Annotated in this window: 44 protein-coding genes and 4 pseudogenes (1 of these 48 cut by a window edge); 28 read left to right on the forward strand and 20 right to left on the reverse strand. The window is 69.4% G+C overall.

Annotated elements, in window-relative coordinates:
- Positions 1 to 446: 446 nt before the first annotated feature.
- From ACZ7LY_RS14495 to ACZ7LY_RS14510, 4 genes are all read right to left on the reverse strand, one after another.
- On the reverse strand, positions 447 to 611 hold the full coding sequence (locus ACZ7LY_RS14495) for a DUF6760 family protein (RefSeq protein WP_471624903.1): 165 nt from the start codon (positions 609 to 611) through the stop codon (positions 447 to 449).
- Positions 608 to 1,084, reverse strand: coding sequence for a hypothetical protein (locus ACZ7LY_RS14500; protein ID WP_471624904.1), 477 nt, complete (start codon positions 1,082 to 1,084; stop codon positions 608 to 610). Before ACZ7LY_RS14500 ends, ACZ7LY_RS14495 begins: the two co-directional genes overlap by 4 nt.
- Complete coding sequence (locus ACZ7LY_RS14505; RefSeq protein ID WP_471624905.1) at positions 1,081 to 1,545, reverse strand: phage tail protein; 465 nt, start codon at positions 1,543 to 1,545, stop codon at positions 1,081 to 1,083. Before ACZ7LY_RS14505 ends, ACZ7LY_RS14500 begins: the two co-directional genes overlap by 4 nt.
- A gap of 104 nt (positions 1,546 to 1,649) precedes the next feature.
- Positions 1,650 to 3,302 carry a phage tail sheath family protein gene (locus ACZ7LY_RS14510; protein WP_471624906.1) on the reverse strand — a complete coding sequence of 551 codons (1,653 nt, stop codon included), beginning with the start codon at positions 3,300 to 3,302 and terminating at the stop codon, positions 1,650 to 1,652.
- Positions 3,303 to 4,265: 963 nt separating this feature from the next.
- Here ACZ7LY_RS14510 and ACZ7LY_RS14515 point away from each other — a divergent pair.
- Positions 4,266 to 4,889 (forward strand): hypothetical protein, encoded by a 624-nt coding sequence (locus ACZ7LY_RS14515; RefSeq protein WP_471624907.1) that lies wholly within the window; start codon positions 4,266 to 4,268, stop codon positions 4,887 to 4,889.
- 131 nt (positions 4,890 to 5,020) lie between these two features.
- Positions 5,021 to 7,060 carry an ATP-binding protein gene (locus ACZ7LY_RS14520; protein ID WP_471624908.1) on the forward strand — a complete coding sequence of 680 codons (2,040 nt, stop codon included), beginning with the start codon at positions 5,021 to 5,023 and terminating at the stop codon, positions 7,058 to 7,060.
- 128 nt (positions 7,061 to 7,188) lie between these two features.
- Here ACZ7LY_RS14520 and ACZ7LY_RS14525 read toward each other — a convergent pair whose 3' ends face one another.
- Together ACZ7LY_RS14525 and ACZ7LY_RS14530 are read right to left on the reverse strand one after the other, a co-directional pair.
- Positions 7,189 to 8,961: a glycoside hydrolase family 3 protein gene (locus ACZ7LY_RS14525; RefSeq protein ID WP_471624909.1), complete on the reverse strand. Its 1,773-nt coding sequence runs from the start codon at positions 8,959 to 8,961 to the stop codon at positions 7,189 to 7,191.
- 11 nt (positions 8,962 to 8,972) lie between these two features.
- On the reverse strand, positions 8,973 to 10,262 hold the full coding sequence (locus ACZ7LY_RS14530; RefSeq protein ID WP_471624910.1) for an MFS transporter: 1,290 nt from the start codon (positions 10,260 to 10,262) through the stop codon (positions 8,973 to 8,975).
- A gap of 148 nt (positions 10,263 to 10,410) precedes the next feature.
- Between ACZ7LY_RS14530 and ACZ7LY_RS14535 the strand changes: the two genes are divergently transcribed.
- The 3 genes from ACZ7LY_RS14535 to ACZ7LY_RS14545 all read left to right on the forward strand — a co-directional run bounded on the left by ACZ7LY_RS14535 (position 10,411) and on the right by ACZ7LY_RS14545 (position 14,623).
- Positions 10,411 to 11,121 carry a TetR/AcrR family transcriptional regulator gene (locus ACZ7LY_RS14535; RefSeq protein ID WP_471624911.1) on the forward strand — a complete coding sequence of 237 codons (711 nt, stop codon included), beginning with the start codon at positions 10,411 to 10,413 and terminating at the stop codon, positions 11,119 to 11,121.
- 369 nt (positions 11,122 to 11,490) lie between these two features.
- The gene (locus ACZ7LY_RS14540) at positions 11,491 to 13,617 is read left to right on the forward strand and encodes a glucose PTS transporter subunit IIA (protein ID WP_471624912.1); all 2,127 of its coding nucleotides are present in this window, start codon (positions 11,491 to 11,493) and stop codon (positions 13,615 to 13,617) included.
- Between the two features lie 151 nt (positions 13,618 to 13,768).
- The gene (locus ACZ7LY_RS14545) at positions 13,769 to 14,623 is read left to right on the forward strand and encodes a PRD domain-containing protein (RefSeq protein WP_471624913.1); all 855 of its coding nucleotides are present in this window, start codon (positions 13,769 to 13,771) and stop codon (positions 14,621 to 14,623) included.
- 282 nt (positions 14,624 to 14,905) lie between these two features.
- Here ACZ7LY_RS14545 and ACZ7LY_RS14550 read toward each other — a convergent pair whose 3' ends face one another.
- The 3 genes and pseudogenes from ACZ7LY_RS14550 to ACZ7LY_RS14560 form a co-directional block, all read right to left on the reverse strand.
- A complete protein-coding gene (locus ACZ7LY_RS14550) occupies positions 14,906 to 17,224 on the reverse strand; it encodes a GH92 family glycosyl hydrolase (RefSeq protein WP_471624964.1) in 2,319 nt (772 codons plus the stop codon).
- Between the two features lie 33 nt (positions 17,225 to 17,257).
- Positions 17,258 to 17,467 (reverse strand): annotated as a pseudogene (locus ACZ7LY_RS14555) (FAD-binding protein); the annotation flags it as partial.
- A 106-nt stretch (positions 17,468 to 17,573) separates the two neighbouring features.
- The gene (locus ACZ7LY_RS14560; protein ID WP_471624914.1) at positions 17,574 to 18,914 is read right to left on the reverse strand and encodes a GH1 family beta-glucosidase; all 1,341 of its coding nucleotides are present in this window, start codon (positions 18,912 to 18,914) and stop codon (positions 17,574 to 17,576) included.
- Positions 18,915 to 18,976: 62 nt separating this feature from the next.
- Here ACZ7LY_RS14560 and ACZ7LY_RS14565 point away from each other — a divergent pair, with 62 nt between their 5' ends.
- Positions 18,977 to 19,609, forward strand: coding sequence for a TetR/AcrR family transcriptional regulator (locus ACZ7LY_RS14565; protein WP_471624915.1), 633 nt, complete (start codon positions 18,977 to 18,979; stop codon positions 19,607 to 19,609).
- Here ACZ7LY_RS14565 and ACZ7LY_RS14570 read toward each other — a convergent pair.
- From ACZ7LY_RS14570 to ACZ7LY_RS14585, 4 genes are all read right to left on the reverse strand, one after another.
- Positions 19,593 to 20,855, reverse strand: coding sequence for an MFS transporter (locus ACZ7LY_RS14570; protein WP_471624916.1), 1,263 nt, complete (start codon positions 20,853 to 20,855; stop codon positions 19,593 to 19,595). The genes ACZ7LY_RS14565 and ACZ7LY_RS14570 overlap by 17 nt on opposite strands.
- A complete protein-coding gene (locus ACZ7LY_RS14575; protein ID WP_471624917.1) occupies positions 20,852 to 22,912 on the reverse strand; it encodes an alpha-galactosidase in 2,061 nt (686 codons plus the stop codon). The genes ACZ7LY_RS14570 and ACZ7LY_RS14575 overlap by 4 nt, the downstream gene beginning before the upstream one ends.
- Before the next feature lie 88 nt (positions 22,913 to 23,000).
- The gene (locus ACZ7LY_RS14580) at positions 23,001 to 25,070 is read right to left on the reverse strand and encodes a galactose-binding domain-containing protein (RefSeq protein WP_471624918.1); all 2,070 of its coding nucleotides are present in this window, start codon (positions 25,068 to 25,070) and stop codon (positions 23,001 to 23,003) included.
- A 368-nt stretch (positions 25,071 to 25,438) separates the two neighbouring features.
- Positions 25,439 to 27,187 (reverse strand): amidohydrolase, encoded by a 1,749-nt coding sequence (locus tag ACZ7LY_RS14585; RefSeq protein WP_471624919.1) that lies wholly within the window; start codon positions 27,185 to 27,187, stop codon positions 25,439 to 25,441.
- Positions 27,188 to 27,318: 131 nt separating this feature from the next.
- On the opposite strand from ACZ7LY_RS14585, the gene ACZ7LY_RS14590 reads away from it, so the two are divergent.
- Both ACZ7LY_RS14590 and ACZ7LY_RS14595 read left to right on the forward strand, forming a co-directional pair.
- The gene (locus ACZ7LY_RS14590) at positions 27,319 to 28,383 is read left to right on the forward strand and encodes a LacI family DNA-binding transcriptional regulator (RefSeq protein WP_471624920.1); all 1,065 of its coding nucleotides are present in this window, start codon (positions 27,319 to 27,321) and stop codon (positions 28,381 to 28,383) included.
- A 191-nt stretch (positions 28,384 to 28,574) separates the two neighbouring features.
- Positions 28,575 to 29,072 carry a GNAT family N-acetyltransferase gene (locus ACZ7LY_RS14595; protein WP_471624921.1) on the forward strand — a complete coding sequence of 166 codons (498 nt, stop codon included), beginning with the start codon at positions 28,575 to 28,577 and terminating at the stop codon, positions 29,070 to 29,072.
- 142 nt (positions 29,073 to 29,214) lie between these two features.
- Here ACZ7LY_RS14595 and ACZ7LY_RS14600 read toward each other — a convergent pair.
- A pseudogene (locus ACZ7LY_RS14600) lies at positions 29,215 to 29,508 on the reverse strand (hypothetical protein); the annotation flags it as partial.
- A gap of 98 nt (positions 29,509 to 29,606) precedes the next feature.
- The gene (locus ACZ7LY_RS14605) at positions 29,607 to 30,422 is read right to left on the reverse strand and encodes a glycyl-radical enzyme activating protein (protein ID WP_471624922.1); all 816 of its coding nucleotides are present in this window, start codon (positions 30,420 to 30,422) and stop codon (positions 29,607 to 29,609) included.
- Between the two features lie 171 nt (positions 30,423 to 30,593).
- Here ACZ7LY_RS14605 and ACZ7LY_RS14610 point away from each other — a divergent pair, with 171 nt between their 5' ends.
- The 4 genes from ACZ7LY_RS14610 to ACZ7LY_RS14625 all read left to right on the forward strand — a co-directional run bounded on the left by ACZ7LY_RS14610 (position 30,594) and on the right by ACZ7LY_RS14625 (position 35,471).
- On the forward strand, positions 30,594 to 31,481 hold the full coding sequence (locus tag ACZ7LY_RS14610; RefSeq protein WP_471624923.1) for a DeoR/GlpR family DNA-binding transcription regulator: 888 nt from the start codon (positions 30,594 to 30,596) through the stop codon (positions 31,479 to 31,481).
- Positions 31,432 to 33,924 carry a glycyl radical protein gene (locus ACZ7LY_RS14615; RefSeq protein WP_471624924.1) on the forward strand — a complete coding sequence of 831 codons (2,493 nt, stop codon included), beginning with the start codon at positions 31,432 to 31,434 and terminating at the stop codon, positions 33,922 to 33,924. The genes ACZ7LY_RS14610 and ACZ7LY_RS14615 overlap by 50 nt, the downstream gene beginning before the upstream one ends.
- Positions 33,925 to 34,042: 118 nt before the next feature.
- Positions 34,043 to 34,714, forward strand: coding sequence for a fructose-6-phosphate aldolase (locus tag ACZ7LY_RS14620; RefSeq protein WP_471624925.1), 672 nt, complete (start codon positions 34,043 to 34,045; stop codon positions 34,712 to 34,714).
- Positions 34,715 to 35,120: 406 nt separating this feature from the next.
- Positions 35,121 to 35,471, forward strand: coding sequence for a hypothetical protein (locus ACZ7LY_RS14625; RefSeq protein WP_471624926.1), 351 nt, complete (start codon positions 35,121 to 35,123; stop codon positions 35,469 to 35,471).
- 405 nt (positions 35,472 to 35,876) lie between these two features.
- Here ACZ7LY_RS14625 and ACZ7LY_RS14630 read toward each other — a convergent pair whose 3' ends face one another.
- On the reverse strand, positions 35,877 to 36,317 hold the full coding sequence (locus tag ACZ7LY_RS14630) for a hypothetical protein (RefSeq protein ID WP_471624927.1): 441 nt from the start codon (positions 36,315 to 36,317) through the stop codon (positions 35,877 to 35,879).
- A 708-nt stretch (positions 36,318 to 37,025) separates the two neighbouring features.
- On the opposite strand from ACZ7LY_RS14630, the gene ACZ7LY_RS14635 reads away from it, so the two are divergent.
- From ACZ7LY_RS14635 to ACZ7LY_RS14650, 4 genes are all read left to right on the forward strand, one after another.
- Positions 37,026 to 37,892 carry an ABC transporter substrate-binding protein gene (locus tag ACZ7LY_RS14635; RefSeq protein ID WP_471624928.1) on the forward strand — a complete coding sequence of 289 codons (867 nt, stop codon included), beginning with the start codon at positions 37,026 to 37,028 and terminating at the stop codon, positions 37,890 to 37,892.
- A gap of 281 nt (positions 37,893 to 38,173) precedes the next feature.
- Complete coding sequence (locus tag ACZ7LY_RS14640; RefSeq protein WP_471624929.1) at positions 38,174 to 39,037, forward strand: class I SAM-dependent methyltransferase; 864 nt, start codon at positions 38,174 to 38,176, stop codon at positions 39,035 to 39,037.
- A gap of 250 nt (positions 39,038 to 39,287) precedes the next feature.
- Positions 39,288 to 40,418 (forward strand): FecCD family ABC transporter permease, encoded by a 1,131-nt coding sequence (locus tag ACZ7LY_RS14645; protein ID WP_471624930.1) that lies wholly within the window; start codon positions 39,288 to 39,290, stop codon positions 40,416 to 40,418.
- On the forward strand, positions 40,415 to 41,206 hold the full coding sequence (locus tag ACZ7LY_RS14650; RefSeq protein ID WP_471624931.1) for an ABC transporter ATP-binding protein: 792 nt from the start codon (positions 40,415 to 40,417) through the stop codon (positions 41,204 to 41,206). The genes ACZ7LY_RS14645 and ACZ7LY_RS14650 overlap by 4 nt, the downstream gene beginning before the upstream one ends.
- Positions 41,207 to 41,219: 13 nt before the next feature.
- On the opposite strand, the gene ACZ7LY_RS14655 is transcribed toward ACZ7LY_RS14650, so the two are convergent.
- A complete protein-coding gene (locus ACZ7LY_RS14655) occupies positions 41,220 to 41,471 on the reverse strand; it encodes a hypothetical protein (RefSeq protein ID WP_471624932.1) in 252 nt (83 codons plus the stop codon).
- 7 nt (positions 41,472 to 41,478) lie between these two features.
- Here ACZ7LY_RS14655 and ACZ7LY_RS14660 point away from each other — a divergent pair, with 7 nt between their 5' ends.
- Together ACZ7LY_RS14660 and ACZ7LY_RS14665 are read left to right on the forward strand one after the other, a co-directional pair.
- Complete coding sequence (locus ACZ7LY_RS14660; RefSeq protein ID WP_471624933.1) at positions 41,479 to 42,258, forward strand: maleylpyruvate isomerase family mycothiol-dependent enzyme; 780 nt, start codon at positions 41,479 to 41,481, stop codon at positions 42,256 to 42,258.
- Positions 42,259 to 42,569: 311 nt separating this feature from the next.
- On the forward strand, positions 42,570 to 43,370 hold the full coding sequence (locus ACZ7LY_RS14665; protein ID WP_471624934.1) for a hypothetical protein: 801 nt from the start codon (positions 42,570 to 42,572) through the stop codon (positions 43,368 to 43,370).
- A gap of 950 nt (positions 43,371 to 44,320) precedes the next feature.
- Here the strand turns inward: ACZ7LY_RS14665 and ACZ7LY_RS14670 are convergent.
- Complete coding sequence (locus ACZ7LY_RS14670; protein ID WP_471624935.1) at positions 44,321 to 44,491, reverse strand: hypothetical protein; 171 nt, start codon at positions 44,489 to 44,491, stop codon at positions 44,321 to 44,323.
- 217 nt (positions 44,492 to 44,708) lie between these two features.
- Between ACZ7LY_RS14670 and ACZ7LY_RS14675 the strand changes: the two genes are divergently transcribed.
- From ACZ7LY_RS14675 to ACZ7LY_RS14715, 9 genes and pseudogenes are all read left to right on the forward strand, one after another.
- Entirely contained in the window at positions 44,709 to 47,180 is a 2,472-nt protein-coding gene (locus tag ACZ7LY_RS14675) for a DMSO/selenate family reductase complex A subunit (protein WP_471624936.1), read from the forward strand.
- A gap of 19 nt (positions 47,181 to 47,199) precedes the next feature.
- Entirely contained in the window at positions 47,200 to 47,823 is a 624-nt protein-coding gene (locus ACZ7LY_RS14680; RefSeq protein WP_471624937.1) for a DMSO/selenate family reductase complex B subunit, read from the forward strand.
- Positions 47,824 to 47,826: 3 nt separating this feature from the next.
- Positions 47,827 to 48,780 carry a dimethyl sulfoxide reductase anchor subunit family protein gene (locus tag ACZ7LY_RS14685; RefSeq protein WP_471624938.1) on the forward strand — a complete coding sequence of 318 codons (954 nt, stop codon included), beginning with the start codon at positions 47,827 to 47,829 and terminating at the stop codon, positions 48,778 to 48,780.
- A 21-nt stretch (positions 48,781 to 48,801) separates the two neighbouring features.
- Positions 48,802 to 49,629 (forward strand): TorD/DmsD family molecular chaperone, encoded by an 828-nt coding sequence (locus ACZ7LY_RS14690; protein ID WP_471624939.1) that lies wholly within the window; start codon positions 48,802 to 48,804, stop codon positions 49,627 to 49,629.
- 737 nt (positions 49,630 to 50,366) lie between these two features.
- The gene (locus tag ACZ7LY_RS14695) at positions 50,367 to 50,678 is read left to right on the forward strand and encodes a hypothetical protein (RefSeq protein ID WP_471624940.1); all 312 of its coding nucleotides are present in this window, start codon (positions 50,367 to 50,369) and stop codon (positions 50,676 to 50,678) included.
- Between the two features lie 22 nt (positions 50,679 to 50,700).
- Positions 50,701 to 51,414, forward strand: coding sequence for an AAA family ATPase (locus ACZ7LY_RS14700; RefSeq protein ID WP_471624965.1), 714 nt, complete (start codon positions 50,701 to 50,703; stop codon positions 51,412 to 51,414).
- An 83-nt stretch (positions 51,415 to 51,497) separates the two neighbouring features.
- A pseudogene (gene istA, locus ACZ7LY_RS14705) lies at positions 51,498 to 53,144 on the forward strand (IS21 family transposase).
- Positions 53,141 to 53,341 (forward strand): annotated as a pseudogene (locus ACZ7LY_RS14710) (IS21-like element helper ATPase IstB); the annotation flags it as partial. The pseudogenes istA and ACZ7LY_RS14710, both read left to right, overlap by 4 nt.
- Before the next feature lie 582 nt (positions 53,342 to 53,923).
- On the forward strand, positions 53,924 to 54,358 hold the full coding sequence (locus tag ACZ7LY_RS14715; RefSeq protein WP_471624941.1) for a hypothetical protein: 435 nt from the start codon (positions 53,924 to 53,926) through the stop codon (positions 54,356 to 54,358).
- A 291-nt stretch (positions 54,359 to 54,649) separates the two neighbouring features.
- Here the strand turns inward: ACZ7LY_RS14715 and ACZ7LY_RS14720 are convergent, their stop codons facing one another.
- Together ACZ7LY_RS14720 and ACZ7LY_RS14725 are read right to left on the reverse strand one after the other, a co-directional pair.
- Positions 54,650 to 55,879: a trypsin-like serine protease gene (locus ACZ7LY_RS14720; protein ID WP_471624942.1), complete on the reverse strand. Its 1,230-nt coding sequence runs from the start codon at positions 55,877 to 55,879 to the stop codon at positions 54,650 to 54,652.
- A 118-nt stretch (positions 55,880 to 55,997) separates the two neighbouring features.
- Positions 55,998 to 56,498, reverse strand: a complete 501-nt coding sequence (locus ACZ7LY_RS14725) for a hypothetical protein (RefSeq protein ID WP_471624943.1) — start codon at positions 56,496 to 56,498, stop codon at positions 55,998 to 56,000.
- 445 nt (positions 56,499 to 56,943) lie between these two features.
- Between ACZ7LY_RS14725 and ACZ7LY_RS14730 the strand changes: the two genes are divergently transcribed.
- Positions 56,944 to 57,671, forward strand: partial view of an ALF repeat-containing protein gene (locus tag ACZ7LY_RS14730; RefSeq protein ID WP_471624944.1) — the 5' portion only. It continues 2,653 nt past the right edge of the window; only the first 728 of its 3,381 coding nucleotides appear in the window; it begins with the start codon at positions 56,944 to 56,946; the stop codon falls past the right edge of the window.

Here is a 57,671-nt window from a genome sequence, read left to right on the forward strand (position 1 = left end):
CCCCACGTAAGCGAGAGTGCGATCCGCCGAAGGGCGCCGGCCCGGTGGCGCCCGGCACCTCCTGGTGCGAGATCTCAGCGCACGCGGCATCACGCGGCACGCGCCAGTACAGCCCGACCACGGCACGATGCGTCCGCAGGCCCGTGGTGTTCCACAGCCCTCCCCGGAGCCGGAACACCCGCGGCGGATCAGGATCGATCACCGTGGAGAAGGCACCCGTGAGGCGGTGGTCCCGCCAGGCGGCGAGGTCATCCGTGGTGCGCGCAGCCTCGGTGATCGGGCGCAGCCCGCCCACCGTCCTGATGCGCACCACGTCCGGAAGCACGACGGGCGGCGCGGGCAGCGGTACGACGGAAGAGGTGCGGGACGCGACCGCGTCGCGCACCGCGGGCCCGGCCGCTGTACGACGACGGCGGCCGCCCGCCTGGATGATCCAGCTCAGCATGTCACTGAGTCCCGTCCGTAAGAAGCTGGTTGATGAGGGTGATCTGCTTGATGTACGCCTGCCGTTCGATGTGCTCCATGTCGAGCAACTCGGCGTAGGGCCAGTGGAAGTGGTGGGCGACGTACGCGATCTCGGACCGCAGTGCCTCAGCCGCGTACGTCGTCATTCCCCCAGGCGGCTGCCCAGGTCCACGTCGAACTCGTGGCGGCAGGCGGGACAGGCTGTCGTGGCCAGCGAGGTGCCGTCCGTATTGATCTTGTTGTAGAACCCCTGGAGGAAGGCCAGGTCCGCGGCGAAAAGACGCTCGACGACATCCGCGTCCACCTCGGCCAACGTACCGAGCCGCGTGATCAGCCGGCCGAGCAGCACGACCGACAGATAGGCCGGGTTCTCGCGCACCCGAAGGTCCGTGAGCGGCAGCAGCTCGTCGCGGGCGGTCGCCAGGCGCATCACGCCGTCCCGGTGCAGATTCCCGTCACGGTCGACGTAGCCGCGCGGCAGGGTGAAGGGGAACTCGGTGCGCAGGCCCCCGGGCCCCGGGTCCTGCCTCGCGGAGTTGTGCGTAGGGGCGGGCGCGTCGCCCGGTGACGCCTCCGTGGAAGCGAGCGGCGCCCCCTCGACCACGCGCCCGCGCCTCATGCGGCCATCTCGATCCGCTCGCACTCGATGACGAAGGTCTCGTCGACCATCTGAGTTGTGCTGTCCGAGCTGAGATCGCTGGCGCTCCAGGAACTGACCCAGGCGTTGATCAGGTTGATGGTGAGCTTGTCGCCCGAATCACCCTGGTCGGTCATGAACACGATGCTCGCCGGGGTCTTCTTGGCGGAGACGTTGGCGCCGTAGACATCCTGGATCCACTTGGTGACCTCCGGACTCTTCTCCATGCCACGGGTGACACGGATGCTCGGGGTCTTCGGGGCACCGGCGGCCTTGATGATCGACCAGTTGCCCTGCGCGTCACAGGTGGTGGTCGAGCGCACCTCGACGCCGATCTCCACTCCGCTGACGCTCCTGAAGTGCTCCAGCTTCAGTCCGTCGAGTTTGAACGTGAACCGGCTGGAGGCGAATGCCGAGCCGACCTGAGTGTTGTCCTTGGCCATGGTCGCTCCTTGATGAGTGAGTCAGAGAAGTGAGAGATGAAGGAGTGCGAAACGCGGCGAAAGCTGCCAACAGGGGCAGACCGCGTGTGGTCTGTACGCGGGAACTACTCGCCGCCGGTCCCCGACAGGGACTCCTGCGAAATCCGGAACACGACGAACTCGGCCGGCTTCACCGGGGCGACGCCGATCTCGCAGACGACCTGACCGGCGTCGATGATCTCCGGGGGATTCGTCTCGGCATCGCACTTGACGTAGAACGCCTCGTCCGGGCTGGCGCCGAACAGGGCGCCCTTGCGCCATTCGTTGTTCAGGAAGGCGCTGACATTGCGGCGGATCATGGACCACAGGCGCTCGTCGTTGGGTTCGAAGACGACCCACTGCGAGCCCAGATAGACCGATTCCTCAAGGTAGTTGAAGAGACGGCGGACGTTCAGGTAACGCCAGGCGGGATCGCTGGCGAGAGTACGGGCGCCCCACACGCGGATGCCGCGCCCGGGGAAGCTGCGAATGCAGTTGATGCCCGCCGGGTTCAGTTGCTCCTGTTCCCCCTTGGTGACCTGGATACCGAGATCCACGGCGCCCCGCAGGACCTCATTTGCGGGCGCCTTATGGACGCCGCGTGCCTCGTCGTTACGGGCCCAAAGGCCGGCCACGTGGCCCGACGGCGGGACGAGCAGCCCCTTGCCGCTCACCGGGTCGGCAACCTGAATCCACGGGTAGTACAAGGCGGCGTACTTGGAATCGAAGCCGGCCTCGTTCATGCGCCACTCGTGGACCTCGGTGGGTCCCATATTCGGCAGCGGATCGAGGATGGCCATCCGATTGGCCATGCTCTCGCAGTGGTTGACCATGGCCAGTTGGACGGCCTTGACCTGCTCCCGGCTGACGGAACCGCGCTCGAAGGCGGCCATCAGGTCCGGAGCGACCACCATGGTGACGTCGTCGATGGCCTCCAGCCCTGACAGGCCGGAACGGTCGGCGACCATGCCGATGTAGCTGCCGACGAGGTCCGTGGTCGCGGCACCGGCGCCGGAGGTGTCGGCGGCGGGCGGCGCAGGCAGGGTGAGAGTGGTGGAATCGGGCAGGGCCAACTCAGCGCCCGCGGTGGCCGCGACCGCCTCCATCGCCTCCACCCGTACGAACCGCGAACGCTCCTTGACCTGCGTCACCACGTACGCGGACGAGGACTTGTCGGCGGTGACGTCGAACGTCTCGGCAGCGGCGGAATCCACCTTGACGGTCAACGTGAAGAGATCGCTGCCGGCTGAGGCGTCCGTGTCCTTGGAAGCCGAAGCCTCGTCCCCTTCCTTGGCAGCGGCCGCCGTCGACTTCTTCGCCTTGGGAGGGCTCGGCTTGCGCTGCACGTCGATCGTGACGTCGTGGCCGGCCGCGGCGGGCAGAGCCATGACGCGGAAGCTCCCGAGCGCCTGAGCCTGGGCGGCATCCAGCGGCCGGGCGCTCTCGGGAGACTGCCCGTCCGCGCCCTGCGCCGGTCCGCCGCCGACCCGCACGACGTAGCAGTCACCGCCGCCGTTGGAGAAGTAGCCGTATACGGAGTGCGCGAGATAGGAGTCGTCGAGGAAGTCGCCGAAGGTCTTGGCGTACTGGCTCCAGTTGGTGATACGTACGGGCTCATTGAGCGGTCCCTGCTCCGCGAAGCCCACGAAGGCCGCCACGGCTGTCGCCACGCCCTCCACCGGCCGTGAGCCATTCGTCGCTTCCTCAACGAACACGCCCGGGGACAAATAAGTCGCCACCCAGCACCTCTCTTCTGATTGATTTCCCGCACACAGGAGCCTGCTTATTCATGGATAGTGAGGTTCCCGTCGGGTGGTAATGGAAAGAAAAACTGAGCCCGAAGGCGTTCAAGTCAGTGCCCCTCCCTGACGTCGCCGAGGTGAGGGACTGGAGGGAGAGGCCGAGTCGTGTTACGTCGCCGGCGCGTCCAGAGAGGGGCCGCGATTTGCATGAACTCTCGGGGGTACTTCCTCAGCCTGCCCCGTCCATAGTCAGGTAGGTCGGGGCAGGCTGAGGAGCCATTGCCGAATGGCCGTGGTGGAGTTCGCCCGCTGAGAGCGGTGCTCGTCCGTGTCGCCGGGCGCGGCACCGGCTGCCGGGGGTTCACGCCGGTCCGCGTCCGGTAGTCGTCCGTCCGACCTGGGGGACTGCGGGCCGGGGGGCGCAAGTAAAGCGGTGGCGGGCCACCTCGTGCGCCGCTCACCGGGCCACGGCGGCACAGTCGCTTCCGGTGCACGGCGGATGCACCAGGTCCTCGGCTGGGTAACTCTGCTGCCCGCCTGCCGTCCATTGCTTTCCTGCCTACCGTGTCAAATCGTGAAAGGGATACGACAATTGAAGTGAAGTCGCTCCTGCTTGGAAGAAACCAGGGTGATCGCGTACGAGCGACTTCATGAGAAGGAGGGACTCGACTCCCCGGATGGCCCTTGCGGCGGACGCTGCCCGGGGGCCTCTCCTCTGTCCTGCCTGATCCCGTTATAGGACTGTATTGGGTCACATCTGAAGCCGGTCGTAACGAGACCTTAAATAGCCCTTAAAGGTCCACGGCGGGGTGAAACGGTCGGAGATCACGGTCGACGGGGCGGCGCTGAAAGCTCGCCAAGAGGTATGCGAATCGCATGTAGGGACTTTCGTCCCTGGAAAATCGGAGGGGGAAAAGTGCTTGATGTCATCGTTACGGCCGTCGCATAGGGGAGGCAGACATGGGTGACGATTTCCAAGCTATGGAACGCAGGGGCGCCAAGCCCACCAGTACGGGGCGGGCCACACCCGCCAGTAGTCAGCAACACAGCCAAGAGCAGGCGCAGATGAGGCTGCCCGCCTACTTACAGGCCTGGCGACGTCACGCGATGGGGCTGGCGGCAATCATGCATGCGCCCGTGCCTGCGGACGGAAGCCGTCCGCGCGAGGAGGCAGTCGGGTATTTGCAGAAAGTGATGTGGGATGCTCGGGCCGCCGGCAAGATCGGCGCGGAGCGCCATGTCGGTGACGATCTCGCCGCGTGCGTCGAGGGATTCCGCCTCGCCTTCGGCGAGCACGGGTCCGGGACGATCGACGAGACGTTCAAGGACCCGTCGCTCGTCCCCACCCTGCTCCGCCCCTCGTCCAGCTACGCGGCTCAACGCGACCTCGCCGAGCGGGAGTCCGGAGCCTGGCGGGCCATCCACGAGGAAAGCCCGAATGTGGCAACCGCTGTCGCGGTGCGGCTGACGCCGCAGGAACGTGTCGCGTTGCAGCGGTGGACGGGAATTCTGATGGGGTTGCCCCGCAGCCCCGACGCCGTTCCGAACATGCTCAAGAACGCGGACACGCCTCCGTGGCTCTGAAGCCCGTAGCCGAACGGGGCTGCCGGCACCACCGACCGGCACCCGGGAAGCAGGCCAGGTGGCCCCCGGGCGCTGGTCGGCTGCTCCCCTGAAACAGCCCACAGCCGCGCGGGCTCGGTACGCCACAACCGTTGCCCGCCGCGCAGTCACATGCCGATCCGATCCGATTCGATACGACAGGCGTCGCCTCCGTGCCCCAAACACAACCAAGCTTTTCCACTCCGGTGGAGGGCACCGCTTCCATGAGCCCGAGCCTGTTCCAGGAGCGCCTCGAGGTGGCTGAGGCCCGGCTGCGATGCCTCTACCTGCGCAGCCAGCATGACGCCACGTTCGAGGAGGAGCAGGCCAGGGACCTGACCGAAGACCCGTATGAGTGGCCGGACGCGGAAGACCTGCTGCGCCTGGCGGACGGCGGAGACCGACTGGCTCATGTGATCGCGGAATTCGGGCTCGGCACGCACGAGGCGGATCTGCTGGTGACCTGCCTGCTGCCCGAGGTCGTCCCGGTGTGCGCCGTCGCATTTCGCGCCTTCAGCGGGCTGCCGACGGCCCGGCCCACCGTCTCCGACGTCCTGGCCGTCGCGGGCATCAGCCCTCCCAAGGCGCTGGCCGACGGACTGCTGCGTGACGGGTCGCCCCTTTTCGAGGGGGGCCTGATGAAGTACGAGAGTCCCGACACGATCTTTCCCGAACGGGTCCTGAACGTGCCCGACCGGGTACTGGACTTTCTGGTGGGCGGCAACACAGGGCGCCGTCCCGGCGGTTGCCGTTGGCTGCACATGCTGCCGCCGACCGTCGACGACGCCCGCGTCGCTGATCCGGACGGTGTCCGTGAGCTGCGGGAAGCTCTCGCCGCCGCCCCCCACCGCACGCGCTTCCTGCGCCAGGGCATCGACGGGGAGGCGCTGCCCGTATGCAGCGCCGCGCTCGCCGAACTCGGGCGCATCCCCCTAGTGGTGGACCCCGATGCCCTCGTCGCCGGAGAGGGCACCCCCGCTCAGCTCGCCGCACGGGCCGCTTTGGAGTCACGCCTCCTCGGCGCCGCACTCCTGGTGCCCCTGTCGCCGCCCGGCACGGCCCGATCCGAACAGGACGACCTGCTGCGCCGCGTGACCGCACTCTTGGCCGGCGCCCCACTGCCCCTCCTGCTGTACGGAAGCCAACCCTGGGCCGCGTACGAATGGGACACGTTGGACCATGCCGAGACCGATCTGCGCCCGGCCGGTAGCGGCCGAGCCGGCGAGCAACTGGGCGTCGCCGCGTCCGCGGCCGTGGACCGCGTCCACTACGCCTCCGCCCTCCGGGGGGCCACCCCCACCAGGGACGAGCTGTCCGAGGCCGCGCGTCGGTGCTCGGCCTCCGTGCTCGACTCCCTGGCCCGGCGCATCGTCCCCGAGATCGACCGAAGTGACCTTGTCCTGCCGGCCGCGGTGGCGGCACGCCTGGACATGCTCGTGGCCCGGGTGCGCCACCGCGAGTCGGTGTTCCGCCAGTGGGAGCTGCGGAAAGGAGGCGGCCGCGGGCGGGGCACGGCGGCCCTGTTCGCGGGGGAGTCCGGGACAGGCAAGACCATGGCGGCGGAGGCGGTGGCCCGTGAACTGGGGGTCGAGCTGTACGCCGTGAGTCTCCCGTCCGTCGTGTCGAAGTACATCGGCGAGACCGAGAAGAACCTCGAACGCATCTTCTCCGCCGCGGAGAACCTGGATGTCGTCCTCCTCTTCGACGAGGCGGATGCGATGTTCGCCAAGCGGAGCGAGGTGAGGGGTTCCAACGACCGGCACGCCAACGCACAGAGCGGATACCTGCTCCAGCGCCTCGAGTCCTTCAGCGGCCTCGCGATCCTCACCACGAACCTGCGCACCAACATCGACACGGCCTTCACCCGCCGTCTCGACGAGGTGGTCCACTTCGAGAGCCCCGGCCCGGAGGTGAGGGCCTCGCTGTGGCGCTCCTACCTCGGCGATGCGGCACCGACTGACCTCCCCGTCGTACGGCTCGCCCAGACCTACGACCTGGCGGGCGGCAGTATCCGCTCCTGCGTGGAAAGCGCGGCATTCGCAGCCGCCGCCGGGGGGCGGGCAGTGACCGCAGAAGACGTCCTGCAAGGCATCGAGACCGAATACGGCAAGCTGGGCCGCCTCTTCGTCCGGGACGGGCAGCAACTCCCCTGACCGAGAGCCGCTTCGGCTCCGCCCGTGCCTCGGCCTGCCGGTAAAAACTCCACCGGCAGGCCGACGCGCTCACCGAAGCCCGGAGCCGGCGCATCTTCCAGAACAAGAAGTGCTCGGATCGTGAGGCGTTACAGGCTCAGGCCCGCCCCGTACGGGAAGAGGGGGTCCTCCGTGTCGTTCGGGACGTCGGGGCGGGAGGCTGCCACCGCCGCCATGGAACGGGGGAGTTCGAAGGGGAGGCGGCCCTCGGGCCTGGCGCGGCCGAACACGATGTCGAGCAGGGCCTCGTCGCTCGCCCCGTAGTCCGCGATCAGGGCCACCGCGCGCTCCGCGATCTCGGGGATCACCGCCGCCCGCTCCAGATTGACGCAGACCACCGTGGGCACCGTCTCCAGAAGATCCAGGATCGGCTTCAGGTCGGCTTCGGAGAACTCCAGGCTTCCCGAGTGGAAGAACGACTCGAACTTGTTGTCCCGTGCCTCGTACGGCGTGCGCAGGCGCAGCACGGCTACCTCCGCTTCGGCCGGAGTCGGCGCCAACTCCGCGTACGTGCCCGCCACTTCACCGGACATGTTCTCGACGTACAGCTTGGGGCGCCCCCTCAGAGGCAGGACGTGGCGCGTGTTCTGCAGCAGCGTCAGGGAGCGCCGCTGGGCCCGCGCCCCGGCTTCCGCGAAGTCCGCGCGGCCGACGGTCTCGGCGGCCCGGTCCTCGTCGACGTACGGGTCGTCGAAGAGACCGAGGGCGAACTTCTGCGTGAGGACGCGGCGCAGCGACTCGTCCAGGCGCCGCTCCGGGATCCGGCCCGACTCGACCAGTTCCACGACGAGTTCGGGGCGGGCCTCGCCGCCGAACTGGTCGCAGCCCGCGTCGAGGACACGCGCCGCCCGCTCGCTCTCGGTGAGATGTTCCAGACCCCACGCGCGAGCCTCGTGGTGCTCACCGAAGATCTCCGCGTCGGAGATCAGGCCCCAGTCCGTGCAGACGATCCCGTCGAAACCGAGCCGCTCGCGCAGCAGGCCCTGGACGACTCCGCGGTTGAAGCCGAAGCCGACCTCTTCCCAGTCGGTGCCGATCGGCTGCCCGTAGTACGGCATCATCTGCGCGCAGCCCGCGGCGATGGCGGCCTTGAAGGGTTCGAGGTGCAGGTCGCGCATGTCGCCCCGGTAGACCTGCTCCTTGCCGTGCGGGAAGTGCGGGTCCTCGCCGTCCTTCTGGGGGCCGCCGCCGGGGAAGTGCTTGACCATCGCCGCCACCGAGGTACGGCCCAGTTCGGCTCCTTGCAGACCCTGCACGTAGGCCCGTACGAGCTGTGAGGTGAGGGCCGCGTCCGAGCCGAACGTGCCGCTCTGCCGGGACCAGCGCGGTTCTGTCGCCAGGTCGATCTGGGGGTGCAGGGCGACGCGGAAGCCGACGGCCAGGTACTCGCGGCGGACGGTGTCCGCGAAGTCGAGAACCAGCTTCGGGTCGCGCAGGGCGGCCAGGCCCAGCGGCTCGGGCCAGGCGCTGAACGCGCCCGCGTTGAAGGAGGCGCCCGCGTTGTCCGTGAAGGCGTGGCGCGGGTCCGTCGACAGAGTGACGGGGATGCCGAGGCGGGTGTCGGCGGCCATCGCCTGGACGGTGTTCTGCCAGCGGGCCATGGCCGCGGGCTCGTACGTGCCCAGGAGGTTGAAGTGGGTCATGTGCCGGCCCTGGACCATGCCCGTGGTGCTCAGGGGGACCATGCCCGGGTCGCCGTCCTCGACGGTGCCGCCGTCCGGGTGCATGGCGAGCATGGTGTGGAAGAGCTGGCCGGCTTTCTCCGCGACCGTCATCCGGGAGATGAGGTCCGCGACCCGCTGCTCGGTCGAGAGCTCCGGGTTCTGGTACGGGTGGCCTTCGTTGCGCACGGTGAACTGCATGATAAGTAGCCTTACTTGACGCTGCGGATGAACTGGACGGCGAACGCGCCGAGCACGCAGGCGCAGCCGCCGAAGAGGAACAGGGCCCCGTAGTTGCCGGTGCCGCCGCCGATGGCGAGGAACGCGGGGGCGACGATCGGGACGAGGGACTGGGGGAGCGCGTTGCCGATGTTGAGGACGCCCATGTCCTTGGCGGCCTCGTCGGGGTTGGGGAGGACCGCCGCGGCGAGCGCCACGTCCACCGACAGGTACAGGCCCTGACCGAGCCCGAAGACCACGAGGGCCGTCAGGAAGAGGGGGAAGGAGTGCGCCGTCGCGATCAGCGTCAGCCCGCCCGCGATGAGCAGCGAGGCGCCGAGGACGTACGGCTTGCGCCGCCCCGAGCGGTCGGAGAGCTGCCCGCCGATGAGCGAGCCGACGACGACCGCGCCGACCATGGCGATGGTGCCGACGAACTGCTTGGCGGCGACCTCACCGTCCTGGTAGCCGAGCCGGTCCATGAGGAAGTACGTCTGGTACGAGGTCACACAGGCGATGCCGACGAAGACCAGGAAGCGGCCCGCGAAGTTCCAGGCGAAGTCCGGGTGCTTGCGGGGGTTGACCCAGAAGCTGCGCAGGAACTCCTTGAGGGAGTACGGAGCGAACGCGCCACGCCGGGCAGGCCGGTCCTTCATCACCGCGCACAGGGTGACGACCCCGGCGAGACCGAGCAGGGCGGGGACGATGAACGCGAGCGCGAGGTTGGCGCTGAACGCGTTGGCCAGACCGCTGCCCGCGATCATCGACAGCGAGGTCATCATGCCGACAGTGCCGGAGACGCGGGCCCGCTGCCGCTCGGGCACGAAGTCGGGGATGCCGGCGGTGACTCCGGTCATCGCCGCGTTGCCGCCGACCTGGGCGAGGGCCCAGCCGAGCATCAGCAGCGGCACGTTGCCGCCGAGCGCCACGACCAGAAGACCGGTGAGGGCGACCAGCATGCCGCCGACGAGCCAGGGCCTGCGGCGGCCGAGCCGCGAGGTGGTGCGGTCGGACAGGCCGCCGACCACCGGGTTCGTGATCATGGCGAGGATCGCGCCGAGCGAGAGGACCTGGCCGAGGGCGGCGCCCCGGTTCGCCTCGGGCACGATCTGGGCCACGCGCAGGGCGAGCGTCACCATCACCGGCGTGAGCAGGGTCATCATGACGCCGAACTGGGCGAAGGCGAGGCCGAAGACCAGCTTTCCGGAAGCGGGCTCCAGCGGTTCGGGGGAGGAGGGGGCCGGGACGCGGGCGTCCGGCGCGATGTCGTGGATGGCGGCCATGGCGGCTCTCCAGGGGGCGGGGGCGGCTCCTTTGCCGACCCGGTGGAATCACCGTAGAAGTGAAAACCGAGTAGGCGCTAGGTATTCGCGGGGTGGCTTCGCCGTCGGGCCTCAAGTGGTGACTTGAGGCTCGGATACGGTGGGTCGCATGGAGCGAGAAAAGGGACAGAAGGCCCCTGGATCAACGGCCCGCGGTAGTTACTCCGTGGGCGACGAACGCCGCGCCCGCATCCTCGACGCCGCCGTCGAGCACTTCGCGCGGTGGGGCTTCCACGCGTCCTCACTGGCCCGGATCGCCAAGGACGTCGGCATCACCCAGGGCGGGCTCCTGCACCACTTCCGCAGCAAGGAGGACCTCCTCGTCTCCGTCCTGCGCCACAGCGACGAGCAGGACATGGCCCGCTTCTTCTCGCGGGCGCCCGAAAGCCCCGCCGAGGCGTTCGGGATCCTCCTCGAACTCGCCGCGCACAACACCGAACGGCCGGGCCGCACCAAGATGTTCAACGTCCTCGCCGCCGAGGCGGGCGCACCCGGCCACCCCGCCCGCGAGTTCTTCGTACGCCGCTACGCCTTCGTCATCGAGTCGACGGCGGCCCCGCTGCGCGCGGCCCTCGACCGAGGTGACCTGGTGCCCGGCGCGGACCCGGAGGGCATCGCCGCCGAACTGGCCGCTGTCATGGACGGCCTCCAGCTCCAGTGGGCGCTCGCCCCCGACTCGTACGACATGGTCGCCAGGCTGCGCGTCTACCTGGACCGCCTGCTGCGCTCGGTGACGACCGACGGCTCCGGGCTTCCGGATGGTCGGGCCGCGAGCCCGCACCAGCCCGCGAACGGTGAAGCGCCGGACGGCACTTGCTGACAGCCGCGCCGCACCTTCGGGACCGGCGGGCGCTTCCCTCGCGGGGCTCGCGGCGCTCCCTTCGCGGGGCTCGCGGGGCGATGGTCCCAGGTCGTCAGGACCAAGGTCATCGGTTCTTCACGGTGCGGTTCACCGGCCCTTTTGCGGTGTTAAGGTCGCTCTTGATCGATCTCGATCGCAGGATTGTTACTCCCCGAGGACGACACCGTCATCGCTTCGTGCGATGCAACGGCGGCGGACCGCTTGAGGGGAGGCAAGGCCTGGGAGGCGCTCCATGCGCCCCCCGGGCCTTTTTTGTTGCAAGGAATCCGGTGTGAGAGATCGGGACCGAAACGGACTGGCAAGAGCCCAGGGATGCAAGGAAGCATCATGAACACACACGCGCCCGGCCCCCAGACGCTGGCGGAGAAGATCCTCCGCGGTGTCGGTGGAGCCAAGAACATCGAGAGCCTCACGCACTGCGCCACGCGGCTGCGATTCCAGCTCCACGACGCAACCAAGGTCGACAAGGACGCGCTGGACGCCACCAAGGGCGTCATGGGCACCGTTCCGCAGTCCGGCGACCGGTTCCAGATCGTGATCGGCGGGGCCGTGGCCGGTGTCTACACCGACATCATGGCTCTGCCCTCGATGAGCGCGGGCGGCACCGCCCGTCCGAAGACCGACGCCGAGGTCAAGGCGGACGCACGGGCCAAGAGCCGCGGGCGCTACGCCTGGCTCGACAACTTCTTCGAGTACCTCTCGGACTCCTTCCGCCCGCTCATGGGCGTGCTGCTCGGTGCGTCGCTGATCATCGCGATCACCTCCATGCTGGAGGCATTCGGGTACATCGACACGCGCGCCGCCGACAAGGACTCCACGTGGGTCTTCGTCGACGCGATGTGGCGATCGGTGATGTTCTTCCTGCCGCTCATGGTCGCGTACAACGCCGCCAAGAAGCTGAAGATCGACCCGTGGCTCGGCGCGACGGTGATGGCCGCCGTGATGACCCCGAACTACATGAGCATGCTCGGTTCGGCCTCCAAGGTCCCCGGCGTGAGCTGCGTGACGAACGAGACGCTGGGCACCGAGCAGTGCACGGCCAAGGTCTTCGGCCTGACGATGCAGTTGAACGACTACGGCGGTCAGGTCTTCGTGCCGCTGGTGATGGTCGCCGTGCTCGCCCTCCTCTACAAGGGCCTCCAGCGCATCTTCCCGGACAACATCCAGCTCGTCTTCGTGCCGTTCTTCAGCATGCTGATCATGATCCCGGTCACCGCCTTCCTCATCGGCCCCATCGGCATCTGGGCCGGCAACGGCCTCGGCTCGGGTCTGTCCTGGCTGAACGGAAACGCGCCGATCGTCTTCGCCATCATCATCCCGCTGCTGTACCCGTTCCTGGTGCCGCTGGGTCTGCACTGGCCGTTGAACGCCCTGATGCTCCAGAACATCAGCACCATCGGCTCCGACTTCATCCAGGGCCCCATGGGCACCTGGAACTTCGCCTGCTTCGGCGCGACCGCCGGTGTGCTGCTCCTGTCGATCCGGCACCGTGAGAAGGAGATGCGCCAGACCTCCCTCGGCGCCCTGGCCGCAGGTCTCCTCGGCGGTGTCTCCGAGCCCTCCCTCTACGGCATCCACCTGCGTTTCAAGCGGATCTACCCGCGCATGCTCGTCGGCTGCCTCGTCGGCGGCCTCACCATCGGTCTGCTGGGCGGAGTCGACGCCTCGGCCTTCGCCTTCACCTCGGCGCTGACCATCCCGATCTTCTCCCCGATCCCCGTCTACGCCATCTCGATCGTCGCGGCCTTCGTTGTCTCGATGGCACTGGTGTACTTCTCCGACTACATGACCCCCGAGCAGCGGGCCGAGGCCAACGCCGAGCGTGACGCCGCCGAGGCCGCCGCCAGGGGCGAGGAACTCCCGGCCGCGGCGTCCGTCAAGACCGAGGAACGCGAGCTCGTCCCCGTCGGCGCCGCCGCCGGCGGGGCGTCGCTCAACGGCTCGGGCGGCGCTGTCACCACCGGCGGTGCCACCGGCCGCGCCGCCACCGGCCGCAGCAGGAGCACCGAGCTGATGGCCCCGGTCACGGGCCGGGTCATCGGCCTCGACGACATCCAGGACCCGGTCTTCGCCTCCCGCGCCCTCGGCGACGGCGTGGGCATCGAACCGGCCGACGGCCGCATCCTCTCCCCGGCCGACGGTGAGGTCGTCACCATCACCGAGACCGGCCACGCCGTCGGCATCCTCACCAAGGACGGTATCGAGGTGCTCATCCACGTCGGCATCGACACGGTGCAGATGAAGGGCGAAGGCTTCGACGTCAAGGCCGCGCCCGGCCAGAAGGTCTCCGTCGGCGACCACCTCCTCGACGTCGACCTCGACGCCGTGCGCGCGGCGAACCACCCGACCGTCACCCTCATGACGGTCACCAACACCGCGGACCTGGCCTCGGTCGATCCGCACCCCGTGAAGGAGGTCGCCGTCGGCGCTCCCGTGGTGACCGTACGGCGGTGACCCCACCGCCTCATTCATCCGGCGCTCGCACGTATCCCCAGGTGGGGCGCGTGCGAGCGCCGCGCCGATCCGGGAGCGGGCGGCGCGTGAAGGCCGGACGATGCGAGATCATCGGACAGGATCGCACCACGGACGGAAAGGCTGGCCCGCGGTGAAGGCGCTGCGCGTCCTCAACAACAACGTGGTACTCGCCCGGGACGACAGGGGCCAGGAGGTCATCGTCACCGGGCGCGGCATCGGTTTCAGCTCACGCCAGGGCAAACCCATCGACCCCGCGCTGATCGTGCGCGTCTTCGTACCGGCCGACGGGCGTGATCCCGATCACCTCGCGGAGGTCTTCTCGCTGATCGGCGAGGAGATCCTCAGGGCCGTCGTGATCGCGCTGAGCGAAGTCGGCATCGAGGGCCGGGAGTCCACCCGCCCCATCCTCGCCATCGCGGTCGCCGACCATGTCTCCGGCGCGCTGGACCGGGCGTCCCGGGGCGTCGTGGTCGAGTACCCGCTGCGGGCCGAGGCCCAGACCCTGTACGCCACCGAGTACGCCCTCGCGCAGCGCCTGCTCAGGGCCATCAACGAGCGCGTGGACCCGCAGCTGGACGAGTCCGAGGCCACCGCGCTCACGCTGCACCTGGTCAACGCGGGCTTCGCATCGGGGGACTTGTCCTTCACCTACACGATGACCGGCGTCATCGAACAGATGCTGGCCGTCGTGCGCGAGGAGTACGGGCTGGTCCCCGGCCGCGAGACGATGAGCGCCGCGCGCTTCATCACGCATGTGCGTTACCTCTTCGTACGGATCCAGCAGCACCGGCAGCTGGCGGGGCAGGAGTCGACGATAGGCAAGGGCATCCGCCAGCACTACCCGGAGGCCACCCGCACCGCGCAGCGGCTGGCGACGATCGTGGAGATGCGGCTGGGGGAGCGGCTGAGCGAGGACGAGGTGTCCTACCTCGCGCTCCATGTGGCCCGTATGACCATCGAGGGCGACGGCCCGGTCGGCTGCTGACCGCCACCGGGCTTTCGCGGGTGCCGGCGGTACGGGGGCGGGCAGGCCCACGGACCGGTGCGACGACGTACGGGCCCATGGCCTGCCCCGGCGACGACCCGCCCCGGCGACGGCGCGCTCCCCACCGCTCAACCACTGCTCCCGGCAGTCCAACCACCGCTTCCCGCAACCGTGTTCATCGTCGCGGTGCACGACTCGCCCGCCCGGCACGGGCGCTCACGGGGCGCTACGACCCTTTCGTCGACGACGACCCCGGCGGCGGCACAGCATGATCCTCCCCGGTCAGGAGCCCCAGCTCTGTGGCGTGCCGCTCATCCTGAAGCGCAGCGTGCCTCCCCGCACGAGGTCGGCGTGGCTCAGCACGGGCCGGTCGACGCGCTTGCCGTTCCGGGACAGGGACGCGATGTACGGGTGGTTCGCCGCCCCGTCGGCGGTGATCACCAACGGGCGGGAAGCCGAGGGCAGGCGGATGTCGGCCCGGTCGAAGAAGGGGCTGCCCACCGCGTACGTCGCCGACGCCGGATCGACCGGGTAGATGCCCAGCGAGGACAGCACGTACCAGGCGGACATCTGCCCGCAGTCCTCGTTGCCGCTGAGGCCGTCCGTGCGGTTCGAGTAGTTCGTCGCGGCGATCGCACGGACCTGTTCCTGCGTCTTCCACGGCTGACCCGCGTCGTCGTACAGGTAGGCGGCGTGATGGCTCGGCTCATTGGTGTGGTCGTTGTGGCCGCCCGCGAAATAACCGTCCAGCCACGACGCGAACTTCGCCTTCCCGCCCATCAAGTCGATCAGCCCCGGCACGTCGTGCAGGGCGTCCAGCGTGTAGACCCACTTGTCGCCCTCGGTCCAGGCGTAAGTCTCGTCGCCCCATGAGCCGTCGAGGTTGCGGGGCCGCATGAATCCGGTGGCCGGGTCGTACAGCTTCTTGTAGGCGGCACTGCGCGCGAGGAACATCTGGGCGTCGCCGCTCCTGCCGACCGCCTTGGCGATCCGGGCGACCGCCGAGTCCTCGTACGCGTAGTCCAGGGTGCGGGAGGCGGACTCGGCGGTGCGGTCCGCGGCGACCCAGCCGTTCTGCTTGTAGTAGGTCAGGCCCGCACGCGCCTCCACCGGTGTGCCCTCTTCCCGGTCGTAGTAGGGCAGTTCGGTGTCCTTGTCCGGCGGGGTCATCGCGTCCTTGTACACCGCCTCGTACGCGAGTTTGCGGTCGAAGCCCTTGAAGCCCTTGGCGATGTCCTCGGCGATCACCGAGTCGGCGTTCGTGCCGACCATGATGTTGGTCTCGGTGAGGTTCTTCCACATGGGCAGCCAGCCGCCCTCACGGTAGTCGTGCAGCATCGACGTGACCATTCCGTCGATGCGTTCGGGGGCGAAGAGCGTCAGGAAGGCGTTCTCGGCGCGGTAGGTGTCCCACAGGGAGTAGCCGGTGTAGCTCACACCGCGGTGGACCCTGTCGTCGTACGCGCTGTAGTAGCGGCCGTGTTCGGAGTTCTCCGACGGGTACTGCAGGGCGTGGTACATCGACGTGTAGAAGACGGCCTGCTGGTCCGGGGTCGCGCCGCGCAGGCGGACCCGGTTCAGCTTGCTGTTCCACTGTGCCCGGGTCGTGGCGGCGACCTGCTCGAAGGTCCGGTCGTCGGGGGCCTCGGCGGCCAGATCGGCGCGTGCCTGCCGCAGTGAGATGAAGGACGTCGCGATGCGCACCTGGACGGTCCGGGTGCCCGCGGGGAAGCGTACGTACGCGGACAGGTCGCCGTCCGTGCGATCGTTCTGGTGCTCGTGCAGAGCCGCGCCGGTGGCGGTGCCGAAGCTGTCGAAGGCGGTGTCGAAACGGGCGACGAAGTAGCCCTTGAAGCGCGACGCCTTGAACGGGCCGAGGTTGCTGTCCTGCCGGTCCGGGTTGTAGCCGGTGATTTCCCGGGCGGCGGGATCCACGTGCACGTCACCGGTGATGCCCGAACGGGTCGCCTGCACCACGAAGTTGGTGTCCGCGTCCGCCGGATACGACGTCCGCAGCAGGCCCACGCGCGACGTCCCGGTCAGTTCAGTCGTCAGCGTCCGCCCCGAACCCGCCTGCATCCGGACCGAATAGCGGTCGGGCGCGGCGTGCTCGTCGGCGTGGCTGAACGGCAGCGCCCGCTCGTCGGGTGCCGTCTTCACCGTGTCGACTCCGGGCATGGCCGTCACATAGCCGGAGTCGCCCATCCAGATCGCCGGCTGGTGGGTGCCGATGAAGCCGCTGATCTTCGTGTCGTCGTAGCGGTACGGGGTGCGGCTGACGTAGTTCTGCCGGGTCATCGGCGACCAGCGGGTCATGGCGAACGGCGGGGCGGTACTCGGGATCATCCCTCCGTACTCGGAGTCGCTCGCGCCCGACGTGCCGATGAACGGGTTGACCAGGTCCACGTTCGACGGGGCGGAGGCTGCGGCGGACGACGGCATGGTGACCGCCGCCATCAGCGCCGTGGCGGCAACCAGCACTCGCAGACCGGGAATTGAGACTCTGCTGTTGCGCATGAACACGTCCTTCACTGGGTCGACACCGTGGTCACGAGCGGGACGCGTCCGGCGCGCGGCCAAGAACGCGGTCGAGGTGGTCATGGGCGAAGAGGCTTCGGCGGCGGAGCAGTCGACCCCCGCCCCGTGCGCGAGGACCAGGCGCAACGCCCTGACCCGCGTGGCGATCACGCGGTACCGCAGGCCCGAGCGGTGCGTCCCGGTGGAGATCGCACCGGAGATGGTCTGCCGGTCGATGTCCCCCACGATCTCCAGAGCGAGGCTGTGCTCGGCGAGGAGCGGACCGAGCTTGCGCAGCGGCATCCCGGCCTCGACCGCGGCGGGTCTGCTCGCCCGGTCGGCGGCTCACCGGCCGTCCGTGCGGTCGAGGCGCAATTGGACGCCGGGCGCCACGGCGACCCGGCCGCGGCGTTTCCTGCCCGGTTGCGCCAGGTCATGCGGTCGTCCGGTGGCTGCGGATGAGGTCGCGATACCAGGCGAAGGACGCCTTCGGAGTGCGGAGCTGGGTGTCGTGGTCGACGTGGACGAGGCCGAAACGCTGGTGGAAGCCCTCGGCCCATTCGAAGTTGTCGATCAGCGTCCAGGTGAAGTAGCCCCGTACGTCGACGCCTTGGGCCACGGCCGCGTCGACGGCCTGGAGGTGGGTGTCCAAGTAGTCGATACGGTCGAGGTCCTGGACGGTGCCGTCCGCACCGACGACGTCTTCGACCGAGCAGCCGTTCTCGGTGATGTAGACGGGCGGGAGCGCCGGGTAGCGCTCCTTGAGGCCGACGAGCAGTTCCCGAAGGCCATCGGGGACGACGGGCCAGCCGAAGGCGGTGCGGCGGAAGCCCTCGATGGGAGCCTCCTCGAAGGGCAGCCCCTCGGAGCCGGGTGCCTGGATCCGGCTGGGGTTGTAGTAGTTGATGCCGAGCGCGTCCAACGGGGCCGAGATCAGGTCGAGGTCACCGTCCCGGACGGAGCCGCCGAGTGAGGCGTCCGCTCCGAAGGCCGACAGATCGGGGTAACCGCCCATGAGGACCGGGTCGTTGAACAGCCGGTTGTGCAAGGCGTCGTAGGCCTGCGCGGCGGCGAGGTCCGCGGGATCGTCCGACGCGGGCCAGACCGGGGTGCAGTTGTTGGCGATCACCACCTTCAGGCCGCGCGCCCGCAGCTCCACCGACGCCAGCCCATGGCCGAGGAGTTGGTGGTGGGCGGCCGGAAGGCAGTCAAGGAACAGGGCGCGGCCGGGCGCGTGGGTGCCGAGGCCGTAGCCGAACACCGTGTGGACGAAAGGCTCGTTGAGCGTGATCCACTTCTGGACGCGGTCGCCGAGCCGATCGGCGACGATGCCCGCGTACTCGGCGAAACGGTACGCGGTGTCGCGGCTCAGCCAGCCGCCGTCGTCCTCCAGGGCCTGGGGCAGGTCCCAGTGGTAGAGGGTCGGGACGGGCTCGACGCCGCGTGCCAGCAGCCCGTCGACCAGGCGGTCGTAGAAGTCCAGGCCCCGCGCGTTGACCGGGCCCCTGCCGGTCGGCCGGATCCGGGGCCAGGCGATCGAGAAGCGGTACCCGGTGAGGCCCGCCTCGGTCATCAGCGCGAGATCCTCCTCGTACCGGTGGTAGTGGTCGCAGGCCACGTCGCCGGTGTGCCCGTCGCGGACCGAGCCCGGCCGGGCGGCGAAGGTGTCCCACACCGACGGCCCGCGGCCGTCCTCTTCGGTGGCGCCCTCGATCTGGTACGAGGCGGTCGAGGCGCCCCAGACGAAGTCGGCGGGGAGATGGTTCAGTGGCACGTCTGACCTCCTGAGAACATGAGCAGGGCTCACGTTAATGGCTTGGATGGGATGATGGAAGCGTGAATCAAGACCGCGACGCCGGGCCGCTGCGCAAGCTGCCCGTCCAAAAGCGCAGCGCCGAACGGTTCGAGCGTCTGATCGACGCCTGCGCCCAACTCCTGGACGAGGTCGGCTACGCCGCGCTGACCACCAAGGAGGTGGCCCGCCGGGCCGGCGTGCCCATCGGCACCCTCTACCAGTTCTTCTCCGACAAGGAAGGGCTGATTGGCGCGCTCGCCGCCCGCAATCTGGAGTCCTTCATGGCGCGGGTCGCGGGCCGTATCGAACGTGAGGAGCCCGACGGTGTGGCGGGCATCGTGGAGGTGACGGTCGACGAGTTCGTCACCATGCGCCGCACGATCCCCGGGTTCGGCGTGGTCGACTTCGGCGCGGTGGGCGAAGACCATGTCCTGGAGCCCACCCGGGACAACAACACCGCGGTCGCCGGACGGCTCCGCTCCCTGACCTCCTCGCTGACAGGCGGCCAGGACGATGCCGAGTCCGAGATCGCCGTGCGCGTGGCCCTGGAATGCGCGGACAGCGTGCTGAAGCTCGCGTTCGCCACCGATCCGCAGGGCGATGCCCGGCTGATCGCCGAGTGCAAGCACCTCCTCAACAGTTACCTCACCGACCGGCTCAGGGAACGCCCTTGACCTTCCAGACCATGGCCGCGCCCACGAGGGACAGGGCCGCAGAGCAGAGGAACAGCGAGCGGTAACCGCCGAGACTTCCCAGCACGACCGAGGCGATGGGCGGAACCAGGACGTACGGCAAGGAAGTCATCAGGTTGGCCAGGGCCATGTCCTTGCCGCGATCCGCCGAGGCGGGGAGCACCTCGGTGACCAGGGCGGTGTCGACAGCCAAGTAGACGCCGTAGCCCAGGCCCAGGACGACGGCCGCGACCAGCGTCACGCTCCACGTGGGCCACAGCGCGAGCGGGATCGCGGCGACGGCCATCGTGGCGCCGCCGGCGAAGACGAGCATGCGCCGCTTGCCCAGCCGGTCGGAGAGCCAGCCGCTGAACACGACCGTCGAGATCGTGGCCACGCAGTTGACCCCGATCACGATGAGCAGGCCGTCCTCCGTGGACCGGCCGGGGAACAACCGCATGTAGTGCAGGACGTCTTCGAGGAAGTACGGCAGATAGAGCGTGCCCGTCCCGTAGCCGAGGCCCATGATGAACCGCGAGCTCATCGCCCAGACGAAGTCGGGATGCGCGCGCGGACTGATCCGGTAGCCGCGCAGGAAGGTACGCAGTGAGAACGGGTCGCGGTCCTGGAGGGAGAGCGGCGGGTCCTGCATCCTGAACGCGAACAGCAGGATCAGCAGCGGTAGTACGCCCATCAGCAGGTATTGCGCGGGGAACCCCGTGACGAGGCCGATCAGCAACCCGCCCCCGATCAGGCCGCCTGCCTGCGGGACCATGGCCCAGCCGAGCACCACGCCGCGCTGCTCCACGGGGACCTGGTCGGGCACCACGGGGGAGAGCCCGGCACCGATGACCATGAAGGAGGCGGACAGGACGAGGGAACCGATCGCGACCCCGATGACCGTCGTCTGCAGGCCGGTGCCGACCAGCGCCGCCATGCAGGCCAGCGAGCCTGCGACCAGCCATGGCCTGCGGCGGCCGAACCGGCTCGTGGTGCGGTCGCTCAGCGCGCCGGCCAGCGGTGCGATGACGATCCCCGAGACGGCACCCATCACGCTGACCCAGGCGTAGCTGCCGACCTTGCCCACCGGGTCGATCTCGGCGATCTGCTCCGGCATCAGGAACGTGGTCGGTACCTGCATCGGGAGGAACACCCCGACGTTGGCCAGGACGAACAGAACGATCCAGCCGGAGCCGACCTTGCGGGCCGGTTCCCTGAGGGCCTGCGGCCGCTCCGGGGCGAGGCTCATCGGGGCACCTTCCTGAGGTGGACGAGCTCGCTCGTGCAGTCGAAGGCCGGCAAGGGCGCGAGACCATGGGCGAGCAGGACGGCGCCCTCGTGGACGGCACCGGTGGCCTCGTCCCGGTAGCGGGCATCGGGGTCGAGGCCCTTCAGCCGCGTACGAGAGACCGAGCGTGTCAGCGCGGACGGCTGGAACTGGAAGACGACGATCTCGTCGTCCGTGAGGTACTGCACGGCGTCGTGCTCAAGGCGGTACTGGACGCCGCCGTGCACCACGGGCCGGATCCGCTTGTACTGCCCCACCAGCATCCGGGCCCAGGCGAGATCCTCCTCGCTCCACCTCCGCAGGTCGCCGCCGATGCCCAGCGCCCCTGCCATCGAGACGTGGAAGCGGTACCGGATCGGGGCCGAGCGGGCGGTGTGGCGGTTCGGGCTGTCGGTGACCCAGGCGCCCATCGTCCGGGCGGGCAGCGTCTGTCCGTGGCCGTGCTGGATCGCGACCCGGTCGGCGGCGTCGGTGTTGTCCGACGTCCAGACCTGGTCGGCGCGGGCCAGCACGCCCAGGTCGGCCCGGCCCCCGCCGCCCGCGCACGACTCCAGGTACAGGCCGGGGCGGGCGGCACGCAGCCGGTCCATCACCTCGTAGACCCCCCGCGTGTGCTCGATCCAGACCCGGTCGGGGTCGGCGGCGCCGGGCCGACCGGCCTCGCTGAAAGGCCGGTTCATGTCCCACTTGAGGAACGCCACGTCCAGCTCGGTGACGGTCCTGACCAGCCATTCGACCGCCCATTCCCGGACGTCGCGGCGGGCGAAGTCCAGTACGTGCTGGTTGCGGCGCTGCGTACGGGCGCGGCCCTCCTGGTGCAGGACCCAGTCTGGGCGCGTACGGAAGAGGTCGCTGTCGGGGTTGACCGCCTCGGGTTCGACCCACAGGCCGAACCCCATGCCGAGCGCGCGGACGTGGTCGGCGAGCGGGCCGAGGCCGTTCGGGAAGCGGTCGGGGTTCGGCCACCAGTCGCCGAGCCCTGCCGTGTCGCCGGTGCGGGCGCCGAACCAGGCGTCGTCCACGACGAAGACCTCGACACCGATGTCCGCGGCCGACTCGGCCAGCCGGCGCTGCTGTCGTTCGCTGATGTCGAACTCGGTCGCCTCCCACGAGTTGAAGATCAGCGGACGCTCGGCGGGGCGGGCAGGCAGCACGTGTCGTTCGACGTAGGAGTGCCAGCGGCGGCTGGTGCCGCCGAAGCCGTCGGGGACGTAGAGGCCGGTGAAGACGGGAGTCTCCAACTGCTCACCGGCGCACAGCTTCCAGACCAGGCCCTCGTGCCCGAAGCCGCCGGTCCAGGAGGCGCGGCCGTACGGGTCGCGGCGCAGGGTGATCCGGCGGCTGCCGCTCCAGGCCAGGGACGCGCTCCACACCTCGCCGTGCTCCTCGGACGCGTCGTGCGCGTCGAGCATCAGCCAGGGCCCGGCGTGCGGTCCGGTGATGCCGAGGCGGCTGGTGAACACGGTCTCCCCGACGGCGACGCGGTCGCGACGGAGCTGGAACTCCCGGCCCCATTCGCCCACCACGTGGCTGACCCGGTAGTCGTCGCGGGCGGGCAGCGTCCAGGCGGCGGAGTCGCATCGCAACACGTCCACCGCTTCGTGGGCGGTCAGGACGGCCCACCGCTCGATCTGGTCGTGGCCGTCCCGCAGCCGGTAGTTGAGGTCGAGGCCGAGGCGGCGGACGCGGTCGGTGAACGAGAGTGTGAGCAGATCGCCCTCGACCGTGTGGGAGACGTACCGCCACGCGAAGCCGCGGACGCCGTCGTCGAACCGGACGGTCAGCGACGGCGTCCCGAACCGCAGGCCGCCCTCGACGGCGTACTCCTCGCCGCCGGGGTCGTCGCCGCCGGGGTCCTCGGCGGGCAGGTCGGCCGCGACCGCGACGGCCTGCTCCAGGGTCAATGGCCGTCCCCAGTGCACGTGCCGGGGGACGTCGGCGGGGTCGAGGCGGAAGGCGTAGGAGCTGCCGGGAGTGCTCAGCAACCAGAGGCGGGCTTCGGGGTGATGAGTGATCACGTGGTTCCTTGTTCCTGGTCGGTCATCGGCCGGGGCCGGGCGGATCAGGAGAGCTGTTCCGCCCGGCCCCGGCCCTGAACGCCGCGCCTCAGTCGCCGTAGACGCCGACCTCGCGCAGTGAATAGCCCCACTTGGTGCCGCGTTCCAGGCCCTTCACGCGTACGTAGCGCGCCTGGGTCGTGGCGAACCGGGCGGTGTCAAGACCACCGTCAGCGGCCGTCGTGGCCCACGCCGTCCTCCAGTCCGTGCCGTTGTCCGACAGTTCGACGCGGTACGACTTCGCGTACGCCGCCTGCCAGTCGAGGGTGACGCGGCCGACCGGCTTCACTGAGCCGAGGTCGATCCGCAGCCACTGGTCGTCGGTCCACTCACTGGCCCAGCGGGTACCGATGTCACCGTCGACGGCCCTGCCGGACGCGAAGCTCTCGACCGGGTTCCACCACTCCGAGGAAGAGGCCGAAGTCGCCGCATGCGCAGCCAGGTTGACGCCGGCCGAGTGCTTCTCGGTCCTTCCCCAGGTGCGCAGGTAGGACTCGGCGCCGGAGAAGAGCGCGTCCACGACCTCCTGGCCGCCGACGATCCGGATGTCCTCGATCCAGTCAGGGACCATCCCGTAGTGCGCGGCGCCGTCCGTGTTGACGTCCCAGGTCCGTTGCCCCGTGGTCTGTTTGTCGATGAGTGAGCCGCCGTCCGCGCTGCGGAAGGGGTACTTCACCGGGTTCGGGACGTCGGCGCCGCGCGGGCCCGGCCAGCCGCCGACACCGTTCATGTCGGTGCCGTAGCCGAGGCCGACGTGGTACTTCGCGCGCAGTGCCGCCTTGTCGGTGGCGTCCGCGCTGAAGCTCCCGGAACCGCTCATGTACGAGGAGGCGAACCCGCCGAGCCTGTAGAGCCGTTCCGTCCAGCCCGCGTCCATCCAGCTGTGCGAGGACAGGGCGCCCGGGTACGCGTCCGACTCCAGGATGTCGAATGCCTGGTCGGCGGCCTTGACGCTCATGTGGTCCAGCTCCAGCATCATGTGACGCTGCATCATGCCGCGCACCGCGTACGCACCCAGGTCGGTCAGACCGCGGGTGTTGCACTGCGCGCCCGAGGCGTACGTCGGGACGGACACGCCCTTCGGGAGCTCCTTCTCCGCCTGCGCTGCCGTCGCGTTGCCGATGGGGTTGTCGTGCTCCGGGCCGCGGCAGGCCTCCGTCTTCCAGAAGGTGCCGGTCGACAGGAACTGGCCGACGTTGATGGCCGTGCCGAGAGCGCCGGAGTCGAAACGCACCCCGCACAGGGCGTTGTCGAACTTGTGGCACAGGAACATGCTGCGCACGCCGAGCCCGTACAGCTCGTCGAGGCCGCGGTCGATGTCGGCCTTGTCGCACTGGGCGTGGTCCAGGACCTGCTTGCAGCCGAACGGCTCGGAGGTCTCGACTCCGAGGACGACGGCCAGCTTGCCCTGCTTGATGACGTCGCGGGCCTGTGCGCTGTCGGTGACGATCCGGAACCAGCCCTTGCCCGGGCCTCCGTACATCTTGTCGATGTAGGCCTGCATGTCGTACGTCTTCTTCGCCTCCAGCCGGATGGCGGTCATCTCGTCGCAGCCACGATCCTTGAAGAAGTAGACCGAGCAGATCACGCCGTTGGTGACGAGGTCGTTGACCAGAATCCGCTGACCTGCACGCCAGGCCCGCTCGATCCCGGCGTAGTAGTTCTGCTGGTGTGTCAGCGAGTCGTGCGCGGGCCAGTCCTTGAACGTCGGCCATCCGACGGGGTCGTGCCGGCCGTCCCCGCCCTTGGTGATCATGTCGAAGACGGCGAGCGAGCCGTCGGGATAGTGCTCCGGGCAGTCCTTGAGCGCGTCGGCGACGCCCTGCTCCGAGAACGGCTTGCCGCAGATCAGCCGTCCGCCGAAACCCTCGTTGGCCATGATGTGGTCGTGGGCGTCGACGAAGCCCCGTACGTTCCCTTGGGCGTCGGTGCCGTGGAAGGGCTCTCCCGTGACGTCGATCTGCCAGTCGGGTGTGGGCCGCGCGGTCGGGTCCCACCAGTTCGACTCCGCTGCTGAGCTGCTGGGCAGGGGGCCGAGCAGCAGGGACATCGCGGTGAAAAGCAGTAAGACCACCGAGAGGGATCTGAACCTGTGGCGCGGAGGGTGCACGAGGGGCATCGTCCCGCTCCTTAAATGTGAGGGGTCCTCATGTTTCGCTCACACGATAGGGACGTGAACCCGTGCCGCCAACCCCTTGGCGCCCGGAGAAATTCACAGCGCCCGTCGGCGCGGGCGGCCGGGGCCGTGCTCGTTCTCGCGTCCGTTGTACGTGACTTGGGAGGTGCTGTCCGATGGCTACCCGATGAAGGTCCACCGCACCGGGGAGGGCCGCCGCCGACCCCGGCGGCCCCGGCCCGCCATGGCCGGCCCCGGCCGGAGCCGAGGGCGGCGCCGACTCTCGATCTGCTGCGGCGCAGCCGGACTTGTGGACTACGACGAGGTGGACGTGCGCCGGCCCACCTGTGCGTTGGGGCGGGCCTTCGCCGTCACTGCCAGATGCGGCCGTTGAGGATGGTCGTGGTGACCTTGACGTCGCTATAGGCGGTGATCGGGAGCTTGCGCAGGTCGTGGTCGAGGATGATCAGGTCGGCGCGCTTGCCGACGCTGATCGAGCCTGCGACTTTGTCCAGGTGGAGCTGGTAGGCGGTGTTGAGGGTGTGCATCCGCAGCGACTGTGCCGGAGTGATCCGCTCCTGCGGGCCGAGTGGCCCGGTGTAGGCGGCGACGCCGCCGGTGTCCTCGGTGGTCCGGGTGACCGCGGCCTCGATCTGGCGCATCGGATCGAGCGCGTCGACCGGGTAGTCGCTGCCGTTGTCCACCACCGCGCCGGCCCGCCACAGTGACTTGATCGGATACATCCGGTGCCAGCGCACGTGTCCGAGGTACGGCTTGAGCGCGTCCATGGTGTAAGGATCCTTCTCGGCCCACTGGGCGGCCATCGCCGCGACGATGCCGAGCCGGCCGTAGCGGGCGTAGTCGGCCGGGTCCACCAGCTGGTCGTGGGCGATGATGTGCCTGCGCCCGGTGGGGCCGTTGACCTGGCGGGCGTAGGCGAAGGCGTCGAGCGACTCCCGGGCCGCCCCGTCGCCGATCGCGTGAATCTGCACCTGCCAGCCGGCCTTGTCCAGCGCGGCGGTCACCTGATCCAGGTCGGCCTGGGAGACCCGCAGCGGACCGCGGCTCGGGCCGGGCACCCACTTCCCGTTCTTCTTGACCAGGTACGGCTTGAGCAGCCGGGCGGTCTGCGCCGGATACTCCACGACGCCGTCGGCAAAGATCTCCCCGACCGACGCGATCCGGAAGTTCGGGCCCTCGTACTTCTTCTTGAGCGCGGCCAGCCGGCGCAGCGTCCCGGGCAGGTCCCTGGCCGCCGCGGTCGGGTCCACGGCGAGCGAGCCGACCGCCAGGCCGGGGATCTCGTGCCGGTCGGCGAGGTATTTCCAGGCCGGCAGCGAGTCCTCGCCGAGCAGCTGCGGGGCGTAGGCCGTGAGCCCGGCGGCGGTGACGGTGCGCAGTGTCTGCCGCAGTCCGGCCACCTGTTCCACCAGGGGCGCCGGCGGGATCACCCGGGAGACCAGCTCCATCGCCGGTTCCTCCTTCAGATACCCGGTGGGCTCGCCCGAGGCGTCCCGGACGATCTGGCCGCCCTGCGGGTCCTTGGTGGCCTTGGTGATGTGCGCCAGTGCGAGGGCGCGGCTGTTGACCCAGGCATTGTGGCCGTCGTCGGACTGGATGAAGACCGGCCGCTTGGTCCGCAGCGCGTCCAGCATCTGCCGCCGGGGTGTGGTGCCTGCCGGCTTCATCGACTGCAGGTCCCAGTTGGTGACCCGCAGCCAGCCGTCCGGCTCCTTGGTGCCGGTGGTGTCCAGGCACGCCTGGATCCGGGCCTGGGTCTGCGCGACGGTCAGCGCCGCGTAGTCGAGGTCGCAGGTCGGCAGCTTCGGTTCGAGGTGGATGTGGCCGTCCTCGATGCCGGGCAGCACCGACCGGCCGTGCAGGTCGACGACCTTGGCGTGCGCTCCCAGGTAGCGCCGTACGCCCCGGTCCGAGCCGACGTAGACGATCGTGCCGTTCCGGAGAGCGACGGCCTGGGCGGGCCGGCCGGTCACGGGGACGATCGAGCCGTGCCACAGCACCAGGTCGGCCCGGACCCGGGCGGCAGCTCCGCCCGGAGCTGCCGTCGCCACCACGACCGCCGCCGCTCCCAGCGCGGCCAGCCCTTTGTGAAGTCTCATGGAGGTCCCCTTCCGTCGAATGCCTCGAGACGGGACCCTGGGTGGTTAATCCATTAACCACCACCCTGGTCGGACCGAGGATTTCCGCAGTTCCAGAGAGGCACAGCCCCGGATTCCGTAGCATCGCCGCCATGCGCATCACGATCGGCGACGTGGCGCGGGCCGCGGAGGTGTCGACCGCGACCGCCTCCAACGCGCTCAACGGTGTCGGCCGGATGACCCCGGGCACCCGGGACCGGGTCCGGGCGGCCGCCGCCGCGCTCGGCTACGTGCCGCACCCGGCCGCCCGTCAGCTGCGCGCCGGCCGGACCAAGACCCTCGGCCTGGGCGTCACCACCTACTTCGACCAGATCTGGAACTATGCCGAGGTCGCCTACTACGCGGATGTGATCACCGCCGCCACCGCCGCCGCGCTGGCCCACGGCTACGCGCTGACCGTGCTGCCCACCGGCGGCGCCTGGCAGGCACTGGCCGTGGACGGAGTGCTCCTGGTCGACAGCCCGGCCGGCGACCCGGTGCGGGCCGCGCTGCGGGCCCGCGGCGTCCCGGTCGTCTTCGACGGCCGTCCGGTCGACCCACGCCCCGGTGACCTGTGGGTGGACAACGACCACACCGCGGCGGTGACCTCGGTACTGGCACACCTGGCGGCGGCCGGAGCCCGCCGGCCCGGCCTCGTCGCGGGGCCCGGCGAGGACTACTACACGGCCGCCGTCGTCGCCGCGTACCGGGCCGCGACACCCAGCCCCGCGCTCATCGCGTACGCCGGACACCGCGACCCGGAGGGCCGTGCAGCCGTACGCGCCCTGATCGACCAGGGCGCCGACGCGGTCTACGGCATCTTCGACGGGACCGGCAGGGCAGCGCTGGCAGAGGCCGTCGCGCGCGGTCTGCGGGTGCCCGGGGACCTCCTGGTCGCCTGCGCCAGCGAGGACCCGTCGTACGAGACAGTGGGCGTCACGACGCTCTCTCTGTCACCACGAACAGGCATCGAGCGGGCCGTGGACCTGCTCGTGGCCCTCGCCACCGGACAAACCCCCGACCCGCCCGGCCCGACCCCGACCCGGCTCCACGTCCGGGCCTCCACCCGGCGCTCATGGCACCCGCTCGTTCCCGCTGCGGGCGCCAAGTCGTTCGGTGCCACCGAAGCCGAACTGCGCCACCGTCGGCGCCCCGTGGCCTGTCACGAAACCCCTTGAGGAACGACCCGTTGACGCTCAGGATTCCGGCGGCGTCGGTGAGGCGGAACCGGCGGATCCTGCGCGAGCAGGGCGTCGCCCTGACCACCAGGTCCGGCAACAGCGGGGGCAACGGCTCGTCAGCGGCGCGGTCGTCGTCGACACTGTCATGGAGTAGCCGACCGCCCAGGGTACAGAGGAGTGCCGCGCCAGTGATCGAGTTCGTCCGTCTGACCGAGGTGTCGCTCCCTGCGATCATGGCCCTGCTGAATGAGCCGCGCAACACTCGGCACATGCCGTTGGCGGGGGATTTCGACGAGCAGACAACGATCGAGTGGGTTCGGGCCAAGGACGCCCAATGGGACGCGAACGGCTACGGGCCGTGGGCGGTCCTCGTCGACGGCGTGTTCGCCGGCTGGGGCGGCTTCCAGGCCGAGGACGCCGGGGCTGACTTCGCGCTCGTGGTCCTGCCGGACTACTGGGGTCGTGGAGCCGACATCGCCCGGAAGGCGCTGGATCGGGGATTCGACGAATTCGGCCTCGACGCTGTGGTCATCGCGCTGCCCTTCACGCGGAGCCCGACCCGCGCCGTCGCGCGGCTGGGCTTCGCCCCCGACGGCGAGGTGACCTACGACGGCGTGTCCTTCCGACAGTACCGGCTGACCAGCGAAGCGTGGGCGGCGGTCAGCGCCTTGACCAAGGGGTCATGACGCCGTGTCGGCCAGGACGCCGCGGCGAGGCGCGGACGAAGGAGCTGTGGGGGCCGCCTGCCCCTCGGTCGATCCGTTGGCCGGCCGCGCACGTCGACAACATGTGGCCCCGGCCCTCTTCCGCCGCACGCGGGTGGCGGCGTCAGACTGCGGTCAGCGTGTATGTGCCCGTTCCGTCCTGCCGTCCGCTGGAGTACTGGCGGATGTACTCACCGTCCGCGTACCGGTCGTGGCCCGTCATGGAACCGGTGTACTTGTCCTGGAGGCCGATCTTCGAACTGCCGGGTACGTCGCGGTAGATGGAGAACCGCTGGAGGTCGTCCTCCGCGCAGGAGGCCGTCGTCAGGGCGGCCTGCTCCTGGTTGGCGATGCCGGCGGGGATCGTCGCGCAGCCGCCGTTGCCCCAGTTCCACAGGGTCGCTTCGGCCTGGCCGTCGGACGCCCCGGGTCCTGGCCTCTCGGGTCCGCCGCGCCGCGGCGGAGCGCCGGGGGAACGGAGGGAGCAGTCGGCGGTACGGGCCTCGCTCCCGCCGGTCAGAAGTCCGCCCGCACGCCCTCCCGCTCGAACACCCCCCGGTAGTCGGCCAGGTCCTCCGGGTGCAGCGCCGCAGCGCCCGCCATCCGGTACTCCAGCCCCAGGAGTTCGTACTTCCGCTCGCCGAACTGGTGGAACGGCAGAAGCTGTACGCGCGTGACGCCGGCGGAGCGCAGCAGTCCGGCGAAGGCGACCGCGTCGGCCGGGCGGTCGTTGACCCCCGGGACCACCGGGACGCGCACGGTCATCGGCATGCCCCGTGCCACGGCCAGCGCCAGATTGCGCAGGGGCAGGTCGTTGAAGCGGCCGGTACGGCGGCGGTGTTCGTCGCGGTCGTGGTGCTTGACGTCGATGAGCAGGTGGTCGAGTACGTCGAGGGCCCGGCCGAAGACCGGCCCGGCGACGTGCCCGGTGGTCTCCAGCGCGGTGTGGATGCCGCGCTCCTTCAGCCGCGCGAGCAGCCGCAGCGCGAAGGCGTGCTGCATGAGGGCCTCGCCGCCGGAGAGGGTGACGCCGCCGCCGGACTCCTCGTAGAAGGGGAGGTCCTGTTCGCAGGCCGCGACCACCTCGTCCACGGTCACGGTCCGGCCCTCGGTCCTCGGCCCGCCGTTGACAGGGTCGCTCAGATGCTGGACGCGCGGGTCGATGGACTCAGGGTTGGAGCACCAGACGCAGCGCAGCGGACAGCCCTTGAGGAACACGACGGTCCGGATGCCGGGGCCGTCGTGCAGCGAGAACTTCTGGATGTTGAAGATCACACCGGTCGGCGCCGACGCGGGGTCCGCGGAGGGTGGGGCGGACCTGGGCTGACTCATCGCAACTCCTTTCGCTTTCGTACGAAACCCTAACAGCTTACGTAAAGGCACAAAGACCCGTCGAAAAGGTACTTCCGTCTGCTTCGAACGAAACATCACCCGCTTACGCTCGAAATCATCAGACCGTTCGTGGTGCCGGGTGCCGTGGGGTAGGAAAGGAGGGTGGAACCTGTGACCGCTCGCCGAGCGAAGATTCTGGAAACCGTCGTCGCGTCGGGGCAGGCGGAGGTGTCCGCCCTGGCCACCGCGCTGAACGTCTCGCAGGTGACCATCCGCAAGGACCTGGATGCGCTGGAGGCGCGCGGGCTGCTCCGGCGTGAGCGCGGTGTCGCCGTGCTGGCACCGGCGGACGACCCCGCCGCCCGGCTGGCGTACCACTACGCCGCCAAGCGCCGGATCGCCGTCGCCGCGGCCGGGCAGGTCGCCGACGGGGAGACCGTGATGATCGAGGCGGGATCGTGCTGCACCCTGGTCGCCGAGGAGATCGCCCGCACCAAGCGGGGCGCGACGATCGTCACCAACTCGGCGTTCATCGCGGAGCACGTACGCGGCGCCGAACACGCCCGCGTGGTGCTGCTCGGCGGCGACTACCAGACCGATGCCCAGGTGCTGGTGGGGCCGATGACACAGTTGTGCGCCCAGCAGTTCCTGGTGGACAAGCTCTTCATCGGAACCGACGGATTCACCCCCCGGCTGGGCTTCACCGGACGCGACCACCTGCGCGCCGCGGCCGTGCGCGCGCTCGCCGAGCGCGCGGAGCACGTGATCGTGGTCACCGAGTCGGAGAAGTTCGGCACCCACGGGCCCGTGCCGCTGGTGTCCGCACACGAGGTCAGCGCCGTGTGGACGGACTCCTTCGCCACCCCGGAGCAGATCGGCGAATTGGCGGCGCACGGCGTCACGGTGAACGTCGTCGACGCCTCCCACCGCGTACGCCAAGTGTCTGATGCCGCACCGGAGCCCCCGCCCGCACCGGCGGAGCCTCCCCGTCCGACAGCCAGGAGCCACCATGACCACGACCATGCCGCCCGCGGCGGCCCCGACCCCCGACCCCACTGACCTCGCCTCCGTGCCCGGCCCCGCGGCCGCCGCCGCGCCGCCCCACTTCGGCCACCTCACCGAACGGATGGCCCGCTGGCGCGAGGAACTGCTCGACACCGAACCCGCGGTCTGCGTGGAGCGCGCCCGGCTCACCACCGAGGCGTACCGGGCCCACCAGGACGAGCCTATGGTCCTCCGGCGAGCCCACATGCTGAAGAACGTCCTGGAGAACATGACGGTCTACATCGAGCCCGCCACCCGCCTCGCGGGCAACCAGGCGTCCGCCAACCGGGCCGCCCCGATCATGCCCGAATACGCCATGGACTGGGTGGTCGCCGAACTCGACGAGTTCGACCAGCGCCCCGGCGACAGGTTCCGCATCACCGAGGACGCCAAGCGGACCCTGCGCGACATCGCCCCCTTCTGGGAGCGCCGCACGCTCAAGGACAAGGGCCTGGCCCTGATGCCGCCGGACGCCCGCCGCTTCTACGACCTGGGCATCATCCACCCCGAGGGCAACATCACCTCTGGCGACGCCCACCTCGCGGTGAACTACCCGCGCATCCTCACCGAGGGCCTGGCCGCCTACCGCGCGCGGACCCGCGCCGCCCTGGACGCCCTGGACCTCACCGACCTCCAGGACCTCAGGCGCTCGTACTTCTACCGCGCGGTGCTGATCGTCCTCGACGCCATCGTCGCCTTCGGGCACCGGTACGCCCAGATGGCCGCCGACCTGGCCGCCGCCGAGACCGACCCGGCCCGCGCGGCGGAGCTGACGGAGATGGCCCGCATCCTGCGCGCCGTCCCCGAGCGGCCCGCCGCCACCTTCCAGGAGGCCGTCCAGGCGGTCTGGCTGATCCAGGTCGCCCTCCAGATCGAGTCCAACGGCCACTCGCTGTCGTACGGGCGGATGGACCAGTACCTCTACCCGTACCTCCGCACCGACCTGGCCGAGGGCCGGATCACCGAGGACTCGGCGGTCGAGCTGCTGACCAACCTGTGGCTCAAGACGCTGACGGTCAGCAAGATCCGGTCGTGGTCGCACACCCGCTTCGGCGCGGGCGGCCCGCTCTACCAGAACGTCACCGTCGGCGGCCAGACCGTCGGCGGCGAGGACGCCGTCAACCCGCTCTCGTACCTGATCCTGAAGGCCGTGGCGCTGACCCGCCTGCCGCAGCCGAACCTGACGGTCCGATACCACCGCGGTCTGGACGACCGGTTCCTGCGCGAGTGCGTCGAGGTCATGCGGATCGGCTTCGGGATGCCCGCCTTCAACAGCGACGAAGTGATCATCCCCTCGCTGACCGAGAAGGGCGTCGAGCCCGACGACGCCCGCGACTACTCCGCCATCGGCTGCGTCGAGGTCGCCGTGCCAGGCAAGTGGGGCTACCGCTGCACCGGCATGAGTTTCCTCAACTTCCCCAAGACCCTGCTGATCGCGCTCAACGGGGGCCGCGACCCCAAGTCCGGCACCCTGCTCGCGCCCGCCACCACCCACTTCCGGGACATGACCGACTTCGACGAGGTCATGGCCGCGTGGGACAGCACCGTGCGCGAGTTCCAGCGCCAGTGCGTCGTCCTGGACTCCTGCTGCGACGTCGCCCTGGAGGAGAACGTCGCCGACATCCTCTGCTCGGCACTGGTCGACGACTGCATCGGCCGGGGCAGGACCCTCAAGGAGGGCGGCGCGAAGTACGACTTCGTCTCCAACCTCCAGGTCGGCATCGCCAACCTCGGCGACGCGCTGGCCGCCGTCAAGCGCTGCGTCTTCGAGGACCGCTCGATGACCGCCGCCCAGCTCTGGGACGCCCTCCAGGACGACTTCGCGGGCGAGGAGGGCGAGCGCGTCCGCGCCCTGCTGCTGGCCGCCCCCAAGTACGGCAACGACGACGACTACGTCGACGACCTCCTCGTCCGCGCCTACACCACCGACATCGACGAGATTTTCAAGCACCGCAACACCCGGCACGGCCGGGGCCCGATCGGCGGCACCTACTACGCGGGCACCTCCTCCATCTCCGCCAACGTCCCCCAGGGCGCGTCCACCTTGGCCACCCCGGACGGCCGCCGCGCGGGCGAACCGCTCGCCGAGGGCTGTTCCCCGAGCCACGGCATGGACCGCAACGGCCCCACCGCCGTCTACAAGTCCGTCGCCAAGCTCCCCACCCGCCGCATCACGGGCGGCGTCCTGCTCAACCAGAAGGTCAACCCGCAGTCCCTGGCCCGCGAGGAGGACCGCGCCAAGCTCATCGCCCTACTGCGCACCTTCTTCAACCGGCTTGACGGCTTCCACGTCCAGTACAACGTGGTCTCCCGCGAGATCCTGCTGGACGCCCAGCGGCACCCGGAAAAGCACCGCGACCTGATCGTGCGCGTCGCGGGCTACAGCGCCTTCTTCAACGTCCTGTCCAAGCAGACCCAGGACGACATCATCGCCCGCACCGAGCAGACGGTGCACTGACCGTCTCGCGACGGTCCACCGGAGTGGCGCGGACCGCCCTCGCTGCCGGCGCTCCGCGCCGCCCTGCGGAAGAACAACAGCAACCACCCCCACCCCACCGACCCCTGGACGCACCCCCGTGAAACTCCTCCTGGACGACCTCCGTCTCGATCACGTGCGGCACGCCGTTGACACCTACCCCCTCAGCGGCGTCACCTCCAACCCGACGATCCTCAAGGCCGCCGGTACGGCCGACTTCTACGCCACCCTGGCCGCCGTCCGCGACATCATCGGCCCCGACCGCACCCTGCACGTGCAGGTCATCGCCGAGGACACCGACGGGATGCTCCGCGAGGCGGACCGCATCCTGGCCGAGGTGGGCCCGGCCACCTGCGTCAAGGTCCCCGTCACCGAAGCCGGCCTGCGCGCGATCCGCCGCCTCAAGGCCGACGGCACGACGGTCACCGCGACGGCGATCTACTCCACGATGCAGGGCCTGTTGGCGATCGGCACGGGCGCGGACTACCTCGCCCCCTACGTCAACCGCATGCAGAACCTCGACGCCGACCCCTACGCGACGATCCGCGCCCTCGCCCAGGACATCGCCCGCTCGGGCAGCGGGTCCGAGATCCTGGCGGCCAGCTTCAAGAACATCCACCAGGTCACGGCCGCCGTGGAGGCCGGAGCGCATGCGGTGACGGTCTCCCCGGACATCCTCGCCGCCGCCACCGGAGCCTGCGAGGTCCACCGGGCGGTGCGGGCCTTCGCCCGCGACTGGAAGGCCGCGACGGGGACCACCACCCTCCCGTAACCGCGCCCCGCACCCCCGCCGCCGGTGACGAACCGGCGGCGGGGGTATCGAGCGCAACGAAGCGGCGCGCATCGCCTGTGACGTCCTCGGCGACAAGGCAACCGTCGACGACGTCCGCAAGGATGAAGACGAGGACGGCGAACGCCTGTACGTCCTGACCGACAAGGGCTATCTCGTCGTCACCTGGCCCGAACGTCGCGTCATCGAGTCGGACTTCCCCGAGGGGCGTTCATTTCCGGGGCGGGGCGACGCCACGGGGAAACAGGCGATGAGAGCCACTGCCGACGCCCTGGTGCGCGACCTGCTGCCCTGGATGCAACCGGCCTGATTGCCGAAGCCGGAGATCCGCACCGACACCCCTTACGGATACGTAAGTTGGCGTGAGCGCCGCGAGGACGGCGTCCTCATGCCGCTGCGACTGGACATCACCCTCAACGAAAAAGGCCGCGTGCGTGGGTGGTCGGCGACTCCTCATCCTGCCGGCGTCACGATCCCCACGGCCGTCATCAGCGAGAAGAAAGCCGCTGAGGCAGCCGAACGGTATTCCGAAGGCGGGAACCTCCTGGGAAAGGAGCTTCTGGCCCGCAAATACCGGAGTACTTGGCGCCCGTACTGGATCTACAGCTTCCACACCGAAGACGGCGCGGACGAGGCCAGACTGGATGTGCCCGTCGATGCTGTCACCGGGCAGGTCCGCGAAAGCGGCATAGAACGCAGCGACAACGCCGACGAGGAGGACGACAAAGACGGATGGTGACAGTACGTCTGCACGCTCGTGATCCCATCGGCCGAAGGCGTCGTCCTGGCAAGTCGCCGAGCGGATGACGTTGCCTCGTCGGTTGTCGCCGGTCTGTGCCGTACCGCGTGGTGCGGCTGACCGCGCAGCCTCAGCGGGGACTTGGCTCCCTCCTGACGTTTTGCTTGTGGCCGGTCCGCCACAAGCAAAGCGGCAGGCCGACGTCCCGTTCTAGAAGGTGGCATCGCCTGCCGGGCGGGCTTGTTGGATGCACTGCGACTGCCACGGCCCGTACCGCGCGGCCACATCTCGACAGGTGTCACCCGCGCGGATCTTCCACCTGGTCTCGTTCAATACGTACACGTACACGTACACGGCGACCGTGCAGCTCGCTGCGATCAACGAGTGGCCCTGCCCCCGGTGGAGTCAGGCCAGACTGCGGCGTGCCAGGGCGAGAAACTCTGCTTTGTACGGCTCCAGGTACTCGGACAGGCTCCCCTCGCCCCGCTCCTGCCAGACCGCTTGATTCAAGGCGCGGGCGTAGGCGGTAGCCGGCGCGTGAAGGGCAGGGGCACACAGCAGCTCGATGCTCCTCTCGGCGATGCGAAGACCGTCCATCGCCGGTCTGGCTGTGCCGTACCAGTCATCTCCGACCTCCCATCGAGACGGCCTGGCATGCGCCACACCCTCGGCCTCCAGCGCGCACCGGATGAACTCCAGCACGGTCCTGATCTGCTCAGCACGACGCTCCTCCGCCTGCGCCGCAGCCTGTCTTCGCCCGTCAGCCCGCTCAGCCGCCCGCTGCGTCGTGCGCTGGGTCAGATAGGTCATCGCACCACCGACAGCCACACCCACGATCGAAATCACCGGGGTCCACGGGTCTCCTGCCACAGCCAACAACTACCGGTACGCGCCCACCGACCGCTGCCGATCCAGCGAGACAAGCCGGGTTCGCATGCCAAAGCCCCCATGCAGCTCCCAAAACTCCTTTCCGGGTTCCGCGCTACGCCGGTTCGACCGGGTGCCTCCTGACAGCCTTACGTGGATCCGGATAGTGGCGTAGGCCCTCTCATGGGCGTGGGCTTTGCCTGGCCCGCGACCGAGCCGACCGCGGATGGCGGCTGCGCGGAGCTCCGGCCGCCGCCAGTCTTCGTTACGGCGCGGCTGCCCGCCTTCGCGTACGCCTCGAACTCGCCCCATGCGGCGGGGGAGCGGGAGTTGGTGATCTGGGGGTGGGCGGTGAGATCTCGCCGAAGACGCTCCAAACCCGAAGCCGAACTCGGACCCGAGGCCGCAGCCGCCACAGCAGCGTGAGCCGCACGACATGGATGGCCGACCGCGGCCGTGTCGACCGCCACAACCAAGAGATCCGCCCCCGGTTCGGGGTTCGCGGTATGTCCGTGTATCTTGTCGAACATGAAAACCATATCCATTAAGGGGTTGGTGGGGGCATTCCTCCTGCTCCCGGCCCTTGCCGCATGTGGAAGCAACGGAACTGCCGTATCGAATGGGGCCGGTGAGAGCACTGGGTCACGCGGTCCTCACCGCCAGGCGACCACGGTGACGAGCTGCGGCATGAAGGTGAACGTGTCCGCGCCGCCCGAGCGAGCCATCGCGCTGGAGCAGAACGCGACGGAGATCATGCTGAGTCTGGGACTGGCGGACCGAATGGCCGGTACGTCGTACCAGACGGACCCCGTCCTGCCCGCTCTGGCCAAGCAGTACAAGAAGGTCCCGGTCCTCGCCCGGCAGTACCCGAATCACGAGGCGACCCTCGCCCGTTCGCCGGACTTCCTCTTCTCCACCCTGTCCTCTGCGTACGCCGACGAGGCCGCCGGCTCTCGTGCCGGATGGAAGAAGCTCGGCGTCCCCGCCTACCTGTCCACCTACGACTGCGAGGACCCCGCTCACACCCCCCGCCAGGTGCGCTTCGACAGGCTCTTCGGCGAGATCAAGGACATCGCCACCCTTTTCGGCGTGGAGGAGCGCGGTAACACCCTCGTCAACAGCCTGCGCACCCGCCTGGAAAAGGCGACCGCGAAGGCGCCCAAGAACCTCGACGCCGACGTGATGTGGTACTACTCCGGCACCCACACGCCCTACATCGCCGGCCGCGGCGGACTGCCCTCGACGGCCGGCGCGCTGCTCGGCGTGGACAACGCCTTCGACGACCTCGGCCAGAAGTGGTCCGAGGGGAGCTGGGAAGAGATCGCCAAACGCAACCCGGACGTCATCGTCCTGGCCGATCTGACCCGCGGCGGCGACGGGGACAGTGCCGAGGCCAAGAAGCGTTTCCTACGGTCCAACCCCGTCACCTCGAAACTCGAAGCCGTGCGCGCCAACCGCTTCATCGTGGTGCCCGGTTCCGCCATGGACCCCTCGATCCGCGCCGTCAGCCTTGTGGAGAAGGTGGCCGACGGCCTCAGCGACCTCTACCCCTGAGCCCCGCCCCACCTCCCTCTCGTAACGGTCGGTTGATCGTTACGAGAGGGAGGCCGGGGCCCGAACACGGCATGCCGTTCGGTGCCGGGGGAGAGGTGAGGGCCGCTTGCGCCCCGCTGCCTTGACCGGCAAGAACCGGAGCCTCCTGTCCCGGCCCCGGCTCCCGCCTCCCCGGCCCCGGCCGGAGGTCCCTGCCGACGATCCCGCCCGCCTCCCTCTGCCCTTGCCCACGTCGACCCGAGCCCGCGTACACGTAACCCCGAACACAGAAGGGAGCCCTCGTGCTCACCCCCGCTCCCAACCCGGAACCCACCTCCACCCTCGGCCCGGATCCCAGCACCACCCCCACCGCCAACTCCAACTCCGCGCCTCTGCCCGCCCTCACACCGCCGCAGGTTCTCCCCCCGCACGTTCTCCTGGAACGCTGGGACACCCAGCAAGCCGCCTACATCGCACACCGGGAAGCACGTTTCGACGCGATGCTGGAGGTCCTTCGCCTGCACAGCCCCGACCCCTTCCACGCCCTCGACCTCGGATGCGGTCCAGGCTCACTGAGCACCCGCGTCCTGAGCGCCTTCCCGCAGGCACGCGTCACCGCCCTCGACTACGACCCCGTACTCCTGCGCCTGGCCGCGGACGCCCTCGCCCCGCACGGGGACCGGGCCACCCTCGTGGACACCGACCTGCTCCGCCCCGACTGGGCCGCGCCGTTCACCCAGGAGACCTTCCAGGCCGCCGTCTCCTCCACGGCCCTGCACTGGCTCTCCCCGGCCGAGTTGCTGAACGTCTACACCGCCCTGGCCGAACTCCTGTCGCCCGGCGGCCTGTTCCTCAACGCCGATCATCTGCGCTTCACGCCCCGGCACCCCACCCTCGCCGCCCTGTCCCATCAGCACGACATCCAGACGCAGCACGCCTCGTTCGCCGCCGGCGCGGACACCTGGGACCAGTGGTACGCGCTGGCCACCGCCCTACCCGACATGGACCTCCTCGCAGCCGAACGCGAACTGCGCTTCGCCGACCGGCCGCCTCAGCCCCTCGCGCCGCTCGACTTCCACCTTGCGGCCCTGCGCACCGCAGGCTTCGCCGAAGCCGGAACGGTCTGGCAGCACTTCGACAACTACGTCATCTTCGCCCGCCGCTGACGCCCACACCGCCCCACGGGAACCGCGTCCCGCGTCCCGCCCCTCTCCTCCGCCCCACTACTCCCATCCTCCGCCCATCCCAACCTGGCAGCTACTGCGCCCTGTTGACCCGTACCCGCCTGTACCCCAGTCGCCCACACCCGCCGAGAGCCCTACGCGCTCTGTTCCACACTCGCTCCCACTCCGCCTTCCGTCACCCAGCCCCTCGCTCCCACCACCCGCCCCCTGTCCCTGAGGCACCCCACCAACCATGAAGCCCCCTTCCCGAGCACAGCCCGAAGCCGCCGACGCGCAGCCCGAAGCCGCCGAACACCCCCGCACCCACACCCACGCGCCGCCCCACGATTCCGCCCGGCCGCGTCCCAACCCCCGCACCTCCACCCGTACGACAATCGTCTTGACCTGCGCCCTCACTCTCCTCCCGTTGTCCATCCTCCTCGCCATCAGCACCGGCACCGCCGACCTCCCGCCCCTGGACGTCGCCCGCGCCCTGGGTGCCCACCTCGGTCTGCCCTGGCAGGGGCCGGCACCTCTGCACGACAGCATCGTGTGGGATCTGCGCCTGCCCCGCGTCCTGCTCGCCGCACTCATCGGAGCCGGCCTGGCCACTTGCGGCACGGTCCTGCAAGCCCTCACCCGCAACTCCCTCGCCGACCCCTACTCCCTCGGCGCGTCGGCCGGAGCGTCCACCGGGGCCGTCCTTGTCCTCGTGATGGGCCTAGGGGCCTTCAGCCTGCCCGTCGGCGCCTTCGCCGGCGCCCTGGGTGCCTTCGTCTGCGTCATGCTCATCCTTGGACGCTCACCCGATCAGAGCACCAAGGTCGTCCTGGTAGGCGTCATGGTCTCCCAACTGTTCGCCGCGCTGACCAGCATCATCGTCGTCCACTCGGCCGACGCCGAACGCACCCGCGCCGTCACCTTCTGGCTGCTCGGCTCCCTCGCCCCCGCCACCTGGGTCTCCACCGCCGTGTGCGCCCTCGTCCTCGCCGTGGGCCTGCCCTTCTGCCTCCTGCACGCGCCTCACCTCGACGCCCTCGCCTTCGGCCGGGAAACCGCGGCAACGCTCGGCGTCTCACCCCGCCGCACCGAAACCGCCCTCTACGCGATCACCGCCCTGATCACCGGCACCCTCGTCGCCGCCGGCGGCGCCATCGGCTTCGTCGGGCTCCTCGTCCCCCACGCCGCACGCATCCTCACCCACGCCCCGCACCGCACACTCCTGCCCTGCGCCGCCGCCCTCGGAGCCGTCTTCATGATCTGGGCGGACACCGCCGCCCGCACCGCCTTCGCCGGCCGCGAGATCCCCGCAGGCGTCCTCACCGCCCTCCTCGGCGCCCCCGCCTTCGCCCTCCTCCTACGCAACCGGACCTCCACCCCATGAGCACCCTCCCGCCTCCCGCCCTCACCGCCGACGCCCTCACCTACACCACCCGCGGCCGCACCCTTCTCGACAGCGTCTCCCTCACCGTCCCCTCAGGCTCCTTCACCGCCCTCATCGGCCCCAACGGCTCAGGAAAATCAACCCTCCTACGCCTCCTGGCGGGCCTGCGCCGCCCCACCCGCGGGCGCGTCCTCCTCGCCGACGACGACATCGCCACCCTCCACCACCGGGACATCGCCCGCCGACTCGCTTTCGCCGCCCAGGAGACCACCCCCGCCGTCCAGACGACCGTCCACGAAGCCGTCCTCCTCGGCCGATCCCCCTACCGCCGCCGCCCCGCCCCCACCCCGGCCGACCTCCAGGTCGTGGAACACGCCATGAAGACCATGGACGTCACCACGCTCGCCGACCGCCACTGGCCCACCCTGTCCGGCGGCGAACGCCAGCGCGCCAACATCGCCCGCGCCCTCGCCCAGCAGACCCCGCTCCTCCTCCTCGACGAACCCACCAACCACCTCGACATCAGCCACCGTCTGCGCCTGATGGACACTCTGGCCCGCAGCACCACCACGGTCGTCGCCGCCCTGCACGACCTCGACCTCGCCGCCCGCTACTGCGACCACCTGATCCTCCTCCACAACGGCCGCACCATCACCTCCGGGCCGCCCACCACCGTCCTCACCCCCCATCACCTCGAACACGTCTACCAAGTACGGGTCACCCCCCACGCCGCTCCCCACCACCCACCCCACCTCCACCTCACCCCCCTCCCGCCGCCTACGAGATGACCCTGGCGGGTATCTACGCCTCAATGGGGGAGGCAGCCGGCCCTTCTCGACGGCGGGCACGGTGTCGGTTGCGCGGTTCAACGGCGTAGATGTCCTGCGCGGCGTTGTTCATGGTCGGGACGTACTGCTGCTTCCCGTCGGCGTAGGTGACGGTGAAGCTGTCGTAGCCGTAGGAGATCCCCCAGCGGGACGGCCCGGACATCCGCGACGGCGGCAGGCGGCGGCTGGGGAATTCGCTTTCGGCCGCCGGGGCGCGGTGATACACAGCCGTAGTGCGGAAGAATCTCGAATTCCCTGACCTGCTGCGGCTGATAGACGAGCGGGCGACGGCCTTCCGAACCGCGGTCGTCGCCGCGCCCAGCCTGGATGTGCAGGTGCCGACCTGTCCCGAGTGGACGCTGTTCGATCTGGCACAGCACGTGGGCTCGGGCCGCCCGTTCTGGTCGGCCATTGTTCAGGCTGGTCCGGCCGACGCCCCTCCGGCCGAGGCCGTGGCGGCGCGCGCCGCGGCGCAGGCACCCCGTGAGCGCGAGGCGTTGGTGGCCTGGCTGGCCGCGTCGACGCAGGAGCTGCTGGTCACCCTGCGGGAGGCCGGACCGGACGCTGGGTGCTGGACGTGGTGGGGCGCCTCGCAGTCTCCGCGGACCACCGGTGCCGTCGCCCGGCACCAGCTCCAGGAGATCGCGATGCACACCTATGACGCGCAGCTCACCGTGGGCGCCGCGCAGCCTCTGCCGACGGAGGTGGCCCTGGACGGCGTCGAGGACTTCCTGTTCACCTGCTGCGCATGGTCGGGCGTCTGGCCGCACGAGCCGGTCGTCGTCGACTACCACGCCAAGGAGGGACGCTCCTGGCGTTTCACCGTGGAGGCGGACGGCGCCCGCGCCGTCCGCCACTCGGCTACCGGAGAGGCCCAGGCCGACGCCTCCGCGCAGGGCACGGCCAGCGAGCTGGCCCTGTGGTTCTACGGACGCGTGCCGCTGGACGCGGTGAAGATCGCCGGCGACCGGGTCATCTTCGATCGGCTCTTCGCCTGGGACCCGAACGCGTAGGGCGTGGTCGAGGACGTGGCGCCCAGTCACGTGCATGCCGGCCTTGACGTAGACGGCCGACCGCACGGCCGTGCTCCTCGCCTGCGGCCTGGCCTTCGCCGTCCACCTCCGCGCACGAGCACGACATCGAGGGCGCCGCATACGACGGCCGTCACCGGTCATCGAAGCCCCTCGCCCTGACGAGACCGAGAGACTGGACGCTCCGGCTACTGCCTGCGAGTGGGTGTAGATGGTCTACCGGCGGTCGGCTGTAGGTTCTTGAGGTACGGCCCCTCGTAGAAGAGGGAGACTTCTACTGGGACCATGGGCAGATGTCTGAGGAACCGAACCCGATGTCCAGCCTGTGGCCGCTCGTGCCGCCTGGGTCCACAGACTGGCTGCTGGAGATGTGTGGCGACGGCCTCACCGGGTTTATGCCTCCGGCCATGCCTGACGCGGCGTGGGTGCTCAACGCCATGTATGAGCACGTGCAGGGACCGACCGACGTGTCGTACGACGAGTACCACCAAGCGCGTCTAGCCGACGGGAGCACCCAGCCACACGTTGTCGGAGACCTCGACCTCGACGCCGTGAGTATCGCCACGGGTGGAGGTTTGGGCCGTGCCCGGCACCCCGGCCCCGGCTGGCGGCGGCTGCGCTGGACCGAACTCGTCCGCCGGACCGGCGACCCGATGGTGCCCGATGGGCTGATGCCCTCCTACCGCTGCTTTCCCTCGGCCAAGAAGGAGGGCAGCTGGCCACTGAGCATGGTCCCGCCGACCGAAGGAAGCCTGGACCGGGAGACCTGGAATCGCCTGATTGCCACCCTCACCCTGCACAGTCCCGCAGGCTCGGACACCCGCTGCCTTGCGTACTACAACCCGCTGATGCTCGGAGCCATCGACCTGAACGATCTCCATGTGCGCGCAGGCCGACTCGGCGACGCCGAGCTCCTGTATGACCAGTCCGAAGCAGACTTCAGCCCCTCCAACCTCTGGGCCGATGACCGCTCCTGGGTGCTTTGCACCGACTACGACCTGTGGGCCACCAAGGTCGCCGGTTCACCAGCCCTCATCCGTGCACTGTTGAACGACGCGGAGATCGAGGCGGTCCGCTTGCCTTGGGCACACTGATGACGGGCCGCCGCCCCTATTCCTTTGCCCGTCCTGGAGCGCGAGCACTTCCCAGTTCCTGGTCGCTGGTGTAGGACGGCCCCCTACGTATCTGGTGCGTGCTGGACTTCGAGCTGCTGGAACGGATCACCGCGCGGCGCACGGAACCTGGACGAACTCGAAGAACAGCTGGCCAAACAGCTGATGGAAGTGCGGGTCGAAGGGGACGAACTCGCCGTCGCCGAACGGTCCTTGCACGGGTGGCCGGGCTGCTCGCCTGGGATAAGCTCCTCCGCCAGGCTGATGCCGGGGTAGGCGGGCGGGCGGTCCGGTCATGGCCCGCGAGGTCGACGAGCCTACGATCTCGGCGCCCTTCACCTGACCGTCGCCCCGGCCCACTTGGGCGACGACATGCCGCCCTCACCCTGATCGCCCACCATCCCGGCAATCAGCACCGCCCCCGTCAAGCACGCCCTGGCCTGCCGGCACTTCGCCCTGACGGGTGATGCCGACCGCATCGACGGCTACTTCGCCGCGACGGGCGTCGCCCCCGGCGGCGCCTGGGACCCGCAGACCGTCGCAGCCATCAGCTCAGTACGGGGCGCGCCTCCGCTGCGTCAACCCGCAGGCCGCTTGAGGCCCACCGGCCAGCTCGCTTTCAGTCCCGCCGCCCTGGCGCCGTACCGCCGCTACAGTCGGGTGCGTCGCCCCGCGCCAGACGGGCCGCCTCTGTTCACCGCGCAGAATTCCGCTTCCGTAGGGGCCGGGCCCGCGTACCTATGTGGGAGCCCTAGTCACCGAGGACGGTCACGTCGAGCCCGCCTCCCCGCTGCCGGCCCATACACCGACCGTGACGTCCTCGCCCGGCAAACCACCCGCGAGGAAGAGCAGCGCCGCCGCCCTGGCCGCCTTCCTGGACGGCTAGGACGCGGCGGGCGGGGGAGCACCCCCAGCTCATGGGGCTCGTACTCCTACTGGATGCCGGTGTGCAGGGTGAAGAGGATGCCGCACAACGCCTGCCTGCCGGCCCGGCACTCGCGGTCTGCCCCCACCAGTTTCGGTCCCGGAACGGGCAGCAACGGGTCGATCAACGGCGGCAGTTCATCCGAGATGACCCACGGCCGCGGGTCACGCTTTCCCATACTCAGACCTACGGACAGAACCGCCGACATGCTCATGATCGGCAGCTCTTGTTAGAGCCAGTAAGGCTCTGCTAACGGTCTTGTGTCATCCGCAGATGGGGCCTTTGGGCCCCCGTGGCCCAGACTTTCACTGCACGATCTGCCCAGGACGGCACCCGAGACTGTGTGTGGTCTGCGGGCGCCTGACGGAGCGCCTCATCCCGACAGGAGGCACGTGATGTCGCACGACGTCGAGGCGGACGACTCCGCCAGGCGGACGGCCGCCGGTGGGCTGGGACGGCGGTCCCTGCTGAAGTGGTCGGCCGCGGTCGGCGGCGGACTCGCCCTGGTGGGCGGGGGCACCTTCTTCAACCGGGTCCCCGGTGTCGGCGCGGCCAACGCGGCCACGGCGGAGGACGGCGCGAGGACGCCCGAGATCGTCTGGTCTTCGTGCAACGTGAACTGCGGTTCCCGCTGCCCGCTGCGTATGCAGGTCGAGGACGGCCGCATCGTGCGCGTCCTGCCCGACAACACGGGCGACGACAAGCTCGGCACCCAGCAGATCCGCGCCTGTGTACGCGGCCGCTCCATCCGCCAGCGCATCTACAGTCCCGACCGGCTGAAGAAGCCCATGAAGCGCGTCGGCAAGCGCGGCGGCGGCGAATGGAAGGAGATCAGCTGGGACGAGGCGTACAGCGAGATCGCCGCCACCCTCAAGCGGCTGATCAAGGACTACGGCAACGAGTCCATCTACCTCCAGTACGGCACCGGACTGACCGGTGCGACCTTCAGCCGCAGCTCCCCCGAGAAGTCGCTGATCTCCCGCCTGATGAGCTGCGTCGGCGGCTTCCTCAACCACTACGGCGACTACAGCACCGCTGCCATCACGGCCGGCGGGCAGTACCACTACGGCGAATCGGTCTCCTCCAACAGCCTCGACGACGCCAAGAACGCCAAGCTGCAAGTCCTCTTCGGCAACAATCCGCTGGAGACGCGGATGTCCGGCGGCGGCGAGACCTTCGTGACCCAGCAGACCCGCAAGCGGCACAACGTACGCACCATTGTCATCGACCCGCGCTACTCCGAGACCGCCCACGCGATCGGCGACGAGTGGATTCCGCTGCGCCCCGGCACCGACGCCGCCCTGGTGGCCGGCCTCGCCCACGTCATGATCTCCGAGAAGCTGTACGACCAGAAGTTCCTCGACAAGTACTGCCAGGGCTTCGACGAGGACCATATGCCCAACGGCATCCCCGCAGGTCACTCGTACACGTCGTACGTCATGGGCGACGGCCCCGACCGCACCGCCAAGACCCCCCAGTGGGCCGCCCGCATCACCGGTGTTCCCGCCGCCACGATCAAACGGCTCGCCCGCGAGATCGGCACCGCCCGCCCCGTCAGCATCAACCAGGGCTGGGGCCCGCAGCGCCACGCCAACGGCGAGAACACCTCGCGCGCCATCTTCACTCTGGCGGCCATGACCGGCTGCATCGGCGTCCCCGGCGGCGGCACCGGCGCCCGCGAGGGCTTCTACGGCCTGCCCCTCTCTCTCCCGTTCCTCAAGGAGAACCCGGTCAAGACGGCGATCCCGTTCTTCCTGTGGACCGACGCGGTCGACCACGGCGAGAAGATGACCGCGCTCAAGGACGGAATCCAGGGCAAGGACAAGCTGGACGCGCCGATCAAGATGATCTGGCAGTACGCGGGCAACGCGAACGTCAACCAGCACGCCGACATCAACCGGACCATCAAGCTCCTCGAGGACGACAGTAAGTGCGAGCTGATCGTCGTCATCGAGAACCAGATGACGGTCTCCGCGCGGTACGCCGACATCCTCCTGCCCGACGTCTCCAACGCCGAGCAACTGGACCTCGCCCAGCAGGGCAGCGCGGGCAACATGGGGTACACGATCCTGGCCGACAAGGTCATCGAACCGCTCTACGACTGTAAGCCGATCTACGAGATCTGCACCGGCATCGCCAAGAAGCTGGGCGTGGAGAAGGAGTTCACCGAGGGACGCACCCAGGAGGAGTGGGTGCGCCTGACCGTCGAGGAGACCCGCAAGGGCGTTCCGGGCATGCCCGGCTTCGACGAGCTGAGGAAGATGGGCGTCTGGAAGACGAAGGCGCCGACCGGCAGCGGTCTGATCCCCCTCAAGGAGTTCCGCGAGGACCCCGAGAAGAACCCGCTGGATACTCCCTCCGGGAAGATCGAGATCTTCTCGACCAAGCTGTGGGAGATGTCGAAGACCTGGGAGCTGCCCGACGGCGACCGGATCTCGGCCGTCGCCGAGTACATCCCCACCTGGGAGGGGCAGGAGGAGGCCCGCGCACACAAGCGCTATCCGCTCCAGTGCATCGGCCACCACTACAAACAGCGCACGCATTCCACCTACGGCAACTCGCCCTGGCTGCGTGAGGCGCACCCCCAAATGGTGTGGATCAACCCGCTGGACGCCAAGCGCCGCGGCGTCGCCAACGACGACATGGTGCATGTCTTCAATGGCCGCGGCCGTATCCAACTGCCCGCGCGTGTGACGCCCCGCATCGCCCCCGGGGTGGTCTCCGTGCCGCAGGGAGCGTGGTTCACGCCCGACAAGAACGGTGTGGACAAGGGAGGTTCGGTCAACACCCTGACGAGCTGGCGACCGACACCCGTGGCCAAGGGCAACGCGCAGCACACGACGCTCGTCCAGATCGAACGCGTCTGACGCGCGGAAGAGGAACATCATGTCCAAGCCCGAGCGACTCGGCTTCTATTTCGACCAGAGCCTGTGCACCGGATGCAAGGCCTGCCAGATCGCCTGCAAGGACAAACACGACCTGCCCGTGGACGTCAACTGGCGGCGCGTGGCGGAGTACGCGGGCGGCACCTGGCAGGAGTCCGACGACACGTTCTCGCCGAACATCTTCACCTCGTACGTCTCCGTCTCGTGCAACCACTGCGACAACCCGGTGTGCGTGCAGGTCTGCCCCACCACGGCCATGTCCAAGGGGCCGGACGGTGTCGTCAGCATCGACGAGAGCAAGTGCGTCGGCTGCCGCTACTGCGAGTGGGCCTGCCCGTACTCGGCACCGCAGTTCAACAAGGAGACCGGTCACATGTCGAAGTGCGACATGTGCGCGGACTACCGGGCCGAGGGCGACGACCCGGCCTGCGTCGCCGCCTGCCCCTCGCGCGCGCTGGACTGGGGGCCGATCGACGTACTGCGCAAGCGCCACGGCACGAACGCCGGGGTGGAACCGCTGCCCGACCCCTCGGTCACCCGCCCCAACCTCGTCATCACCCCGCACCGCGACGCCCAGCGCCCGGGCTCGGGCACCGGCCACATCCTGAACGAGCGGGAGATCTGAGCCATGAGTCTGCACGAACTGCCGATGATCCTCTTCACGGTGCTCGCCCAGCTCAGCGTCGGGGCGTTCACGGTCGTCGCAGTCCTGCGTCTGATCGCCGCAGCCCGGAGCCGCGAGGCGGGAGAGGCCCTGGAGAAGATCACCAACCCGGCCCTGTACGCGGCCTGGATCACGCTCTGCGTCGGCCTGCTGGCCTCCATGTTCCACATGAACGATGTCTTCCACGTGATGAACGTCTTCCGGCACGTCGACTCGTCCTGGCTCAGCCGCGAGATCGTGCTGGGCATGGTCTTCGCGGGCCTGGGGCTGTGCTGCGTGGCGGCCCAGTGGTTCGGATGGGGGAGTGGGGGACTACGCCGGGGGCTGACGGCGCTCGCCGCGCTGGCCGGACTCGTCCTCGTCCACGCGATGAGCATGATCTATTACTCGCTGGTCACCGTGCCCGCGTGGCACAACTGGCGTACGCCCGCGGCCTTCTACACCACAGCGCTGCTGCTCGGCACCCTCGTGGTGGCCACCGTACTCGCCGTCATGACGAAGCTCCGCCCGGAGCCGGCCGGTGCTTCCGAGGCTGTCGGTGCCGCCTCGGGGGGCGGGCAGGCGGGCTCTCCGCCGACGCTGCGCACCGTTCTCAACGGCCTCTCCGTGGCGGCGATCGTGCTGCTCGGCGTCGAGTTCGTGACCGTACCGCTCCACGTGTCGGCCCTGTCATCCGCCGGCGGGGTGGCGGCCGAGAGCGCCGCGGTGTACTCCGGGGCCTGGTTCGTGGCGCGGCTGGTGCTGGTGTTCCTCGGGGCCGGAGTGCTGGGCACCCTGCTGTACCGGTTCACGGCCGGAGCGCGCGTCGAGCCCGCGCGGCTGGCGGCCCTGGCCCCGGCGGCGTTCGCCCTCGTTCTCATCGGTGAGTTCATCGGGCGCTCGCAGTTCTACGAGTCGATGATCCGCATCGGCATGTGACGGAAACGGACGACGCACCCCATGACTCCCCCTGCGCTGGACCCCCAGCCCCCCACAGGCCCTGCCGACGACGTTCCCGGTTTCGACGACGGCGCGGCCGACCTGGCCGGCGTAACCGGCTGCGTCGGCGACCCGACCATCGCCCCTGATACCGTCACTGCGCTCTACGCACTCGCGGCGGCTTCCACCGTCGTCTCCCGGCTCCTGCTGGCGCCTCCCGATCAGCAGGCTCTGGGACGGCTGCGCGACCCGGGAATGCTCGCCGACTGGCCGCTGCCGCCGAGCGGGGCGACCGGCCATGGCCTGGCGTGCCTGGCGCGCTCGGCGGAGGCGGGCGAGGACACGGCCGCCGTCACCCGGGACTACAACCGGCTGTTCGTAGGTCCCGAGCGGCTGCTGGCACCGCCGTACGAGTCTGTCCACCGCTCGGACGAACAGCTGGTGTTCGAGCGGGAGACCTTCCAGGTCCGGGCGTTCTACGCCAGGTTCAGGCTCTCCGCGCCCCGGCTGGACCGCGAGCCCGACGACCACATCGGACTCGAACTCGACCTGGTGGCCACGGTGTGCACCCGGGTCGCCGACGCGCTGGAAGACGCGGGGGGCGGGGGTGGGGACGGGACCGGGGCCGGGGCCGCACGCGCGAAGACGTTCGCCGACGCGCTGCGGGAGTTCCTCGCCGATCATCTGCTTGTCTGGGGGCCCGGCTTCATGGAGATGGTCCAAGCGCAGGCGGATACGGAGTTCTACCGGGGGGTTGGCGCCCTGGGCTCGGATGTGCTGGCCCGCGCGGCGCGGTGGTGCGGCCTGCCGTCTGCGCACCGTGCCGAAAAGGTCGCCACGCGGGCCTGACCGCACACCCTTACGCCTCCGGCCCGAAGATGCGAACATGTCCGCCGCCCCGGAAGCCCGACCGGCCCCGCCGGCTCGTTGACGCCGGTCGCGCCCTGCGAAAGCTGGCGGTGCAGGATCGCTGCGGCGGCTGTCGCCTCCTCGGAGGTCCGTCCTCGCCATCCTGCGGGCCTTGGCCGCGGCGCTGATCGCCGTGGGCTGCGCCGCTGAGGCCGAGTTCGGCGGCGGCCGCCGGGTGATCTCGGCGACGAGGGTCGACCACCCTGGAAGGGGACAACAAGTGTCGAAGATGATGCGGCCATGATTGCTTAGGTTCCCCCCGTAACTCCGGCGACGGTGTCCGACGTCGAGTGTGTGCCGCGCGTTCGTCGGCGACTTGGCTGCCAGCGAGCGCTACTCGGTAGGGGGCGCTGAACTCGTCGTAGGCATGGCAGGGCGGGCGTTCCTCGTCGAGGGTCGGTGACGCCCCTGCCCGCAGGGGTGTGGAGCGCGCCGGAGGTATGCCTGTACGGGCCCGCCCCCGCCCTGGTGACGGAGCGGCTCATAGGAACGCCACGGGGTCCGCATGTCTCGTCGCCGATCCACGTCGCGGTACGCGCTCTGTACCCCGGCACGGCGCAGGTCAGCCGGGGGGGGGGGGAACGTCCGACGGGACTCTCACCGGCTGCGAACTGCGCCTGGAAGGCTCCCATGAGCAGAAGCCTCTTCGACCGGGTGCGTCCTGTGGGCGACAGCCTGTGAACCACGAGATCCGGCGCGGCGAGGTCTGGACCCTCGCGGATGGCCGTGACGTTCTGGTCATCAGTTTGACCGGGCTGGACCAGGCGTTCGGGGCGGTCCTGGCGATCGTGCTGCACCCCGCCGGCCGCTACCCCGACACCGCCATGTCGGTGGAGATCTTCGCCCCTCTGCACCGGACGGCGGTCACCATGAACATCCAGCAGCTCCACATCGCCACCCGGTTCGCGGGCGCCGTCTTGCAGGGCGAGGTCGACCCGGAGGTCATGGCCCACGTCAGCGCCGCGCTGCGCGCCGTCCAGGACCTCTGACCAGCAAAAAGGGGAAGCAATGATGTACGCCGCGGATGAGGTGCTGCGCACGGTCGCGGCGGGGACGCTGGTCGTCGCGGTCGGTCCCGCCGGCGCGGGTAAGTCCACCCTCGCCCGCGCCGCCGAAGCCCATGGCCTGGTGGTCGTCTGCCTCGATACTCTGCGCGAGGAAGTGTGCGGCGGCGCGGGCGACCAGCGAGCCACGCCCGCCGCCGTCGCGCGGCAGAACGCTCTCCTGGACGCCCACCTGGAAGGGGGCAGGAGCGTGTATCTGGACAGCATCAACGTGGAGCCCCGCGTTCGCGCCGACGTCATCCAGCGGGCCCGTACGCACGGTCGCCCGGCGGTCGTGCTGCGGGTCCTGCCGGGCCTGGACACCTGCCGTGCCCGCAACGCGCGACGCCCGGCCTCCGGCGCGTACCGGACGACGTCCTCGCGTGGCAGCACGCCCGCGCCTGTGAGGCGACGCCCGACGCCCTGCGGGCGGAGGGCTTCGCCGCCATCCACGACGTCACTCGCCCGACCTGACTGCCCGGGGGTTGCCCGTCTTACCTTCTTGGCGGGTTCGAACTGGTCATTCGTAGGATCGGCGGAGCCCAGGGGCTCTGGGTATGGTTCGTTGCCCGTTGCAGTCGGTATGGCCCAGGCAACTTGGCCGCCCGGATGGTTTTGTTCACGGGTAGCGACAGCGGTTGTTCACGGGTTTGGGAGGCACCCCGATCCACGGTCGGGGTGATGTTCACGAGTTTTGACAGCACTGTGGTTCTTGCCGGGGCAGCATCGGGATGCTCCTGGTGAAAGGTGCTGGTCATGCCGCAGATGTCGAAGGTCGAGCTGTACGCGGCGATCCGGCGTGACCACCGTGCTGGTGTGTCGATGCGAGCCTTGGAGCGCAAGTACGGGGTGACGTACCGGACAGTGCGGAAGGCGGTGAACTCGGCCTTGCCGGAGCCGTGGAAGAAGCTTCCGCCGCGTGCGACCGCTCTCGATCCGTACAAGCCGGCGATCGACCAGATGTTGCGGGCGGATCTGGATGCGCCGCGCAAGCAGCGGCACACGGTCACGCGGATCTTCCACCGGCTCGTCGAGGAGAACGGGGCCGAGGACATCTCGTACCAGATGGTCCGGCGCTACGTCGCTGACGGGAAGCCCGAGATCCTGGCGGCGTCCGGGAAGACGCCGGTGGAGGCGTTCGTCCCACAGTCCCACCAGCCCGGCATGGAGGCCGAGGTCGACTTCGGCGACGTCAAGGTGTGGCTGGCCGGCGAACTGGTCACCTGCTACCTGTTCTCCTTCCGCCTGTCCTATTCAGGCAAGGCCGTCCACCGCGTCTTCGACTTCCTGCGGGCAGGAAGCCTTCTTCGAAGGCCACGTGCACGCGCTCAGGACGCTGGGCGGGGTTCCGCGGACCAAGGTCCGCTACGACAACCTGAAGTCCGCGGTCGCCCAGGTCCTGGGACTCAGCCGGGCCCGGGTCGAAACGGACCGCTGGATCGCTTTCCGCTCCCATTTCGGCATCGAGAGCTTCTACTGCCGCCCCGGCATCGAGGGCACCCACGAGAAGGGCGGGGTCGAGGGGCAGATCGGATACTTCCGCCGCAATCACTTCACGCCCGTCCCGGAAGTCGGTCACTCGCCGAGCTGAACGAATTGGTCGACCAGTGGGACCTCCACGACGGGCGTCGACGCATCGGGGCCAGGCCCCGGACGATCGACGAGTACTTCGCTGTCGAACAGCCGCTGCTGGCACCCCTCCCGGACGAGCCGTTCGAAACGGGCCGGCTGTACACGCCGCGAGTGGACCGCTACAGCCAGATCACCGTCCGCACCAACCGCTACTCGGTCCCCGTCCGTTTGATCGGCAAGAAGGTTCGGGTCATGCTGCACGCCTCTCACCTGGTCGTTTACGACCAGAACGTGGAAGTGGCCCGGCGCGAACGCCTGATCGCCAAGTGCGGAATCCGCCTGGAGCTGGACCACTACCTGGAGGCCCTGGTCCGCAAACCGGGTGCTTTCCCCGGCGCCACCGCCCTGGAACAGGCCCGCTCGGCGGGGAGATTCACCCCGGTTCATGACGCCTGGTGGGCGGTCGCCCGCAAGGTCCACGGCGAGAGGGACGGCACTCGAGCATTGATCGAAGTGCTGCTGCTGGGCCGGCATATCGCGCACGAACACCTTGTCACTGGCCTGGCCACGGCCCTGCGGGCTGGAGCTCTGACCGCAGACGCGGTTGCCCTGGAGGCCCGCAAAGCCGCCCAGACCGAGGACGAACCCACCACCATCCCCACGCCGCGCGATCTGCATCCGGCAGGCCAGCCGTCGGCGACCATCACGTTCCTGCACGAGTGGCGGCTCGCGCGCCTGCCGCCGGACACCAGGCCGCTGCCCTCGGTGAGCCCCTATGACCAGTTGCTCCGCCGCCACCGCACCAGTGGCAGCACCCACCGTGAGGGAGAAGTCCAGTGACCCTGCCCCGCCAACGGAACATGACCGAGCAGGCCGCCGACGCCGCCATCGACACCGCCTGCCGGCTCCTGAGGCTGCCGACGATCCGGGCCGAGTTCCCCGACATCGCCTCCGCGGCTGCCAAGGACCAAATGACCCACCGCGGCTTCCTCGCTGAGCTGCTGATGGCCGAATGCGACGACCGCGCACGGCGCCGCTGGATGCCCAGGGCGATCTCCGAGCCGGGGAACTGGTCGGTCAGCATCGCCATAAAGCGGGCCCCATCCGCTGCTCCTGGTAGACAGACAGGGACGACAGCCCGCGGCTCGACGACAAAGCGCTGACGGCGGCGCGGGCTTGTCCAGCACGCAGGGCCGGCACCCTCGCCCTTTCGAGGGAACTGGCGGCTCGTGGCTTCGGCCGCTGCCGCTGGCCCGGTTAGCATCCTGCTCGGCTAGCGCGTACTGCCGATCACCGCCCGCCCCTGGAGCCACGCCGCCGGGGTGCGGAGGTGAAGGTCCTGCGGGGCCCGCTCCCTACCGTTCTGCGATCCGTCGTGCTCTACGGCAGTCGTACGAGCCGGTGCCGGGGGCGTGGCCCGGTCCGACAGAGGAGTACGTCATGCCGAAGAACCAGTCCACCGCCGCGCAGACCGCTCGCCGGGCGAGCCGCACCGGGGGGGAAGTACACCCAGGCGCTGCGCCGTGCGCAGACCAGCGAAGCGATGCTCCTCGCTCCATGACCGATGCCAACACGTGAAACGCTTCCGACATCGATCAGTCCCACCGCAGGAGCAGCGAATGTCCAGGACCGCCGACATCGATCTCGTGTTCGCACGTGCCGTCACCGTAAATGCCGTGGTGCGAGCTCTTGCCGGTGAGGGGTGGTCGCTGCAGGAACCGCTTGGTATCTCCTACATGGTCAACAACGACGACCTGTTCGACTGGCAGTCGGCTTCAACCGACCAGGCAGCTGAGGTCCTGACCGTGGTGGATTCACCGGACAACATCGACTACCACGTCGGCGTCTGCATCTATCACTCAACTGCGGAAACCGGTGGCCAGTTACTTTTTCATGCTGGCCGATCGCACTGTTCCTTCATCCCGACGATCGACCGGCGAAGGCTCTCTGGAGCACCAGCCCTGACTGACATGGCGTGGTATCTGAACGCACTGGTACCGCCCCTGCTTGCCATGGGGCTGGCCAGCTATGAAGCGAGAGACCTTGTCGACTGAGGCTCGTTCGTCAGCAACTCGGTCGACATGCGGGCAGCACGCGCACTCGGGTCGATCCTCGCTGCCTGCCCAGCCGGTGTCACTCACGGCTACGAGCGGGGCAAACCGCGCAGCGAACCGCGCGTGTAACCCCGCCAACCCCCCCACGCCAGAACTCGGCTTGACGCACACCAAGATCGGCAGACACCGGGACACTCAGTCACACAAAACCCCATAACTGTGATTGCAGTATTAGGAATCGTTGATCGGGTCGAGGTGTCCGATCAACGATCAGCCCACCAGAGGGACACGTTATGAGGTGGGCAGCGGGCCGGGCTGGGCGGCGTCGCGGGAGGCGGTGGGGAAGTTGTCAGCGCGGGTGAGGCTGAAACGTTCCCAGCTGCCGATCGTGGTACTGCGCGCGCGCAGCAGTCCGTTGTCCGTGTCGCTGTCGTTGATCTCGGTGGACACGTACTTGAGCTTGCTCATTGCCTTGAGGGAGTAGTTTCCGTTGCTCTGGCGGTCGAGTTTGAACTTTTCCCAGTTGCCCGCACTGGTGGCGCGGGCGCGCAGCATGCCGGCGTGGGTGCCGGCATCCTCGACCTCGACACTGACGTACAGGTCACCGTTCTGGGCCTGCAGGCTGATGCCGCCGTCGGTGCCGTTTGCGGGGAGCGCGAACTGTTCCCAGCTGCCGGTGGGGGCGTTGCTGCGGGCGCGCAGCTTGCCTTGTTGGTTGCCCGCGTCGTTGAACTCGGCAGCGACGTACTTGCCGTTGGCCTCTGCCTTCAGACCCCACCGCGCGACGTGCGCCGATACCCAGCCGGCCAGGTCGTCGACACGCGTGTCGAGGGCGTCGGTGCGCGTCTCGGCAGCGTCAGTGCCGAAACAACCACCCTGCCAGGATCGGGAGTTGATGCCCACGAGCTCCCTCTTGCCGCCGTTGACGGCCAGTGCGGGTGCGCCGGTGTCGCCGTCGCAGATGGCGGAGCCGTCCTTGCCGGCGAGCGGCAGGTCGCTGTTGCTGGTGGCGCCGACAGTGAAGGTGCCGACGTGCATCTTCAGTGGCGACCATTCGGTCTTGGTGCGTCCGTAGCTGGGCACGGTCACATCGGTTCCCGCGGCGGGGGGCTGGGCGGCGATCGGCACTGGGGCGATGTCGGTGACCGGCTTGTCCAGCCGGGCCAGCATCAGGTCGCGGTCGGTGCGCGGCACAAGTTGCACGATGCTGCGTACCTGCCCGGTGTTGGAGGTCATGTCGGTGCGGCCGATGGTGACCTTCGCGGCCTTGGCCGGGGGGCCTGCGGCGGGCTTGCCGTCGGCGAAGCAGGTGGCGGAGGTCAGCAGCCACTGCGACTCGACCAGGACGCCGGAGCAGGTGCGATCACCGTCGCCGATGTCGATGCGGGCGGTGAACGCGGCCGTCAGGGCGGCGGCTTCACCCCCGGTGACGGCCTGGGCGGGCAGGGCGGTGAACACGCCGGTGGCGAGTGAGGTGGCGAGCAGGCTGGTCAGGGCTGCTCGACGGGAAGTTGTGGACACGGGTGCGCAGGATTCCGATCAGGAGGAACAACGAATAGGAGCGGCCGACCGGTTGGACCCGGGAGCCGTGCGGCGGCCCGCGCACCTCACAAGAGGCGGGGCCGACCGGGGGTGCTGGTCAGCCGGTGACGCGCAGCTCGACCAGGATGGAGCGCTCGCCGGAGGCGCCGGACTCGCCCATCGGCGTGTAGTCGTTGACCGGGGCCTTCACGACGCTCTCCTTGCCGCCGGCATCCAGCGTCGCCTCCACGGGGTGCGCACCGTTGTCGATGCCGAAGGAGTCCGGCAGCTCGAGGGTGAGCAGACCCGTCTTGCCAGTGACCGTGAAGCAGAAGTGCCCGAGCCGGGAGCGGACCTGCAGGTCGTAGGTCTGGGCGCAGTCGGCGAGCGTGATGTGGCCGTCGCCGCGCTTGAGGGTGATGCCCTTGTCGGCGGCGATCTTCGCCGCGCCAGGGTAGTCCCAGGTCTCGGCGGTGGTGGGCATGTCGGTGGCCGCGGCGGCGGCCGGGGCGGCCTGCGGCTCGGCCTGCGCGGTGTTCAGGGTGAGGAGGCCGCCGGTTGCGGCCAGGGCTCCAACGGCACCGGTGATGAGTGCCTTTCGGGCACGGGATATCGCCACTTCGTCCTTCCGGGCAGGGGTGGGCTGGAATGAACAATGCCCACAAAATTTCCACAAGTAAAGCACATGTATGCTGCAGCTCTCCTCAACAGCCCTCAGACCAGGGATTGTTGTGCGATCAGATGAAGTCACCGTGAAGGTGCTGGGCTTTACTTCAGCGAGTAACTCGCATTTCGCGCTATGCGCCTGAAACGGGCATTCCGTTTAGGGGTGGGCATTACGAGGAGTCGCACCTTCACCGCGGCCGGAATGAGGTCCCGCACGCCGTGTGGACCCGGAGGAAGGAATCAGGGTGGGAAGACGACCACGCCAGGGGGCGGCCGGCGCCACGCGCCGGTCTGCGGCTCGATGGCACAACCGGACACGGATGTGGGGGGCCCGCGGCGCGGCAGTCATGCTTCCCGGCGCACTCATAGCCGGGCTGCTGGGGAGCGCCGTTCCAGCGGTGGCGGACGACGAGGACTTCGCGACGGACCGTGGCGACGCTGTTGCGCTCTGGCTGACCGGAGGCCCCGGCGTCAAGGAAGCTGCCGAGCAGGCGTTGTTGGGGTCGGATGACGACGTCAAGAAGTTCCTTGCCGATGTGCCCGCCATCCAGAACGTCGATGACGAGGTTGATGCCAGCCGCATCTTCAATGTGGGTGGTCCGGCAGTTCGGGATGCCGCGAAGGCGGCACTGGCGGGTACCCCTGCTGATCTGCATGCGTTCTTGAAGGACGGGTGGAAGGCCCAGCTGGAGCAGGACCAGGAGGTCGATGTCTCCCGGGTCGTCAACTACGGCGGGACCAGCGTCAAGGAGGCCGGGAAGAAGGCCCTGAACGGCACTGCGGCCGACCGGGCCAAGTTCCTCGACCAGGGCCAGTACGACGCCCAGGAGATCGACGATGAGGTCGAGGTCTCCAAGCTCATCAATGCGGGTGGGCCGAACGTACAGGCCGCAGGCAAGCTCGCCCTCAAGGGCAGCGCGGACGACATACGGGAGTTCCTGGAGGTCGGCCAGTTCACGGCGCGAGACCGCGACGAGGAACACGCCACCATCCAGGAGCTGACGGACCAGGCGGAGAAGGCCGGCAAGCAGGCGAAGAAGGAAACCGAGAACGCTCAGGAGCAGTCGAAGAAGGCGATCGCGGCGGCCGAGCAGGCGCAGAAGGCCGCCGAGAAGGCCGCGACGGA

Source organism: Streptomyces sp. NPDC107550, assembly GCF_055639095.1.

Coding starts and splice junctions, on each gene's coding strand:
- ACZ7LY_RS14605 (WP_471624922.1), bottom strand. CDS start 30,422: ATGAGTCAGCCCAGGTCCGCCCCACCCTCCGCGGACCCCGCGTCGGCG.
- ACZ7LY_RS14590 (WP_471624920.1), top strand. CDS start 27,319: ATGCGCATCACGATCGGCGACGTGGCGCGGGCCGCGGAGGTGTCGACC.
- ACZ7LY_RS14715 (WP_471624941.1), top strand. CDS start 53,924: ATGTCCAGGACCGCCGACATCGATCTCGTGTTCGCACGTGCCGTCACC.
- ACZ7LY_RS14540 (WP_471624912.1), top strand. CDS start 11,491: ATGAACACACACGCGCCCGGCCCCCAGACGCTGGCGGAGAAGATCCTC.
- ACZ7LY_RS14515 (WP_471624907.1), top strand. CDS start 4,266: ATGGGTGACGATTTCCAAGCTATGGAACGCAGGGGCGCCAAGCCCACC.
- ACZ7LY_RS14625 (WP_471624926.1), top strand. CDS start 35,121: ATGCCGCTGCGACTGGACATCACCCTCAACGAAAAAGGCCGCGTGCGT.
- ACZ7LY_RS14650 (WP_471624931.1), top strand. CDS start 40,415: ATGAGCACCCTCCCGCCTCCCGCCCTCACCGCCGACGCCCTCACCTAC.
- ACZ7LY_RS14685 (WP_471624938.1), top strand. CDS start 47,827: ATGAGTCTGCACGAACTGCCGATGATCCTCTTCACGGTGCTCGCCCAG.
- ACZ7LY_RS14580 (WP_471624918.1), bottom strand. CDS start 25,070: ATGCCCCTCGTGCACCCTCCGCGCCACAGGTTCAGATCCCTCTCGGTG.
- ACZ7LY_RS14530 (WP_471624910.1), bottom strand. CDS start 10,262: ATGGCCGCCATCCACGACATCGCGCCGGACGCCCGCGTCCCGGCCCCC.
- ACZ7LY_RS14570 (WP_471624916.1), bottom strand. CDS start 20,855: ATGAGCCTCGCCCCGGAGCGGCCGCAGGCCCTCAGGGAACCGGCCCGC.
- ACZ7LY_RS14615 (WP_471624924.1), top strand. CDS start 31,432: ATGACCACGACCATGCCGCCCGCGGCGGCCCCGACCCCCGACCCCACT.
- ACZ7LY_RS14635 (WP_471624928.1), top strand. CDS start 37,026: ATGAAGGTGAACGTGTCCGCGCCGCCCGAGCGAGCCATCGCGCTGGAG.
- ACZ7LY_RS14505 (WP_471624905.1), bottom strand. CDS start 1,545: ATGGCCAAGGACAACACTCAGGTCGGCTCGGCATTCGCCTCCAGCCGG.
- ACZ7LY_RS14525 (WP_471624909.1), bottom strand. CDS start 8,961: ATGCAGTTCACCGTGCGCAACGAAGGCCACCCGTACCAGAACCCGGAG.
- ACZ7LY_RS14690 (WP_471624939.1), top strand. CDS start 48,802: ATGACTCCCCCTGCGCTGGACCCCCAGCCCCCCACAGGCCCTGCCGAC.
- ACZ7LY_RS14670 (WP_471624935.1), bottom strand. CDS start 44,491: ATGGGAAAGCGTGACCCGCGGCCGTGGGTCATCTCGGATGAACTGCCG.
- ACZ7LY_RS14665 (WP_471624934.1), top strand. CDS start 42,570: ATGTCTGAGGAACCGAACCCGATGTCCAGCCTGTGGCCGCTCGTGCCG.
- ACZ7LY_RS14680 (WP_471624937.1), top strand. CDS start 47,200: ATGTCCAAGCCCGAGCGACTCGGCTTCTATTTCGACCAGAGCCTGTGC.
- ACZ7LY_RS14550 (WP_471624964.1), bottom strand. CDS start 17,224: ATGACCACCTCGACCGCGTTCTTGGCCGCGCGCCGGACGCGTCCCGCT.
- ACZ7LY_RS14585 (WP_471624919.1), bottom strand. CDS start 27,187: ATGAGACTTCACAAAGGGCTGGCCGCGCTGGGAGCGGCGGCGGTCGTG.
- ACZ7LY_RS14700 (WP_471624965.1), top strand. CDS start 50,701: ATGTACGCCGCGGATGAGGTGCTGCGCACGGTCGCGGCGGGGACGCTG.
- ACZ7LY_RS14675 (WP_471624936.1), top strand. CDS start 44,709: ATGTCGCACGACGTCGAGGCGGACGACTCCGCCAGGCGGACGGCCGCC.
- ACZ7LY_RS14645 (WP_471624930.1), top strand. CDS start 39,288: ATGAAGCCCCCTTCCCGAGCACAGCCCGAAGCCGCCGACGCGCAGCCC.
- ACZ7LY_RS14495 (WP_471624903.1), bottom strand. CDS start 611: ATGACGACGTACGCGGCTGAGGCACTGCGGTCCGAGATCGCGTACGTC.
- ACZ7LY_RS14500 (WP_471624904.1), bottom strand. CDS start 1,084: ATGAGGCGCGGGCGCGTGGTCGAGGGGGCGCCGCTCGCTTCCACGGAG.
- ACZ7LY_RS14535 (WP_471624911.1), top strand. CDS start 10,411: ATGGAGCGAGAAAAGGGACAGAAGGCCCCTGGATCAACGGCCCGCGGT.